Below are 57,671 nucleotides of genomic sequence, written 5' to 3'. Positions count from 1 at the left end.
ATCGAGAACAGCTACTACGACGGGGTGCGCAACCCCTACCAGGCCGACGAGACCGCCGAGCTGGTCCAGCGCGGCAGCATCGCCCGCGACACCTCGGGCCGCCACGACACCCGGGGCGACGCCTTCGACCCGCGCGACTTCTACCCGTACCGGCTCGACCCGGCGGCCGCCGTGCCCGCCCTGGTGAAGAAGTTCTCCGGCCCGCAGAGCCGGCTCGGCACGGACACCGTGCTGCGCGTCGCGGCCGACGGCTCCGGCGACTTCCGTACCGTCCAGGCCGCCGTCGACGCCGTACCGGCGGGCAACGACGGACGGATCACGATCGCCATCGCGCCCGGCACCTACCGCGAGCAGGTCCGCGTCCCGGCCGACAAGCCGTACCTCACCTTCCAGGGCACCGGCCCGGACCGCGGCGACACCGTCATCGTCCATGACACCCCGGCCGAGTACGGCGGCTCCACCGGCAGCGCCACCGTCCTGATCGCCGCGAGCGATGTGACCGCCCGCCACCTCACCTTCGTCAACGACTTCGACGAGGCCGCCCACGAGCTGAAGGGCGAGCAGGCGCTGGCCATGAAGACGACCGGCGACCGGATCGTCTTCACGGACACAGCGTTCAAAGGCAACCAGGACACCCTGATGACCGACAGCCCCAAGCTGACCACCGTCAGTCGCGTCTACCTCCGCGACGCGTACATCGAGGGCGACGTCGACTTCATCTACGGGCGCGCCACCACCGTCATCGAGCGCTCCACCATCAAGGCGCTCAGCCGCGGCAGCGACAGCAACAACGGCTGGATCACCGCCGCGAGCACCTGGAAGGGCAATCCGTACGGCTTCCTCATCACCGGGAGCCGGATCGTCAGCGACGCGCCCGACCAGAGCTTCCACCTCGGCCGCCCCTGGCACCCCGGCGGCGAGCCGGACGCCATCGCCCAGGTGCTGATCCGGGACACCTCGCTGCCCGCCGCGATCAAGTCCGCCCCGTGGACGGACATGGGCGGATTCCCGTGGCAGGAAGCCCGTTTCAGCGAGTACCGCAACACCGGACCGGGGGCCGCCCCGTCCGCCGACCGACCGCGGATGACGGACGCCGACGCCGCGGACCACGAGGTGGCCGACTATCTCGCGGGCAGCGACGGCTGGGCACCCCAGACTCACTAGGAGATGCGCATATGAGAAACAACCCCATACCAGCGATATCCCGCCGGCGCGGCAGCGCCGTGCGCGGCGCCGCGGCCGTGGCCGTGACGCTCGCCCTCGCCCTGTCCGCCACCGCGTGCGGGGACGACGGGTCGAGCTCCGGGTCGGAGGGGTCCGGCAAGGGCAAGATCGTCTTCTGGGACAACAACGGCGGTCCGCGCACCGCGGTCTGGAAGCAGATCATCGCCAAGTTCGAGAAGAAGTACCCGGACATCGAGGTCGAGTACGTGCCGATCCCGATCGCCGACGTCCAGTCGAAGTACACCACGGCCATCCAGGGCGGCAACGACAGCCTTCCCGACGTGGGCGGTGTGGGCACGGCGTACCTGGCCAACCTCGTCGTCCAGAACGCCCTCGAGCCGGTCACCGACCGTATCCAGGACAGCCCGCTCAAGGGCAAGCTGGTCAAGAACATGGTGGAGAGCGTCCGCGCGGCCGGTGGCGACGACAAGGAGCTGTTCTCCGTCCCGACCTCGGCCAACCAGGGCACCCTGTGGTACCGGACCGACCTGTTCAAGGCCAAGAACCTGCCGGCGCCGACCACCTGGGACAACTTCTACAAGGCCGCTGACGAGCTGACCGACAAGGGCAAGAACAAGTTCGGCTTCACCCTGCGCGGCGGGGCCGGGTCCATCGCCCAGGCGATGGAGATGATGTACGCCCAGTCCGGCATCGACACCTTCTGGAACGGCGACAAGACCACCCTCAACGACCCCAAGAACGTCGCGGCGCTGGAGAAGTACGTCGGCCTCTACAAGAAGGTCACCCCGGCCGCCGACCTGAACAACGACTTCACCAAGATGGTCGCCGAGTTCGACCAGGGCGACATCGGCATGCTGCAGCACAACCTCGGCAGCTACAACGACCATGTGAAGGCGTTCGGCAAGGACAAGATCGCCGGTGTGCCGGCGCCGCCGTCCGCCGAGGGGCAGCCGCGCACCATCATCTCCAACCCGGTCGACGGGCTCGGCCTGTTCAAGGCGAGCAAGAACAAGGCGGCGGCCTGGAAGTTCATCGAGTTCGCTGCCTCCGCGGAGATGAACAGCCTCTGGAACGAGGACACCGGCGCCCTCCCGGCCAACGTCGACGCCGCGGACGACGCCTGGATCCAGCAGGCCCCGCCGACCAAGGCGGCGCTGGAGTCGCTCAGCGACCCGCAGACCAAGGTGGTGCAGCTGCCGTACTACCTGCCGGACTGGAACACCATCAGCAAGGCGGACAACGAGCCGAACTTCCAGAAGGTGCTGCTCGGCAAGATGACCGCCAAGGAGTTCTGCGACAAGGTCGCCAAGGAGCTCAACGAGGCCCAGGCGGACTGGAAGAAGCACAACTAGGCGTGTCCCGTCGCGGGCCGGCCGCCGCGCCGGCGGCCGGCCCGCGCCCCATCCGCGCACATCCCCGCCTCTTCCGTGCCCCATCCGTGCCCCATGCGCGTCCCCCGTGACCCCCGTGACCTGGACGAAAGGCATCCGCACGCCATGACACTCTCCCGCAGACACGCGGCCGCGTCGCTCGCCGCCGCCCCGCTCGCCCTCGCCGCGACCGGCACCGCCCAGGCCCGCTCCGGCGGGCGCGGCACGCCCCGCGCCGGGGCGACCATCTACCTCGCGGGCGACTCCACCGCCGCCACGAAGGCTGCCTCGGCCGCCCCGGAGACCGGCTGGGGGATGGCCCTGCCCTTCTTCCTCGCCGACCGGCTGCGGGTCGCCAACCACGCGGCCAACGGCCGCAGTTCGAAGAGCTTCTACGACGAGGGGCGGCTGGGGACGATCCTGGCCGCCATCCGGCCCGGCGACTTCCTGTTCATCCAGTTCGGCCACAACGACGAGAAGACCGACGACCCGGCCCGGGGCACCGATCCGGCCACCACGTACCCCCAGTACCTGCGGCTGTACATCAAAGGGGCGCGCGACCGCGGCGCCCGCCCGGTCCTGCTGACCTCCGTCGAGCGCCGCAAGTTCGACGCGGCGGGCACCGCCCAGCCCACGCACGGCGCCTACCCCGGCGCGGTGCGCTCCCTCGCCCGGGCCGAAGGGGTGCCGCTGATCGACGTACAGGCGTCGAGCATCGCCCTGTGGCAGCGGCTCGGGCCCGAGGCCACCAAGGGCTGCTTCAACTGGCTCGCCCCGGGGGAGTGGCCCAACTACCCGGACGGCAGGCAGGACAACACCCACTTCCAGCCGCACGGCGCGATCGAGGTGGCCCGCCTCGTCGCGCGCGAGCTCAAGTCCAAGGGCGTGCTGGCCGCGTCCGAGGTGCGCCGCCTGGGCGAGGCGATCCCGGACAGCTGGATCACCTGGTAGCGGCACGCGCCCCCTGTCCCTTCCCCCGTACGCCCCCACACGTCCCGCAAGGAGCCGGAACATGCGCACTTCCAGATGTCATGCCCGCGTCATCTCGCTCGCCTCGGTGCTCTGCTGCGCCTCCCTCGTGCTCGCCGCCGCCCCCGCCACGGCGGCCCCCGCAGCGTCCGTACGGGGCACCCTCCCGGCGGGCGACGGCTGGGCCTCCGCCGAGGGCGGCACGACCGGCGGGGCCGCGGCCGACAAGGCCCACACCTTCACGGTCACCAACCGCGCCCAGCTCGCCAAGGCGCTCGACGGCTCCGACGGCAGCCCGCGGACCATCTACGTCAAGGGCACCATCGACGCCAACACCGACCCCGCCGGCAAGCCGCTGAGCTGCGCTGACTACGCCACCAACGGCTACAGCCTGGACGCCTACCTCGCCGCGTACGACCCGGCCACCTGGGGCGACGCCCAGCCATCCGGCCCGCAGGAGGACGCCCGCGCCGCCTCCGCCGCGGTCCAGGGGAAGCGCGTCAAGCTGGCCGTCCCCTCCCACACCACCATCCTCGGCGTCGGCCGGGACGCCCGGCTGCTGGGTGCCAGCCTCCAGGTCACCCGCGCGGACAACGTGATCATCCGCAATCTCACCTTTGAGGACGCCTTCGACTGCTTCCCCGCCTGGGACCCGACCGACGGCGCGGACGGCGCCTGGAACTCCGAGTACGACAACCTCGTCGTCTACGGCTCCACTCATGTCTGGGTCGACCACAACACCTTCACCGACGGCCGCCGCCCCGACAGCGCCCAACCCCGCTACTACGGCCAGCTCTACCAGCAGCACGACGGCGAACTGGACGTGGTGCGCGGCGCCGACCTCGTCACCGCCTCCTGGAACCTCTTCGCCGACCACGACAAGACGCTGATGATCGGCAACAGCGACAGCGCGGGCGCCACCGACCGTGGCAAGCTCCGCGTCACCCTCCACCACAACGTCTTCAAGAACATCGTCGAGCGCGCCCCGCGGGTCCGCTTCGGCAAGGTCGACGTCTACAACAACCACTACATCGCCCCCGCCGACGGCTACGCCTACAGCTGGGGCGTCGGCGTCGAGTCCCAGCTGTACGCCGAGGCCAACGCCTTCACCCTGCCCGGCACGGTCGACCCCGCCAAGGTCATCAAGAAGTGGAAGGGCACGGCGCTCACCGAGAAGAACAACTACGTGGGCGGCAAGCCCGTAGGCCTCCTCGCCGCCCACAACGCGGGCGTCCCCGACGAGCAGTTGGGCGACGACGCGGGCTGGACGCCGACACTGCGCACCCGCGTCGACGCGCCGCGCGCGGTGCCCGGGATCGTCGACGGGCGCGCGGGCGCGGGCCGCCTCTGACAGTCGCCACCCCCCAAGCGGGGAGGCCGGGCGTTACCTGGCCCCGCCCGGCCTCCCTTTGGGTTTGTGGTGAGAAGGGGACACCGACACACCGTGGCATCGGCGTGTCGGTGTCCCCTTCTCACCACAACGTCACTGGCATGAGGGAAGCGTCGCCGTGCGGAGGACGTGTGCCGTCGAGCGGCGTTCGCGCTCGCCCCTGGGGTGGCCGGTGCGTTCGACGGCGTAACCGGTTATGAGCCGGACCGCGTCCAGGTCCTCCACCGCGGCGAAGCCCAGCCCCCTCAGCTCCGTCGCCAGCTCCGCGGGCGCGAAATAGCTCAGGAAGGGCTCGCCGAGCGCGGCCACGCGCGCCGCGCGGACGCGGTGGCCGGCGCGGCCGCGCGGGGTCATGGCGCTCGGCGGCTCGCTGTAGTCGAAGACCGCCTCCGCGCCGCCGGGCAGGCCCGCGATGTAGCCGAGCGTGCCGAACACCGCGTCGCGGGTCAGATACGGCACCACGCCCAGCCAGCTGAAGAACGCCGGTCGCGCCGGGTCGAGTCCGGCCGCGGCCAGGCCGTCGCCCAGGCTCTCCCGCTCGAAGTCGACCGGCGCGAAGGTCAGCGACGGCGGCAGCGGGATGCCGGCGCCGGACAGGCGCTCGCGCTTCCACTCCTGAGTGGCCGGGTGGTCCACCTCGAAGACCGCCAGCCCGGCGGCCTCGTGCGGATTGCGGTAGGCGAGGGTGTCCAGCCCGGCGCCCAGGACCACGAGTTGGCGCACGCCGCGCTCCACCGCGGCGGCCAGACGGTCCTCGGCGAAGCGCGAGCGAGCGGCGATGAACAGGCGGATGCCCCGGCGCTCGGAGGCGGTGCGGGAGGCGTCGAACTCGCCGCCCAGTTCGTCGGCGTCCGCTCCGAGTATGCGGACGGCCAGCGGATCGCGGAACAGGCGGCCCGCGTCCAGCGTCTGGTGGGCCGCGCGGAGCGCGGCGGCCCGCCGGGCGGTGCGGCTGGGGCTGCGCGGTTGCATCTCGGGCCTCCCGGGCCTCGGTCGGGGATTTAGTTGCCTGAGGTTACCGTATCTGGCGTCTCGTGCCCGATGTCGCGCCATGGGCCGACGCGATCCGTCCTGTGTGCATCCTGACCGCCTTTGACCGGCGAGGAGGCTCTTCCGGCCACGAAATGATCAAGGTTTGCCCCGGCCTCTCGTGCGACCATCCCGATTTCGTAATCTAAGAATTCGCGAGTGCGCGGCAACCTAAGCTGGGGTTGGCGGCAACTACGGCTTGGAATGGGTCGGACCAGGATCCCCCGGCCCGTTCCCTCGACGCAGAACAGGAGTTGCCATGGGGCTGAGGCGCAAGCGCGGTCGCCACCGCCGCCGGAAGGACCGTACGCTGCCGCTGGGCAGCGCCGTCATCGTGGCGTCGGCCGTGGCGGGGCTCTATCTGACGGCAGCCCCCGAGGGCGCGAGCGCTGTGGCGTCGACCGTGTATGTGTCCCCCCAGGGCGACGACCGGGACTCCGGCTCGCTCGAATCCCCGTACCGCACACTGGAGAAGGCCTTCTCGGTCGCGAAGGCGGGCACCGTCATCGAGGTGCGCGGCGGCACCTACTACCCCGCCCGGACCCTCCGCAGCTCCGTCGACGGCACCGCCCGGGACCGCGTCGAGCTGCGGCCCTACCGCGCCGAGCAGGTCCGGGTCGACGGCTCGCGGCTCTCGTCCGGCTCCTCGCTGCTCTCGCTCCGCGCCGACTACTGGACCGTCTCGGGCATCGATTTCCGCAACGCCCCCGGCGGCGGCCTGGTCTGCACCTCCTGTGCGCGCACCGTCTTCGACAGCCTCTCCACCCACGGCAACGGCGACACCGGGCTCACCCTGCGCGGCAAGGGCACCGACAACAACGTCATCCGCAACCTGGACGCGTACGACAACCACGACGACGCCACCGGCGGCGAGCAGGCGGACGGCATAGCCGTCACCCACGGCTCCGGCCGTGGCAATGTGATCACCGGAGTCCGGGCGTTCAACAACAGCGACGACGGTGTGGACCTGTGGAGATGGGCCAGCCCGGTCACTATCGAGCACACCTGGGCCTTCGGAAACGGCGAAAACCGCTGGCGCATCCGCGACTTCCGGGGCGACGGCAGCGGCTTCCAGCTCGGCGGCGACGCTCCGGCCCCCTCGCCCGCCCATGTCATACGGAACTCCGCCGCCTGGGACAACACCCAGTACGGCTTCGCGGCCAACGGCAACACCGGCGCGATCCGCGTCCGGCGCACCACGGCGTACGGCAACCAGGCCGCGGGCTACTCCTTCCCCGGCTCCCATGCGCTGCTCGAGCGCAATCTCGCCGTCTCCAACGGCGACGCCAAGGTCGACACCGACGCGGCGGCCGTCTCCCGGGGCAACAACTGGAGCCCCGGCCGGGGCAGCGGCTGGAGCCCCGGTGGCGCGGCCACCCCGCCCTTCGTCACCACCAACCCCATCACGGCTCAAGGCGCCCGGCGGCAGGACGGCTCACTGCCCGTCACCAGCTTCCTGGTGGTGGCCGACGGCTCCGATATCGGCTCCACGATGGAGTGACGCCCCGTCGCGGCGCCCACCGCACCGCGCCGCACGGCGGTTGATCTCGTAACACGGCGAAAACCTGAGCGGTCCGCGTAGTGGGCACAATCCAGTCACCCCGCACGCGTCTGTTTCACGCTTAAGGAGCGCCACGCATGGCACGACAGGTGACCGACAAGGCACCGACCCCCACCGCGGCCCGCCGCAACGGCCTCGATCGGTTCTTCCGAATATCCGAGCGGGGGTCCACCCTCGGCCGGGAGGTCCGGGGCGGGTTCGCCACCTTCTTCACGATGGCCTACATCCTCGTGCTGAACCCGATCATCCTGAGCGGGGCGGAGGACAAGTTCCACGCGAAGCTCGACGGTCCGCAGCTGGTCACCGCGACCGCCCTGGTCGCCTGCGTGATGACCGTCCTCATGGGCGTCGGGGGTAATCTGCCGCTCGCGCTCGCCGCCGGCCTCGGGCTCAACGCGGTCGTCGCGTACCAGATCGCCCCGCAGATGAGCTGGCCCGATGCCATGGGCCTGGTGGTCCTGGAGGGCCTGATCATCTGTGTGCTGGTGGGCACCGGGCTGCGTGAGGCGGTGATGCACGCGATTCCGCAGCCGCTGAAGCAGGCGATCAGTGTGGGCATCGGCCTGTTCATCGCCTTCATCGGCTTCATCGACGCGGGCTTCGCCAGCCGCATCCCGGGCATGACCGGTTCAGTGCCGGTCCAGCTCGGCGCGACCGGGCGGCTGACCGGCTGGCCGGTGCTCGTCTTCTGCCTCGGGGTGCTGCTGACCATCGCCCTGATGGTGCGCAAGGTCAAGGGCGCGATCCTGATCAGTATCGTCGCCTCGACCGTGCTCGCGGTCATCATCAACGAGATCGCCGACATCAAGCCCCAGGCGTGGGGGCTGACCGTGCCCTCCCTCCCGGACAAGATCGTCGACACCCCGGACTTCGGCCTGGTCGGCTCCTTCAGCCTGTTCGGGGCGTTCCAGCAGGTCGGCGTGGTCACCATCGTCCTGCTGATCTTCACCCTGATCCTGTCCGACTTCTTCGACACCATGGGCACGGTCGTCGGCGTGAGCAACGAGGCCGGGCTGCTCGACGCGGAAGGCAGGGTGCCCAACCTGGGCCGGGTGCTGCTGATCGACGGGGTGGCGGCGGCCGCGGGCGGAGCGGCGTCCGCCTCGTCCAACACCAGCTACATCGAGTCGGCGGCCGGGGTCGGCGAGGGGGCGCGCACCGGCTTCGCCAGCGTCGTCACCGGCGCGCTGTTCGGGCTCGCCCTCTTCCTGACCCCACTGGCGACCATGGTGCCCGCCCAGGCCGCCACCCCGGCGCTGATCGCCGTGGGATTCCTGCTGATGAGCCAGGTGCGGCACATCGAGTGGGAGCGCTACGACATCGCCATCCCGGCGTTCCTCACCATCGCCGTGATGCCGTTCACCTACTCCATCACCAATGGGATCGGCGCCGGGTTCATCGCGTATGTGCTCATCAAGGCGGTCCTGGGCAAGGCGCGCGAGGTGCACTGGCTGCTGTGGGGGACCGCGGCGCTGTTCGCCCTCTACTTCGGGATCGACCCGGTCGAGCAGCTGCTCACCTGAGCCTGCCCGAGCCGCCCGCCCGCTCCGCCGCCCCCGCGTCCCGTCAGCCGTGACCCATGACGGGGCGCGGGCGGTACGGCGCCTCCAGCCGGGCCACCTCTTCCTCGTCGAGCCGCACCCCGACCGCGGCGACCGCGTCCTCCAGGTGGCCGATTCTGGTCGCCCCCACGATCGGCGCGGTCACCGCGGGCTTGCCGAGCAGCCATGCGAGCGCGACCTGCGCCGGGCTCACCCCGCGCTCCTCGGCCACGGCACGGGTGGTGTCCACGATGTCGAACTCGGCGTCCGCGTACCACGTCTGGACCAGCGGGTCGTCGCTCGCCCGGGCCGTCGCCCCGGTGCGGTCCCGGTCACGGGTGCCCGCGAGCAGCCCGCGCGCCAGCGGGCTCCACGGGATCACCCCCACCCCCTGGTCCAGGCAGAGCGGGTTCATCTCCCGCTCCTCCTCCCGGTACAGCAGGTTGTAGTGGTTCTGCATCGAGACGAACCGGGTCCAGCCCGCCGCCGCGGCCGTGTGCTGGGCCTTGGCGAACTGCCAGGCGAACATGGACGACGCGCCGATATAGCGCGCCTTCCCCGCCCGCACCACGTCGTGCAGCGCCTCCATGGTCTCCTCGATCGGCGTCTCGGGGTCCCACCGGTGGATCTGGTAGAGGTCGACATGGTCGGTGCCCAGCCGCCGCAGGGAGGCGTCGATGCCCGCCAGGATGTGTTTCCGGGACAGCCCGCGGTCGTTGGGCCCCGGCCCCATCGGAAAGTGCACCTTGGTGGCCAGCACGTAGTCGTCGCGGCTGCGGAAGAGGTCACGCAGCAGCTCGCCCGTGACCTCCTCGCTTCTGCCCTTGGAGTACATATCGGCGGTGTCGAAGAACGTCACGCCGCTCTCGACCGCCCGCCGCACGATCGGCCGCGCCGCGTCGATGTCCAGCTGCCACGTGCGGTGTTCGGGGTCGCCATAGCTCATCATCCCCAGGCAGATCCGCGACACCTTGATCCCGGACCGTCCCAGGCGGGCGTACTCCATGCGTCTCACCTTTCACTCGACCGGTCACAGCAGACCACCACGGCCCCCGTGTGTCAGCCCGGTCCGACGAAACCGCACTCGTACGCCGCAGCCTCACGGTCAGAGGCGGCGGGTCGCGAGGGTGAGGCGGTCGCGGGCGTCGAAGAGGGCGTCCTTGATCATCTGCTCATGGGTGGGGGTGAGCCGGGCCACCGGCACCGAGCAGCTGATCGCGTCCCGCGAGGGGGTCCGGTAGGGGATCGCGATGCCGAAGCAGCGCAGCCCCAGCGTGTTCTCCTCGCGGTCCACCGCGTACCCCTGCTCGCGGATGAGGTGCAGGTCCTCGATGAGCTTCTCGCGGTCGGTGATGGTGTGCTCGGTGAGCGCGCCCAGGGTCTCCGGCAGCATCTTGCGCACCTGCTCGTCGGAGTAGGTGGCCAGCAGCGCCTTGCCCAGCGAGGTGGAGTGGGCGGGCAGCCGGCGGCCGACGCGGGTGAAGGGGCGCAGATAGTGCTGGGACTGGCGGGTGGCGAGGTAGACCACGTTGGTGCCGTCGAGGCGGGCGAGGTGGATGGTCTCGGTGGTGTCGTCCGAGAGCCGGTCCAGGGTCGGCCGGGCGGCGGCCACGACCTCGTCGCCGTCGATGTACGAGGTGCCGACGAGCAGGGCGCGCACGCCGATGCCGTAGCGGGTGCCGGTCGCGTCGGTCTCCACCCAGCCGAGCTCGACCAGGGTGCGCAGCAACATGTAGAGAGAGGACTTGGGGTAACCGACGGCCTCCTGGACGGCGGCCAGGCTGTGCATACCGGGTCGGCCGGCGAAGAATTCCAGCAGCTCGACCGTCCGGACCGCCGACTTGACCTGGGCGCCACCCGTCTCGGCAGTTGACATCGCCTTGACCCCTTTGTTCGACCAGCCATAGAGTCCCAACAGAGTTCACTATCAGGGACAGCGTTCAGCATATCGAACAACAGCCGAGGTGCGGGACGCAAGCAGCGGCAACACAGCAGGAGGATTCCACGGTGTCAGCACCAGTGTGGAGCGTCGACCCCCGAACCGGGAAGCAGCGGGAGCAGGTCGCGATCGAAGCCACCGCCGAGGAGATCGACCGCGTGGTGCGGGCGGCCCACGAGGCACGCGGCTCCCTGGCCGACCGGGCGGTGCGCGCCGCCTTCCTGCGCGCCGCCGCCGACCGGCTCGACGAGGCGCGGGACCAGCTGGTCGAGGCGGCCGACGCCGAGACCGCGCTGGGCCCCGTCCGGCTCACCGGCGAGCTCGCCCGCACCACCTACCAGCTGCGGGCCTTCGCCGACATCGTGGACGAGGGCGGCTTCCTCGACGTACGTGTCGACCACGCCGACGCCACCCAGACCCCGCCCTGGCCCGACCTGCGCCGCTACAAGGTGCCGCTCGGTGTCGTCGCGGTCTACTCCGCGAGCAACTTCCCGCTCGCCTTCTCCGTGCCCGGCGGCGACACCGCCAGCGCGCTCGCCGCGGGCTGCCCGGTCGTCGTCAAGGCGCACCCCGACCACCCCGCCACCTCCGAGGTGGCCGCCTCCGCACTGCGCCGCGCCGCCGAGGAGTCCGGGCTGCCCGCGGACGTGGTCTCGGTGGTGCACGGCTTCCAGGCGGGCATCGAGCTGGTCAAGCACCCGCTGGTCGCCGCCGCCGGCTTCACCGGCTCGATCCGCGGTGGCCGCGCCCTGTTCGACGCCGCCGCCGCCCGGCCGGTGCCGATCCCCTTCCACGGCGAGCTGGGCAGCCTCAACCCGGTCGTGGTCACCGAGGCCGCGGCGGCCGAGCGCGCCGAGCAGATCGGCGCGGGTCTGGGCGGGTCGATGACGCTGGGCATGGGCCAGTTCTGCACCAAGCCCGGCTTTGTGCTGGCTCCGGCGGGCGAGGCGGGCGACCGGCTGGTGAAGTCCCTCACCGAGGCGGTCAGCAACAGTGAGGCCGGCGTGCTGCTGGACCACCGCATGCGCGACAACTTCGTCGCCGGGGTCAAGGAGCGGGCCGAACTCCCCGAGGTGGACGCCCCGGTCACCCCCGGCTCCGGCGGTGAGCACACGGTCAGCGCCGGCTTCCTGACCGTCCCGGCGCGGCTGCTCGCCGAGGAGGGGGCGCACGATGTGCTGCTCGAGGAGTGCTTCGGCCCGGTGACCGTGCTCGCCCGCTACGAGAGCGAGGCCGACATCACGGCCGTGCTCGGGCGGCTGCCGGGCAACCTCACCGCCACCGTCCACCTCTCCGAGGCCGAGGGCGAAGGCGGCGAGGGCCGGGCCGGCGAGCTGCTCGCCGAGCTGACCCCGCTCGCGGGCCGCGTCCTGGTCAACGGCTGGCCGACCGGCGTCGCCGTCGCCCCGGCCCAGCACCACGGCGGCCCGTATCCGGCGACCACCTCCACCTCCACCTCGGTCGGCGGCACCGCCATCGAGCGCTGGCTGCGGCCGGTCACTTACCAGGACGCCCCGGCCGCGCTGCTGCCGCCGGAGCTGCGCGACGAGAACCCGCAGGGGCTGCCCCGCCGGGTGAACGGGCGCCGGGAGGTCTGACGAACCGGGGTACAACGCCGCGGGCGGGACCGGCCGGTCCCGCCCGCGGTCGTCCGCGCCGAAGAGCGCGGTGGGCTGTACGGCCGGCCGGGCTCAGCCGTCGGCCGTCCCGTCCACTGTCCCGTCCCTTGTTCCGCCCCCTGTTCCGTCGGCCGTCCCGTCCTCCGTCCAGGCGCGCAGTGCGCGGGCGATGTGCCGCAGCGCAACCCCCGGGCCCGCGATGTCGCGCATCAGCGCCAGCACCTCGGCGCCCTTGACGTCCTGGGTGACGGACAGGCCGTTTATCGTCAGCACCGCCCGGGTCGCGGCCCATGCCGCGTCGGCCTGGGAGTGTTCGAGCCAGGGGTGGCGCAGCAGCGTGTCGAGGACCGCGGCCGCCTTGAGGTGGGCGCCCCAGTACACGTCCTGGTTCAGCATGTGCGCGCCGTGCCGGTGGATGGCCGCCAGCGGCACCCCGTAGTCGTCTATCGCGGGCGAGCCGGGGATGTCCGCGGTCGCCTGGAGCAGGGTGGGGAAGTCGATGGCAAACCCTGGAGACCGGGTCAACTGGCGTCCCTCAGGCGCGTGGCCGGGTCGAACCCCATCTCCTTGCTCGTGCTGCGGGGACGCGCCGCGAGCTCCTCGTTGAGCTCCTCGAACTCGCCCTTCCAGCGCTGCAGCGAATCCCGGAACGCGGCCAGGAATGTCTCCCGGGTCTCGTCCCGGTCCAGCGCGAGCCGAGCCCGCCCGTACGCCTGGAGCGTCATGCCGACGGCCGCCGCACGGCGCCGGATCTCCTCGTGTTCTTCTTCGGTGAGCCGGAGGATGAGGTTGGCCATGCGGGGAGACAATCACCCCGAATCAGGTGATCGCAATCCCCGTGGGGAATGAACCGAGGCGCCTTGTGGTTGACCCGCCGACCCTGTGACAACCCCCCGGCGCCGCCGACCCCCGCGTACGGCGACCGGCGACTGATCGGAAAAGCGAGCCCGATGCGTGTAGAGATCTGGTCCGACATCGTCTGTCCGTGGTGCTACATCGGAAAGGCCCGCTTCGAGCAGGGCCTGGCCGCCTTCGACCACCGCGACCAGGTCGAGGTGGTGCACCGCTCCTTCGAGCTCGACCCCGACCACCCCAAGGGCGACACCGTACCGGTGCTCGACATGCTCGCGACCAAGTACCGGGTCCCGCGCGAGCAGGCCCAGGCCATGGAGGCCCGGGTCGCCGAGGCCGCGGCCGACGCCGGGCTCGGCTACCGCTCCGACCGCGACCACGGCAACACCTTCGACGTCCACCGGCTGCTGCACCTCGCCAAGGCCCGCGGCCGCCAGGTCGAACTGCTGAACCTGCTCTACGCCGCGAACTTCGCCGAGGAGCGGTCCCTCTTCGACCCCGAGACGCTGCTCTCCGCCGCCGCCGGGGCCGGGCTCGACCCCGCCGAGGCCCGCGCGGTGCTCGACGACGAGGCCGCGTACGCCGAGGACGTACGGGCCGACGAGCGCGAGGCCGCCGCGCTGGGGGCCAGTGCCGTGCCCTTCTTCGTCCTCGACCGCCGCTTCGGCGTCTCGGGCGGCCAACCGGCTGAGATCTTCACCCAGGCGCTGCGCCAGGCATGGGAAGCGTCGCAGGTCAGCGAGGATGCGTAAGGACCGCTTGGGGATACGTGTCACACATCGGCGATGGACGCGGGGATGAGCGCCTCTCATAGTGGATGGTCATGGAGCCCCTGGGAGGCGCGGAATTCGCGCCGCAGACGACGTACCTCAACACCGCCTCCACCGGCCTGATCCCCGCCCGGACCGTGACCGCCATGAAGGACGCCCTCGACGCCGCCGCGAGCGGAGGGCCCGCCGCCGACCTGGCCTGGGAGGCGGTGGAAGAAGCGCGCGCCGCCTACGCCCGGCTGACCGGGGTGGCGGCGCGGCGGGTCGCGGCGGGCGGCTCGGTCGCCGTGTACGCCGCGCTGATCGCGGCCTCCCTGCCGTCCGGCACCGAAGTCGTGGTGGCCGAGGGCGACTTCAGCTCGCTGGTGAACCCCTTCACCATGCGCCGCGACCTCAAGCCGCGCGCCGTGCCGCTGGGGGAGCTGGCCAACGCGGTGCGACCCGGCACCGCCCTGGTCGCCGTCAGCGCGGTGCAGTCGGCGGACGGCCGGATCGCCGACCTGGACGCCATCCGCACGGCGGCCCGTACGCACGGCGCCCGGCTCCTGGTGGACGGCAGCCAGAGCATCGGCTGGCTGCCGCTGAGCGCCGACGACGCCGACTACACCGTGTGCGTCGGCTTCAAGTGGCTCATGTGCCCGCGCGGCGTCACCTTCCTGACCGTGCCCGAGGACCTCGGCGGGCTCGTTCCGGTCTTCGCGGGCTGGGCGGCCGGCGAGAAGCCCTGGGACAGCTGCTACGGGCCGGTCGAGGAGCTCGCACACTCGGCCCGCCGCTTCGACCAGAGCCCCAGCCTCCTGTCGTACGTCGGCGCCGCGCGCTCCCTCTCCCTCGTCGAGGAGCTGGGCATCGAGGCGATCGGCGCCCACGACCGCGCGCTCGCCGACCGCTTCCGGGCCGGGCTCGCCGGGCTGGGGCACCGGTGCGTGAACGCCCCGGGCTCGGCGATCGTGTCCGTGCCGGGGCTCGGCCACGCCGCGCCCCGCCTCGCCGAGGCCGGCGTCTTTGTGGCGGCGCGCGCCGGAAATCTGCGCGCCTCGTTCCACCTCTACAACACCGAGGCCGATGTTGACCGGCTGCTGGAGGTGGTCTCCGACGTCCCGGCCGGGGGGTAGGGCCCCGGCCGGGACGTCGGTCACCCGGTCAGCGAGCGTAGGGGCGTAGGGGTCACCGTACGGGGGTGAAGTCCCGCGCCCCGATGAACTCCGGTCGCGGGACCGGCGCCGCGAAGGGCTCGACCGCCGCGTTCTCCACACTGTTGAAGACGATGAAGACATTGCTGCGCGGGTAGGGCGTGATGTTGTCGCCCGACCCGTGCATGCAGTTGCAGTCGAACCAGGTCGCCGACCCGGCCTTGCCGGTGAACAGCCTGATGCCATGCGCGTCGGCGAGCTTGGTCAGCGCCTCGTCCGACGGGGTGCCCGCGTCCTGCATCTGCAGCGACTTCTTGTAGTTGTCCTTCGGGGTCGCCCCCGCGCAGCCGAGGAAGGTGCGGTGCGAGCCGGGCATGATCATCAGGCCGCCGTTGGTGTCGTAGTTCTCCGTCAGCGCGATGGACACGGACACCGTGCGCATGTTCGGGAGCCCGTCCTCGGCGTGCCAGGTCTCGAAGTCCGAGTGCCAGTAGAAGCCCGAGGCGCCGAAGCCCGGCTTGACGTTGATCCGGCTCTGGTGGACATACACATCCGACCCGAGGATCTGGCGGGCCCGGCCCACGACGCGCGGGTCGCGGACCAGGCTCGCGAAGACCTCGCTGATCCGGTGCACCTCGAACACCGACCGTACGTCCTGCGACTTCGGCTCGATGATCGAGCGCTCGTCGGCCCGCACCCCGGGGTCGGCGATCAGCCGGTCGAGCTCGGCGTGGTAGACCGCGACCTCGTCCGGAGTGATCAGCTGCTCGACGGCCAGGAAGCCGTCCCGCTCGAAGTCGCTCAGCTCGGACAGCCGCAGCGGCCCCGGGTCCCCGGGAGCGGACCACACCACCGGGTCCACCCGTGGGGTGACCGTCTCGGAGCTTCCTCGGGTCGGGTACAGGTCAGCGACCGTGGTCATCTGGATCAAACCTCCTCCGGCTCGGTGATCAGGGGATATACGCCGTTCTCGTCGTGGTCCTCCCGGCCCGTGATCGGCGGGTTGAAGACGCAGACGCAGCGGAAGTCGGTCTTCGGACGCAGGGTGTGCTTCTCGTGCCCGTCCAGCAGATACATGGTGCCGGGGGTGATCCAGTGCTTCTCGCCGGTCTCGTCGTCGGTGAGCTCTGCCTCGCCCTCGACGCACAACACGGCCTCGATGTGGTGGGCGTACCACATCGATGTCTCGGTGCCGGCGTAGAGCGTGGTCTCGTGCAGTGAGAAGCCCACCCGCTCCCTCGCCAGGACGATGCGCTTGCTCTCCCAGGTGCCCGATGCGGCCTTCACATGCCGTTCGGTGCCCTCGATGTCCTTGAAGGATCGGACGATCACGGTGGTTTGTCGCCTTTCTGTTCGTGATGTGAGGTGATGTGTGAGGTGATCAGGCGGTCTCGCGGACCGCGCGGGCGAGGGTCCGCAGCCCCTCGTCCAACTCCTCGGGGGAGACGGTCAGCGGCGGCAGCAGCTTGACGACCTCGCTCTGCGGGCCCGAGGTCTCCACCAGCAGGCCGAGCTCGAAGGCGCGGGCACACACCGCCGAGGCGCGCGTGTGGTCAGTGAACTCCAGGCCCCAGACCAGGCCCCGGCCGCGGTACTCGGCGCCCAGCCGAACGTGCTCCTCGCAGATCGCGCGCAGCGCCTGCTCGACCTGCTCGCCACGGGCGAGGGTCTGCTTCTCCATCTGGCCGTCGGCCCAGTACGTGTCCAGGGCCGCGGCGGCGGTGACGAAGGCCGGGTTGTTGCCGCGGAAGGTGCCGTTGTGCTCGCCCGGCTCCCAGATGTCCAGCTCGGGCCGGAAGAGCGTCAGCGACATGGGCAGGCCATAGCCGCCGATGGACTTGGAGAGCGTGACGATGTCCGGGGTGATGCCCGACTCCTCGAAGGAGAAGAACGGGCCGGTGCGGCCGCAGCCCATCTGGATGTCATCGACGATCAGCAGCATGTCGCGGCGCTTGCACAGGTCGGCCAGGCCGCGCAGCCACTCGGTGCGCGCCACGTTGATGCCGCCCTCGCCCTGCACCGTCTCGACGATGACCGCGGCGGGCTGGTTGAGGCCGGAGCCCTGGTCCTCCAGCAGCCGTTCGAACCACAGGAAGTCGGGCACCCGGCCGTCCAGGTAGTTGTCGAACGGCATCGGCGTGCCGTGGACCAGCGGGATGCCCGCGCCGGCCCGCTTGAAGGCGTTGCCGGTGACGGCGAGCGCGCCCAGCGACATCCCGTGGAACGCGTTGGTGAAGGACACGATGGCCTCGCGCCCCTTGACCTTGCGGGCCAGCTTCAGGGCGGCCTCGACGGCGTTGGTGCCGGTCGGGCCCGGGAACATGACCTTGTACGGCAGGTCGCGCGGGCGCAGCACGGTGTTCTGGAAGGACTCCAGGAAGGCGCGCTTGGCGGTGGTGCCCATGTCCAGGCCGTGGGTGACGCCGTCGCGTTCGATGTAGTCCAGCAAGGCGCGTTTGAGGACCGGGTTGTTGTGGCCGTAGTTGAGCGCTCCGGCCCCGGCGAAGAAGTCGAGGTAGGTGTGGCCGTCCTCGTCGTACATGTAGCTGCCCTGGGCGCGGTCGAAGACGGCGGGCCAGCCGCGGCAGTAGCTGCGCACCTCCGACTCCAGGGCCTCGAAGACGCTCAGCGCGGGCGGGGTGATGGTCACAGCATTCTCCTGGGAGATCAGTGTGAGGGGGTGAGGGTGTGATGCTGGCTGAATGCGGGGCGGGGCGTCAGGGACGGGAGGCGAGGGGGCCGATGCGGTACAGCACCTCGGGCTCATGGCCGCCGTCGGGGAACAGGCCGCCGTCGAACAGCACCTCGCGCTCCACGGCCGCGCCCTGGCGCTCGGCGAAGGAGGTGAACAGCCTGTTGGAAGCGGTGTTGTCCGGCGTGATCGTGGTCTCGATGCCATGGATGTCCGAGTGCTCGGCGACGCGCGCGGTCAGCCCGTCCAGCAGGGCGGCGGCCAGCCCCCGGCCGCGCCACCTCTGGTCGACGGCGACCTGCCAGACCACCAGGGTCCGGGGGCGCTGCGGGCGGATGTAACCGGTGATGAAGCCGACCGGCTCCCCGCGCGGGTCGCGGGCCACGACCGAGGTGGCGGCGAAGTCGCGACACCACAGCAGATAGCTGTAGGAGGAGTTCAGGTCCAAAGTCCCGGAGTCGCGGGCGATGCGCCAGATCGCGGCTCCGTCCTCGACGCGTGGGGACTCGAGCGTCAGTCCTTCCGGCATTTCTCTTCGGGCACGTGCAAGGTCTGCTTGTGCGGCGGTCATGGGAATTGAATTTACCGAGCACAATCTTAAATTGCATTGCGGTGAGGGGTTACCCGAAGGGGGGTCGGTGTGTTATCGCGCGGGGACGCGCGTGCGCAGGGGGCGATGCTTGAAAAGCGCTATTTTGTCAGGGAGTTATCGGGGCGAAACGGTCTCCGTGTGGAGTATGTCACATCTATGTAACGGCCGTGTGATGCCCTCGAATTGCAGCGCTTCCGGGTTACGAAACTTTAGCGTTTAGGAGTCCTGAAAGCGGGCAGAAGAAGATGGGAACCTGTATTCAAAAAGGTGCTCTCTTCATATCTCAACAGGCCATCTGGAATTCATCTGGATTCACCTCGAATCAGCTGGATTCGCTTGGCTTCACTTGGCCTCGCGGAATCGGCCTCGGACGGCGAACGCGCCCGAGGGGCCGTTGCCGGAGGCCGCGTAGCCGTCCCCGGTGATGTCCCGATCGCCCTCCGCGTGGTTGTACTGCCCGGCGAAGACATGCCGCCCGGCGGGCACCGTGGCCCCGTCCTTCAGCGTCCAGCGGTACACCAGCGCGTTCTCCTCGCTGCGCACCGAGACGGTCAGGTCGTCGGTGGGCAGCGTGCTCCAGGACCCGGTGGTGAGCACCCCTCCGGTGTGCGCGACCCGCAGTTCGACGGTCAGTGAGGTCAGCGGCTTACCGGTCCTCACGATCACATCGCTCTGCGCCCAGTACGGGTTGGAACCCGGGTCGATCTCGCCGTTCGAGCGCACCACGGGGTCGGCGAGGTGGTTTGGACCGACCGCGGTGGGGGAGGCGGTCGGAGTGTGCCGCTGCGACCCGTCGTCCGTCCCCTGTCCGTTCCCGTTGTCCCGCCCCGCGTGGGCCGGCGGGGCCGCGGGCTCGCTCGACGTGCGCACGGTCTGCGGCCCTTGGGTCGGCTCCGTGGCCAGCACCACGATCCCCGCGGCGGCGACCGCCGCCGCGAGCCCGGCGAACGGGCCCGCCACGCGGGTCCACGGACGGCCCGCCCCGCGCTCGGAGCGGCGCCGCTGGTCCCCGGCCATGCCGGCGGACACCCGGGCCAGCATCCGGGCCCGGTCCGGCCGGTGGGACTCGGCGGCCGTGTGCAGTTCGGCGGCGACATCGATCCGGTCGTGCCGCTCGCGGTGGTCGATCATCGACCGTTCCCTCCCGCATGACCAGGGTGGAGTTTCCGTACGGTCTCCTGCGGGCCCGGCACCGGCTGCTGCCCACCGCCGTGCGCCGAGCCGAGCAGCCGCTCCAGCTCCGCGATGCCGCGCGAGGTCTGGCTCTTGACCGTGCCCACCGAGATGCCGAGCGTACGCGCCGTCTCCCGCTCCGACAGGTCGAAGGCGTGCCGCAGCACCACACAGGCGCGCTTGCGGAAGGGCAGCCTCACCAGGGCGGCCTGGACGTCCACCACGGCGGAGATGTCCGGGTCGTCGACGTGGTCGGCACGCTGGGACGAGAAGAGCGCCACCCGACGGCGCTCGCGGACCAGGCTGCGGATCCGGGAGCGCGCCAGATTGGCGACCACGCCCCGGGCGTAGGCGGCCGGGTGGTCCGCGGCCCGCACCCGCTCCCACTGGTGCCAGACGGCGACCAGCGCGTCGGCGGCGAGGTCGTCCGCACCGTCGGAGCTGCCGAGCAGCAGGTGGGCGAGGCGGGCCAGTTCTGCGTGGTGCCGTTCGAAGAAGTCCCGGAACTCCGCCTGGACATCCGGTGGCCCGGCGGGCGCGAGGTCGGGCGCCGGATCGGCTGTCGGGACGGACGTCGGCGCGGACGCCGCAACGGGTCTCGGTTCGGGCGCCGGAAACGCTGCCGGATCGGGAGTCGGATCGGGTATCGGTTCGGAGGCCGGGTCCGACAGGGTGGCCGCCGGTAAGTCCGGTGCGGTCTCCGGTGACGCCGGCAATGCCGCCGGTGCGGGGCGTACGGCGGCCGGGTCATCGGTGGGAGCGCTCACGCGGGCCTCCTCACTTCCCCTTGTCCGGTGGGTTGCGTGAGCGTAGCAGCGCTCTTCGTGTTGTACGAGTGGCGCCGTCCCGGCCCCTGGGAATTGGCCGGTCAGCGCGTCGGTGAAGTCTCGTACAGTGCGAGGCATGAGGGATAGCGCGGTGCTGCACATCAAGGGCAGGGTGCTCGTCGGACCGGACGCCGGGGGCTCCGTCGAGAACGTCAGGGACGAACTGTGGGTCGTGGACGGGAAGATCACCTACGGTCGGCCGGCCGCGGCCCGGGACGTGCGGACCATTGAGGGATGGGTGCTGCCCGGGCTCGTGGACGCGCACTGCCACGTGGGGCTCGACACACACGGCGCCGTCGACGACTCGACCAGCGAGAAGCAGGCGCTCACCGAGCGGGAGGTGGGGGCGCTGCTGCTGCGGGACGCCGGGTCGCCCGCCGACACACGCTGGATCGACGACCGCGACGACCTGCCCCGCATCATCCGCGCGGGCCGCCACATCGCCCGGACCAAGCGCTACATCCGCAACTACGCCCACGAGATCGAGCCCGAGGAGCTGGTGGCGTACGTCGCGCAAGAGGCGCGGCGCGGGGACGGCTGGGTCAAGCTGGTCGGCGACTGGATCGACCGGGAGGCCGGGGACCTGGCGGCCTGCTGGCCGCGTGCGGCGGTCGAGGCGGCCATCGCCGAGGCACACCGGCTGGGCGCGCGGGTCACCGCGCACTGCTTCGCGGAGGAGACCCTGGCCCCCCTGGTCGAGGCGGGGATCGACTGCGTCGAGCACGCCACGGGGCTGACCGAGGAGACCATCCCGCTCTTCGCGGAGCGGGGCGTCGCGATCGTTCCGACCTTGGTCAACATCGCGACCTTCGCCAAGCTGGCGACGGCCGGGGAGGAGAAGTTCCCGCGCTGGGCGGACCACATGCGGCGGCTGCACGAGCGCCGCTACGACACCGTGCGCGCGGCCTACGACGCGGGCGTGCCGATCTACACCGGCACCGACGCGGGCGGTTCGCTCCCGCACGGCCTGGTCGGCCAGGAGGTCGCCGAACTGGTCAAGGCCGGCATCCCGGCGACGGCCGCGCTGTCGGCCGCCACCTGGGGCGCGCGGGCCTGGCTCGGCCGCCCCGGGCTCACCGAGGGCGCGTCGGCGGACCTCGTGGTGTACGAGTCGGATCCGCGGGCAGATGTGCGGGTGCTGACGGCGCCGCGGCGGGTGGTGCTGCGCGGGCGGGTGGTCTGCTGAGGGGACGGGGGGATCCGGGCGACCCAGGAGCTCGAACGCATCGGCGAGTGACACCCGTTGGGGTGAACTGACCCCAGGTAGCTGCCGGTTGGCCTTGCGTGCCGCAAATATTGCGGGGTCGATGCCGTCGGCGCCCGTGGTGTCCCCCCGTGGCGAGCCGCCGACGGCTCCATGTCTCCTGTGGGGGTCAACTCACGTGTCCTGTTCCACCAACAACTACTCCGGCATGCCTGCCCGCCGCCTGGCGGCCGCCACGGCAGCTGCCGCCGTCTCCGTTCTGGGCCTGCTGCCCGCGGGCTCGGCGCACGCCACCGACGGCGACAGCAAGGCGGGCGGTTCCGCCAAGACGAGCACGCACACGACGGGCGGAGCCGGCGCGACCGTGCTCCGCGCCGATCTGAACGTCTCGATGCTCAACAAGACAGTCAAGGCGCCGCTGGCGCTCACGCTCAACGAGGTGCGCGCGCCGGCTTCCGCCGACAAGACCGCGCTCAGCGCGACACTGGACGGGGTCGATGGGGGCAAGCCGTTCAATGTCCTGCGCGCGGACGTGGCCACCGCGCGTGGCACCGTCGAGAAGTCCCGCGCCGAGGGGTACGCCAACCTCGCACACGCCGAAGTGCACCTCCCGGGGCTGCCGTCGGTGCCGCTGATCGAGGTCCAGCAGGTCACCTCGAAGGCGGTGTGCGAGGCCGGAAAGCGGCCCACCGCGAAGTCCAACGTGCTGGGCAGCGTGGTCGTGCTCGGCAAGAAGGTCAACCTCGCCTCCAGCGGCACGACCACGGTCGATGTGCCCGGGCTCGGCACGGTACGGCTCGACTTGTCGCGCACCTCGACCACCTCCCGCACCGCCGCGGCCACGGCGCTCGGCCTGAAGGTCTCGGTGAACCCGCTCAAGCTGAACGTCTCCGAGGTCGGGGGGACGATCACCCTGGCCGAGGCGACCTGTGAGGCCCCGGGCAAGGGCTCCGAGGTCGGCTCCCAGGCCGGCCCCGGCCCGAAGCCGGAACACCTGGCCGAGACCGGCGGCAGCTCCACCACGCCGTACCTCGTGGCCGGCGGCGCGGCCCTCCTGGGCCTGGGCGCCGGCGCCATCGCCCTGGCCCGCCGCCGCCGCGCCGCGGCACCGAGCGACGGAGCCTGAGACGGCGGCCCGGCCGGGCCGCCGCGCGAACCGGGGCGGTCGGGCGAGCCGGGGCCGTCGGGCGGTGGGACTTCCCGCCGCTTGACGGCCCCGGCACGGGCCGTCACCGGTCGTCACCCCGGCGCGGACCGCGAGGCTCGGCCGGGGTCAGCGCTCGGCGAGGGACTTCGCCAGGGCGGTGATGAAGCGGTCGGTCGTGGCCGGGTCGCGGACCGCGAGGCGCAGCCAGTCCGGGCCCAGGCCTGGGAAGGTGTCACCGCGCCGCACCGCGAAACCGAACTCGCGCAGGCGGGCGCGGACCGCGGTGGCTTTCGGCAGCCGGATCAGCAGGAAGGGGCCGGCTGCCGGGGCACACACCCGGATCTCCTCGAACTCGGCCAGCCGCGCGGCCAGATGAGCCCGGTCGGCGGCGATCGCCTCCGCCGCCCGCGCCGCCTCGGCGAGCGCCGGAGGCGCACAGCACGCCTCCGCCGCCGCCAGGGCGGGGGAGGACACCGGCCACAGCGGCTGCGCCCGCTCCAGGGCCGTGACCGTGTCCGGCTCCGCCAGCACATAGCCGATCCGCAGCCCCGCCAACCCCCAGGTCTTGGTGAGGCTGCGCAGCACGACCAGCCCCGGCACATCGGTGCGGCCGGCGAGCGACTCCCGCTCGCCGGGCACCGCGTCCATGAACGCCTCGTCCACCACCAGCGTTCGCCCGGGGCGGGCCAGGGCGGCCACCGCATCGGCCCGGTGCAGCACGGACGTCGGGTTGGTGGGGTTGCCCACCACCACCAGGTCCGCCTCCTCCGGCACCGCGCCCGGGTCCAGCCGGAAGCCGTCCCGCTCGTCCAGCACCACCCGCTTCACGCGGTGCCCCGCGTCCCGCAGCGCGGCCTCCGGCTCCGTGAACTGCGGGTGCACCACGATCGGGCACAGCACCGGCAGGGCGCGTGCGAGCAGGACGAACGCCTCCGCCGCACCCGCCGTCAGCAGCACCCGCGCCGACGGCACGCCATGCCGCGCGGCGACCGCGCGCCGCGCCGCGCGGCCGTCCGGATAGGCGGCGAGGCCGTCGAGCGCGGCGGCCACCCGGGCCTTGAGCCAGCCGGGAGGCGTGCCGGCCCGGACATTGACCGCGAGGTCCGTCAGCCCGGCGCCGGAGCCCCGCACCTCCGCGTCCCCGTGGTGACGCAGATGGCGCGGGTCGAACCCGGCGGACGGATCGGCGGACGCGTCAGCGAGCTGTTCAGCCGACATGCGCGGGGGAACCGGGGTGCCGGCCATCCTGCGCGGGCACGGTCACCAACCCGCCCGTCTCATCCCCCGCCGTATCCCCGGCCTCGTGTCCGGCCTCGTCCCCGGCCACCTCCCGGTAGCGCTCCATGACCAGCTCCACCAGCTCCTCCGAGGGACCAGGCACCTCGGCGGTCACCACCTCGACCTCCGGGTACGCCAGCGCCCAGCCCTCCGCCTGCTGCTGCGCCCGGTCCGCCGCCGTGCCCGCGAACAGGAAGTACGGCAGCACCACGATGCGCCGCGCCCCCAGCCGCGCACAGCGGTCGAGGCCCGAGGCCACGTCCGGTGCGGCCAGCGAGACAAAGGCGGTCTCCACACCGCCGAAGCCGCGGCCCTCCCACAGCAGCCTGGCGGCCCGGTGCACCTCGGCGTTGGAGTCGGGGGTCACCGATCCGGGGCCCACCAGCAGGACGGTGGTCTCCGCCCGGTCCGAGGGGGAGCGGCGCGGGCCGTCGCCCAGCGCCTCGTCCAGGCGGCGCTCCAGCACGGTCAGCAGCCGGGGGTGCGGGCCCAGCGGGCGGGCGCGGACGAAGGACATGTCGGGGCGCAGCTCGCGCTCGCCGGCCAGCGCGGCGGTGAGGTCCTGCTCCGCGCGCTCGGAGGGGATCAGCGTCAGCGGTACGACGGCGAAGCGGGTCACGCCCTCCTCGGCGAGTCCGGCCACCGCGTCACCGAGCGGCAATGGGCTCTGGCCGGTGAAGCCGCCCGCGACGGGCAGGCCGGGATTGCGGGTGCCCAACTCCCGTACGAAGTCGCGGAAGGCGTCGGCGCGCCTCTCGTCTCGGGTGCCGATGCCTGCGATGAGCAGCGCGGGCGGGGTCGTCACGAGGTCTCCTTGGTGCTGGTGGTGCGGGTGGCACAGTGCGATGCGGGGTTCGGGATCCCGCCCCGTGACGTTACTGAGTTCTGCCGGGCGATGTGTAGGCAGGTCATCTCTATCCGTCCTGCCCGTGTTTGCCCCGGCGCTGCGGGCCACAGGGGCCAAGGCACCCCGGAGGCGAACCGAGCCAGGACAGCCGGCGCGCGACGGCGCAGGTGGCCCGCGCGGGACGGCCGCGCGGCTCCGATTTCCGCTTGGCCACCAGCAGTTCGCCCCCCGGCCCCGCGGCGAGGAGGGCCGCCGCCTCGGCGACACCGGGCGTCCCCACGGCGGTCAGCGCGGCCCCGGACGGGTTCGGCACCGCGACGGAGGCCAGCGCCGCGGCCCCATGACCCCGCAGCGGCACGCCGAGCCGGGCCGCCGCCGCGACCAGCCCCGGCTCGGCGGCCTTCGCCTCGACCGTGGCCAACTCCACGACCTGGCACACCGAGAGCCCCGCCCCCTCCAGCGTCCGCCGGATGAGCGCGGTCACCTCCCCGACGGACACACCCCGCCCGGCACCGACCCCGACGACAAGCCCCGGGCACGGCACGGATGGCATCGGCGCGGTCTCCACCGGCGACGCCGGCGTGGCCCTCACCGGCGGCTCGGGGGAAGCCCCCGTCCGTGTCACGCTCTCCATTCACCGTCCCCTCCCGTTCCGTTCCGCCATTCGCTTCGCCATCTCATCCGTCCCGCCGCGCGCAACCGGCCACGAACCGGACCGCCGCGTCCGGCACCGCCGCCCAGTGCACATGCAGATACGACGCATGCACACCGCCCTGGACGAACCCCTCCGCGCGGCGCTCCGGACGGACCAGCCCCCACGCGGGCTCCGGCCCCGCGCCCGGTTCCACGGCGGTGCGGTGGAACTCATGACCGCGCACCCGGGTCCCCGCGGCGGCGAGTGAGCTGTCGCCGATCGCCACCGCCTCGCGGTACCCCAGCGTCAGCCGCTCCGACATGCGCGCTTCGGCGGGCAGCACTCCGCACATCGGCTCGCCGTCCAGCGAGCGCGCCAGATACAGCAGCCCCGCGCACTCGGCGGCTATGGGCGCACCGGCCGCCGCGAGCCGGGCCACCTCCGCGCGCAGCGGCTCGTTCGCGGACAGCTCCGGCGCGAACACCTCCGGGAAGCCGCCGCCGATCACCAGGCCGGCGGTGCCGGGCGGCAGGCGCTCGTCCCGCAGCGGGTCGAAGGGGACCACCTCCGCGCCCGCGGCGGTGAGCAACTCGGCGTGCTCGGCGTAGGAGAAGGTGAAGGCCGCCCCGCTCGCCAACGCGACGACCGCCTCCGTCCCGCCCTTGGCGGTCTCTGCCTCGCCCCCGGCGGCCTTCACCCCTGCCCCGGTCGATTTCGCCCCGGCGCCGGTCGTCTCTACCTCGCCCCCAGTCGCCTTCGCCTCGCCCCGCGCGGGGGCCGTCTCCCGCTCCGGGTCCCAGGGCGGGTCCGCCAATGGCGGTGCGCTGCGGGCCAGGGCCAGCAGGCCCTCCAGGTCGCAGCCCTCTCGCACCCGCTCGGCCAGCGCGGCCACGGACTCGACCGCCTCCGCCGGCCGCTCGGCCACCGGCACCAGACCGAGATGGCGGCTCGGGGCGCGCACCGCGCGCACCCGTCGCAGCGCCCCGAGCACCGGCACCCCCGACCCGTCCAGCGCGTCGCACAGCAGCTCCTCGTGCCGGTCCGAGCCGACCTTGTTGAGAATCACCCCGGCCACCCGCACCTCGGGGTCCCAGGACGCGAAGCCGTGCACCAGCGCCGCCACCGAGCGGGACTGCGACGAGGCGTCGACCACCAGCACCACCGGCGCGCGCAGCAACTTCGCCACATGCGCCGTCGACGCCAGCTCGCCCTGCCCTGCCGCCCCGTCGTACAGTCCCATCACGCCCTCGACGACCGCCAGATCACAGCCGGCCGCCCCGTGCAGAAACAGCGGGGCTATCCGCTCCGGCCCGCACAGATAGGCGTCCAGATTGCGGCCCGGGCGCGCCGCCCGCCCGGAGCGGGCCGGGGAGGAGACGGCCAGCGCGTGATAGCCGGGGTCGATGTAGTCGGGGCCGACCTTGTGCGGCGACACATCGAGACCGCGCTCCGAGAAGGCGGCCATCAGGCCCGTGGCCACCGTGGTCTTGCCGCTGCCTGAGGCGGGCGCGGCGATGACCAGGCGCGGCACGCTCACCACTGGACACTCACCTTCACTGAACACTCACCACTCGATGCCCCGCTGCCCCTTCTGGCCGGCGTCCATCGGGTGCTTGACCTTGGACATATCGGTGACCAGATCGGCGAAGTCCAGCAGCTTCTGAGGCGCGTTACGCCCCGTGATGACCACGTGCTGGGTCCCGGGCCGGTCGCGCAGCACCGACACCACCTCGTCGGTGTCCACCCAGCCCCAGTGCATGGGGTACGCGAACTCGTCCAGCACATACAGCCGGTATGTCTCCGCCGCCAGGTCCCGCTTGACCTGCTCCCACCCCTCGCGCGCCGCCTCCTCGCTGGTGATGGCGTCCTGCTGGGAGCGCTGGAGCCACGACCAGCCCTCGCCCATCTTGTGCCATGCGACGGTCCCCCCTTCCCCCGACTCGCCGAGGACGCGCAGCGCCCGCTCCTCGCCGACCCGCCACTTCGCGGACTTTACGAATTGGAATACACCGACCGGCCAGCTTTGGTTCCACGCCCGCAGCGCCAGCCCGAACGCGGCCGTCGACTTGCCCTTGCCGACGCCCGTGTGCACGAGCACCAGCGGCCGGTTGCGGCGCTGCCGGGTGGTCAGCCCGTCGTCGGGTACGACGGTCGGTTGTCCTTGCGGCATCAGGCGGCCCTCCGTGTCTTTCGTACGGTCCGTGCGGTGCTTGTCGTGCGCGCGTCGCGCACCAGCGCGGTCACGCTGTCCGCGCGCAGTTCGTCGAGCGTCACCGGCGTCCCCCGCAGCTCGCACGCCAGCGCGCCCGCCAGGCCCAACCGGACGGGCCCCGCCTCGCAGTCCACCACCACCGAGGCGACCCCGTCGTCCGCCAGCAGCCGGGCCGCGCGCCCGGCCCGGGACACCGGGTCCGGGCCGCCCGTGGCCCGTCCGTCCGTCACCACGACCAGCAGCGGACGGCGCGAGGGGTCCCGCAGCCGCTCGATCCGCAGCACCTCGCGGGCCTTCAGCAGCCCGGCGGCCAGGGGCGTGCGCCCGCCGGTGGGCAGCTTCTCCAGCCGGGCGGCGCCCGCGTCCACCGACGAGGTGGGCGGCAGCGCCAGGGCCGCCTCGGCGCCCCGGAAGGTGATCAGGCCGACCTTGTCCCGCCGCTGGTAGGCGTCCAGCAGGAGGGACAGGACGGCGCCCTTGACGGCGCTCATGCGCTTCCGCGCGGCCATCGACCCCGACGCGTCCACCACGAACAGCACGAGGTTGCCCTCGCGGCCCTCGCGCACCGCCTCCCGCAGGTCGTCACGGCGCACCACGAGCCCGGGGCCCTGCCGGCCGCGCGTGCGCTGGTGCGGTGCGGCGGCCCGTACGGTCGCCGACAGGTGCAGCTTGGACAGGGTTCCGCGGGGGCGGCGGGCGCCGGTGGTGCGGCCGTGGGCCGTGCGGGCGCGCGACCGCCGGCCCGCTGCCCCCTCGCCGAGCCCCGGCACGTCGAGCCGCCGGGTCCGGAACGGCTCGGCGGCACCCACGGCCGCGCGTTCGCCGCCGGGCCCGCCCGCCGCGGCCCCACCCACGTCCCCGTCGGCGTCAGGGGCCTCGCTCGGGGCGTCGGAAGCCTCGGAACCGTGGGAGCCGTCGGAGCCCGTGCGCTGCTCCGGTACGGAGGGCGCGGCCGACGGCGGCGCCTGTTCCGGCACGCCCCGCGGCGGCTGTCCGCCGGCCGGCCCGTCAGGGCCCGCCGGCCCCTCAGGTCCGCCCGGTCCCTCGGGCCCGTCCTGCCCGCCCTGCTCGTCCCGCCCGTCCGTCCCCGGGTCCGGGTCGTCGTCCCCGCCCCCGGACTCGCGGAGCACCTCGTCGAGCTTGTCCTCGTCCAGCCCCGGCGCGTCGAACGGAGCCCGCCGGCGCCGGTGCGGCAGCGACAGCAGCGCGGCCTGCCGCACGTCCTCGGTGGTCACCTCCGTACGCTCCGCCCACGCCGCCAGCGCCGTCGCCGTACGCGCCGTCACGATGTCCGCGCGCATCCCGTCCACCTCGAACGCCGCGCACACCGCCGCGATCTGCCGCAGCGCTCCATCGCCCAGGCGCACCCGCGGCAGCAGGGCGCGCGCCGCCGCCACGCGCTCCCGCAGCGCGCTCTCCTCGTCCGCCCAGCGCGCGGCGAACCCGGCCGGGTCCTCGTCGTACGCCAGCCGCCGCCGCACCACCTCGACCCGCTCGTCGGTGTCCCGCGACGCCGCGACCTCCACCGTCAGGCCGAAGCGGTCCAGCAACTGCGGGCGCAGCTCGCCCTCTTCGGGGTTCATGGTGCCGACCAGCAGGAAGCGCGCCGCGTGCCGTACGGACACGCCCTCGCGCTCCACATAGGAGGCGCCCATGGCGGCCGCGTCGAGCAGCAGGTCGATCAGGTGGTCGTGCAGCAGGTTGACCTCGTCGACGTACAGCACGCCGCGGTGCGCGTCGGCGAGCAGGCCCGGCTCGAACGCCTTCACCCCGTCCGACAGCGCCCGCTCGATGTCCAGCGCCCCGACCAGCCGGTCCTCGGAGGCGCCGACCGGCAGTTCGACCATCCGGGCGGGCCGTACGGTGCCGGTGTCCGGGTCGTGCGGGCCGTCCGGGCAGCCCGGGTCGGGCGCCCCGGGGTCGCAGGAGAACCGGCAGCCGGCCACCACGTCGATGCCGGGCAGCAGGGCGGCCAGCGCCCGCACCGCCGTCGACTTCGCAGTGCCCTTCTCGCCGCGCACCAGCACCCCGCCGACGGCCGGTGACACGGCGTTGAGCAGGAGCGCGAGCCGCAGGTCGGCCATCCCGACGAGCGCGGTGAACGGGTAGGGGGTGGCGGTCATGCGGGGGTACCTCCTGCGGTGTGGGCGCGGTGGGGGTCTTCTGGGCCAGGCGGAGGGAGTGACGGCTCCGCAGACGCCGCAGGAGAGGGCAGCGACGGCCCGGGAGGCCGGGGCGGCGCCCCCGGTGGGACGAAGGGCAGTCCGTCCGGCACGCCGTGCTCGATCAGCCGCAGCAGCGCGTCCGTCTCCGCGTGCTCCTCGATCAGGTCGCCCAGCCGGTCCAACTGCTCCTCGCGCAGCTCCCCGAAGCTCGTGTCGGGTGCCGGGACGAACGCCCGGCCCGCCGCGTCCGCGACCCGCCGCAGGAAGGCGCGCCGGAAGCCGTCGCTCTCCAGCGAGCCGTGCCAGTGCGTGCCCCACACCGAGCCCACCCGGCAGCCGTCCAGGAAGGGTTCGTCCGCGCCGTCCAGCAGCTCGGCGACCCCGTGGTGGATCTCGTAGCCCTCCACCCGCTCGCCGAGCGCCTCGCCGACCGGCCGGGCCAGGGTCTTGTGCACCGCGAATCGCACCCGCACCGGAAGCAGCCCGAGCCCCTGGACCGTCCCGGCCCGCGACTCGACCTCGTCCTCGATGCGTTCGCCGAGCATCTGGAAGCCGCCGCAGATGCCCAGCACCGGCCGGCCCTCCGCCGCCCGCCGCGCGATCGCCGCGGCCAGCCCGCGCGTCCGCAGCCACTCCAGCGCCCGTACGGTGCCGCGGGTGCCCGGCAGCACTACCAGATCGGCGTCGGCCAGCTCTTCCGGCCGGTCCACGAACCGCACGACCACGCCCGGCTCGGCGGCCAGCGCGTCCACGTCCGTGAAGTTCGACATGAGCGGCACGGCGGCGACCGCGACCCGCAGGATGTCCGCGCCGTGCGGCGGCGTGACGACGCTCTCGCGCACCGCCCCGCGCAGCGACACCCGCAGCCCGTCCTCCTCGTCGATGCCGAGCCCGTGCGCGTACGGCAGCACGCCCATGGTCGGGCGGCCCGTCAGGCCGTGCAGCATCTGCAGGCCCGGCTCCAGCAGAGTCACATCGCCGCGGAACTTGTTGACCAGATAGCCCGCGACAAGCCGCTGGTCGGGCTCCGAGAGCAGCGCGGTCGTGCCGAAGAACGACGCGAAGACGCCGCCGCGGTCGATGTCCCCGACCACGACGACCGGCAGCCGGGCGGCCCGGGCGAGACCCAGGTTGACGATGTCGGTGCGGCGCAGATTGATCTCGGCGGGGCTGCCCGCGCCCTCGCAGATCACCGCGTCGTACGTGCGCCGAAGCTCGGCCAGGCACTCCGTGACGGTCCCGAGCAGCGCGTCCTGCCGCCCATCGTGGTAGCCACGCGCGCTCAGCTCGCCCACCGGCTTGCCCAGCAGCACCACTTGGCTGCTGCGGTCGCTGCCCGGCTTGAGCAGGACGGGGTTCATCAGCGCGCTCGGCTCGACGCGCGCGGCGGCGGCCTGCATGGCCTGGGCGCGGCCGATCTCCGCCCCGTCGCGGGTGACGAAGGAGTTGAGCGACATGTTCTGCGCCTTGAAGGGCGCGACGCTGACGCCCTTGCGGCTGAGCCAGCGGCAGATCCCGGCCGTGACGACGCTCTTGCCCGCGTCCGAGGTCGTACCCGCGACGAGCAGCCCGCCGCCCGGCACACGCTTGGCGCCTCCGCCGTGTATTCCGCTCATCCGTAGTCCCTCCCAGCGGCCGCGGGCCGCGCCGTCGCCGGGCCGCCCGGCCGACCCGCGCCGAGTGTCTCGTATGAGCGTGTCTTGGCGCGCTGCGCGGGCTGGACTGAGGAGCCGCGCAGCGACGGAGGAGCGAGCAGTGACGAGGGAAGCCCGTGCGTTGGAGCGCGGCGGGACTGAGCGGGAGGGAGGGGCATGGACCGTGCCCAACGGGCGAGCGCGCCATGTGGGGCGCGCTGGGCGCGTACGGGCGCCTCGCCGGGCCGCGTGGCCGTACGGGCCGGCCGCAGCGCCCCCGCGGCCAGCCGGGCCGTGACGGATACGCCGAGCGCCAGGGCGCCGACGCGCCGCGACAGCCGTACCGCGCGCTCGATGTCGGCCGCCTCGACCGGCCGCCCGCCGGGGTTGAGCACCGGCCGGTGCTCGACGCGGCCCCCGTACGCGAGGGTGCCGCCCAGCCGAACGCCGAGCGCGCCCGCGAACGCGGCCTCCACGGGGCCCGCGTTGGGGCTCGGATGGCGGTGGCCGTCGCGCCGCCAGGCGCGCCGCGCGCCGCGCGGATCGGGCCCGGCCAGGACGGTCAGCGCCGCGGTGAGCCGTGCGCCGGGCCAGCCGGCCAGGTCGTCCAGCCGGGCCGAGGCCCACCCGAACCGCCGGTAGCGCGGCGACTTGTGGCCCACCATCGCGTCCAGGGTGTTGACGGCCCGGAAGCCGACCAGGCCCGGCACCCCGCCGACGGCCCCCCACACCAGTGCGCCCACGACGGCGTCGGAGGTGTTCTCGGCGACCGACTCGACGACCGCGCGCGCGATCTGCGCCTCGTCCAGCGCCTGCGGGTCGCGTCCGCACAGGTGCGGCAGCCGCCGCCTGGCGGCGTCGAGGTCCCCGGCGGCCAGCGCGCCGCCGATGGCCCGCGCCTCCCGGCCCAGCGTCGTCCCGCCGAGCACGGCCCAGGTGGCGGCGGCGGTCAGCATGGTCTGCGCGGCGGGGGAGGGGTGCCTCGGTACGGGGCGTTCCAAGCGTTCCAGGGCGGGGCTTCCCGGGGCAGGGCGTCCCACCGCGGGCCCTCCCAAAGCCCGTACCGCGCGCACCGACAAGACGGCGCCCGCGGCCGCGCCACCCGCGCACAGCGCGGTGTAAAGAGCCCCGGATCCGCGGTGGTCGCGCCACAGCAGCCGCTCGACGGCCAGGGCGGCGCGCCCGAACGCGGCCACAGGGTGGCCGCGGCGCGGATCGCCCATGGCGAGGTCGCCGAGAAAGCCGAGAGCGGCGCCGCACGCGTACGAGGCGTGATCGGCACGCATCATCAGTTCGCCGTCTTGCCTCGGGGCGTCGGGAGGTGGCGGAGGGGCCGCGGGTAGGTCGGCGGCATGGCGGTGCCGGGCATGGCGGTATGTCCTCACTCAGGGTCCGCGCCCTGGCTCGACGTGACCGGCGGTGAGAGTCTCCTGGCTCCCGGATCCGCGTTTCTCCCGGTCTTCCAGCCTCCGTGTGGACGGCCGTGACTCGTACAGGCGATGGGAGAGCGCTCCCCGGTGACAGTGGCGGGACCGCGCCGGATTCTCACCGGCTTCCTCTCCTGCCGCCGTTTGGCTCCGGAAGTCCACCACGGGCCGCGAATGGCCGTCAACTCGCGAATGCCCCACCCCGCACGAGTGTGCCGAGGAGCACATGGCACGGCCGCCGGGCGGTCCGCGCTGGTCGGCGCGTTCCGGCCCGGCGGCCGTGGATGGGGCGAGCGGGGTCAGATCACGATCAGACTGATGCCGTACGCCACCGCCGCCGCGCACAGCGCGAAGCAGGCGTACGCGCCGGCGCGCGCGGGGCCGAAGGCCGCGCCCGCCGAGGCCGAGGAGGCGGAGGTGGTGTCCGGGCCCGCCTCCGCCTGTTGCGGCTTGCGGGAGGTGCCGACGATGCCGAGGGTGAAGACGCCCACGAAGCCGACGGTCACCAGGAGGCTGATGCCGAAGACCTGGCCGAGAGCCGCCCAGTCGATGCTCATCGCGTTACTTCCTTAGCTGGTGCTGCCGGCGGCCGCGGAGGCGCCTGCCGGGGTGGCGGAGGAGACGGAGGAGGAGACGGAAGCGGCAGCGGCGGGGGCCACCGGCCCGGCGGGAGGCGGGGCCACGGACTGGAGGGCGGCCGTGACGACGCCCATCGGCTCGGCCGGTGCCACCGCGGCCTCGTTGGTGTCATTGACGTTGGTGTGGTCGACGGGCTTGCGGCGCGAGGCCGCCCAGATCCCGGCGCAGGCGGCCACCGCGAGCACGGCGACCGCCGTGACGCCCCACTCGCCCTGGTCCGCCAGCAGCGCCGCGCCGCCCGCGACGAGGCCCGCGGCGGGCAGGGTGAGCACCCAGGCGAGGACCATGCGGCCCGCGGTGGACCAGCGCACCACACCGCCCTTGCGGCCGATCCCCGCGCCCATCACGGAACCGGAGCAGACCTGGGTGGTGGAGAGCGCGAAGCCGATGTGGGAGGAGGCGAGGATGACGGTCGCGGCGCCGGTCTGGGCGGCGAAGCCCTGCGGCGGCTGGATGTCGGTGATGCCCTTGCCCATGGTGCGGATGATGCGCCAGCCGCCCAGGTACGTACCGAGGGCGATGGCCAGGCCCGCGGAGACGATGACCCACAGCGGCGGGTCGGAGTCGGGCGCGATCGCACCGCCGGTGATCAGCGCCAGGGTGATGACACCCATGGTCTTCTGGGCGTCGTTGGTGCCGTGGGCGAGGGAGACCAGCGCGGCCGAGGCGATCTGCCCGGCGCGGTAGCCCTTCGCGGTGTCCTGGGCGTCGCGGCCGCGGGCCAGCCGGTAGGTGAGCCGGGTCGCGACCAGGGCGGCGACCCCGGCCACGATCGGCGCGGCCACGGCCGGGATCAGGACCTTCATGATGATCTTGTCGCTGTTGACCCCGTCCATGCCGACGGAGACCAGTGTGGCGCCGATGAGGCCGCCGAAGAGGGCGTGTGAGGAGCTGGAGGGCAGTCCGGCGAGCCAGGTCAGAAGGTTCCAGAGGATCGCCCCGACCAGACCCGCGAAGATCACTTCGGGGCGTATTCCGGAGTCCTCGTCGATGATCCCTCCGGAGATCGTCTTGGCGACCTCCACGGAGAGGAACGCGCCGACGAGATTGAGGACCGCCGACATCGCCACCGCCGTCCGGGGACCGAGAGCACCCGTGGAGATGGTGGTAGCCATGGCATTGGCCGTGTCGTGGAAGCCGTTCGTGAAGTCGAACACCAAGGCCGTGACGATCACGATCCCAATGAGAAGCGTGATGTGTTCCATCGAACTCCTTCGTGGGGGAATGCGATCCCCGAACTTGGCGGCACGCAGTGCCACCAGGTCGCTACAATCTGTGGTGCACCCGCAAGGTGCCGGTCAGGGCTTGGCCGTCATGCGACCGCCGAGGCGGCCACATGAGAAGCCCCCTCTGTGGGGAGGGGGAGGAGTCACACACCCGGCAATCAAATCGAGATCGACAGCCAAAGGGTGCCCCACGACCGTAAGGACGTGGGGTGAACGGAAGGTGAACTGGGGTGGGCTCGGGAGTGACGCGCCTGCGGGAAGGCGGCGCCGAAGATCCCTTGGCCCCACCCTGATGCGCACACGACGGCTCGCCTGCCATGATCGGCGCCCGGAGGTGAGGGATCGTGACGAAGCCGGAACCGGAACCGGAGACTACGCGACCGCTGGGGGCCGAGGGGCGGCCGGAACTGCGGGAGGCCTGGGAGCGGGTGGTGGAGACGGCCCGCAGGACGGTCGCCGACGGCCTGGTCGTCGGCACCTCGGGGAACGTCTCGGCCAGGGTCGGCGACACCGTCCTGGTGACCCCGAGCGGTGTCCCGTACGACCGGCTCGGCCCGGATGACGCGGTCGGCGTCGACCTGGACGGGCGCCAGGTGATCGGGGAGCTGGCCCCCACCAGTGAGCTGCCGATGCACCTCGCGATCTACCGCGACACCGACGCCGCGGCCGTCGTCCACACCCACGCCGTGCACGCCACCGCGGTCTCCACCCTGGTCGACGAGGTCCCCGCGATCCACTACATGACCTGCGCCCTCGGCGGCCCGGTGCGCGTCGCGGGCTACGCCCTGTACGGCACGGACGAGTTGGCCCAGAAGATGCTCGACGCGCTGCGTGACCGCACCGGCTGTCTGCTGCGCAACCACGGCACCGTCGTCTACGGCGCCACGCTCGACCAGGCGTACGACCGGACGGCCCAGCTGGAGTGGATGTGCCGGGTCTGGCTCACCGCGGCCGCCGTCCCCGGGCACACCCCGGCCCTGCTCTCGCCCGGCGAGCTGCGGCGCGTCGCGGACAAGCTCACCGGCTACGGCCAGCCCCGCTGAGCCCTGAGCCCTGAGCCCTGAGCCCTGAGCCCTGAGCCCTGAGCCCTGAGCCCTGAGCCCTGAGCCCTGAGCCTCAGGCCCCGACAGTGCCTGGGCCAGGCCTAGGCCGGGGCGGTGGTGGCCTCGCCCGTCACGTGCTGGTCGAGCGCGGTGGTGTAGCGGCGCAGAAGGAGGGCGGCGGTGGTGGCGAGGCCGCCGAGGAGGCCCAGCCAGACGCCGAGGGTCTCCAGGCCCGCGGGAAAGGCCAGGGCCCAGGAGGCGGGCAGGCCGACGGCCCAGTAGCCGATGAGGGTGATGCGGAAGCCGCTCTTCGTGTCGTCGAGCCCGCGCAACAGTCCGACCCCGATGTTCTGCGCGCAGTCGAAGAACTGCAGGAACGCGGTGACGATCAGCAGGTGGGTGGCGATGGTCAGGGCCCGTCCCGAGCTGCCGTCGAGGAACGGGGCGAGGATGAGCCGGGGCAGGGTGAGATAGCCGACGGCCACGGCGGCCATGACGGCGGCGGCGCAGGCGAGCGCGGTGTTCTTGATGCGGCGGGCGTTGTCGCGGCGGCCGAGGGCGAGTTCGCGGCTGACGTTGATGGAGGCCGCGTGGGAGAGGCCGACGGCGACCTGGAAGACGATGTAGACGAGCTGGTTGACCGCGGTGTGTGCGGCGAGCGCGTCAGGGCCGAAGGAACCGGCCATCAGGGCGGTGAGGGAGAAGAATCCGGCCTCGGAGCCGTAGGTCGCGGCGATGGGGACGCCGAGGCCTATGAGGCGCTTGACGGTGGCCGGGTCGGCCTTGGCCGGGTTCAGGCTGAGCAGCGGGGCCAGTTCCTCGTCCCGCCGTGCCGCCGCGTACAGGGCCAGGAAGGTCAGCAGGTAGACGGTGGAGGTGGCGACGCCGACGCCGGTCAGGCCGAGCCGGGGCAGGCCCCAGGTGCCGTGGATGAGGACCCAGTTGAGTCCGGCGTTGACGGCGACGGAGGCGATGGTGATCTGGAGCAGCGCCTGAGGGCGGCGCATACCGACGGTGAACTGGCGGACGGCCTGGAACCACAGGCAGGGCAGCAGACCGGGGGCGAGGGCTGCGAGCATGCTCTGGGTGCGTTCGGCGACGGCGGCGTCCTGGCCGAGGAGGGTCAGGACCTGGCCGATGAGCACCATGAGCACCGCGCCCGCGAGGCCGGCGCCAGTGGCCACGGCCATGCTCGCGCGTACGGTGCCGCGGATCTCGTCCTCGGCCGCTTCCCTGGGCGAGGGGTCCACCGCCCTATCCGCCGCCCTCTCCACGGCCCGCTCCGCCGTCTGCTCCGCCCGGGCGGCCGCAGCCGCGACCCGGTTGCCCACGGAGGTGATCAGCCCGACGCCCATGGTGCGCAGCTGGTTGAAGACCACGATCGCCAGGCCGCCGGCGGCGAGTTCCTCGGTGCCGAGCAGGCCCATCATCACGGTGTCGGTGGTGGTCAGGGCGACTTGGGCGAGCTGGGTGAGGATGAGCGGGACGGCGAGGGCCGCCAGGGCCCGGCTGTCCCGCAGGAGGGTGGAGAGCATGGCGCGTACCGGCTCCTGCGGCGTGTGGTGAGCGGTTCGTCGATTCGTGCATGGTTGCAAGATCGGCGGGAATTAGGGTAGGCAAACCTAAGCAGCTGTGCCAACCGCGTGGATCGAGGACGTACGTGTATATCAACAGGCGCCAACTCCTTTGGTCCGGTGGAGCCCTGGGTGCGGGTGCCGCGCTGGCCGCGTGCTCCTCGGGCGGCGACACCTCGGCCAGTCCCGGGTCCGGGTCCGAGAAGCCGAAGAAGGGCGGCACCCTGCGGGTCGGCGCCCTGGGGCGGGCCGGCGCCATCACCCGCGACCCCCATGGCACCCAGGGCAACGAGAGCGACTACCTGATCCTCGCCCTCGTCTACGACACCCTTACCGTCCCGGCAGCCGAGCCCAACACCGCACCCCGGCTCGCGGCGTCCTGGGGGCACTCGGCCGACCTGAAGACCTGGAAGTTCAAGCTCGCCAAGGGCGCCACCTTCCACGACGGCAGCCCGGTCACGGCCGAGGATGTCGTCTGGTCCCTGCGCCGGCTGCGCGACACCCCCTCGGGCGCGGCGCGTCTGCCCGGCATCAAGGCCGCGAACATCAAGGCCGAGGGCGCCGACACGGTCGTCCTGGTCTCCGACTACGCCAACGCCGAACTGCCCCTGCTGACCCGGCTGACGACCTTCGTGCTGAAGAAGGACACTCCGGACAAGGCCCTGGAGAAGGCGCCCGGCACCGGCCCGTTCAAGCTGGAGTGGTATCGCGGGGGCAACGCCCGCCTGGTCCGCAACGACAAGTGGTACGGCGGCACGGTCCACCTCGACGCCGTCGAGATCACCATGTTCGAAACCCCCCAGGCCATGGCCAACGCCCTGCTGGCCGGCCAGATCGACCTCGCCTCCAACGCCGGGGCCGTCGCCGCCCGCACCGCCAAGAGCCGCCAGGACCTCCAGGTCATACGCCGCCCCAACGACATGGCGATGCCGATCGTGATGCGTGCCAAGGACGGCCCCTTCGCCGACCCGAAGGTCCGCGAGGCGCTGCGCCTGGTCGTCGACCGCGACGCCATGGTCAAGCAGGTCCTCTCCGGCTACGGCACCGTCGCCAACGACATCATGGGCACCGGCGATCCGCACTACGCCAAAAACATCCCGCAGCGCGAGCGGGACCTGGACCGGGCCAAGAAGCTGCTCGCCGAGGCAGAGTTCGACCTCACGAAGAGGTACAAGCTCATCACCACCGAGGACATCTCCGGGCTCGCCGAGTCCGCGACCCTCTTCGAGGCCCAGGCCCGCGAGGCCGGAATCAAGATCGATGTGGTGAAGCAGGAGTCCGGCGCCTTCTACGAGAAGACCTGGCTCAAGGGCGACCTCTACACCACCTACTGGGGCACCAACGACTCCGTCGTCTTCTTCGCCTCCAAGACCCTGGTCAGCGAGGCCGGCCAGAACGAGGCGGCCTTCGACGACAAGGAGTTCGACGCCTCGTACCGCGAGGTCATCGGCACCGCGGACGAGGCCGCGCGCGCCGAGGCCCTGGCCGGGCTGCAGCAGATCGAGCACGACAAGTCCGGGTATCTGCTGTGGGGCATGGCCGACGGCATCGACCTGGCCGCCGCCAAGGTGCGGGGCCTGCCCACTCTGGCCGGTTACGGCCGCGTCCAGCTCCAGAGCGCGTGGCTGCGTTGACACCCACCCCCGCCAAGGACGCGGTGGCCGCCCCCGCCATGGGGGCGGCCACCGCGCCGCGTCGCCCGGGCGCCCTCCTCTGGCGCATCGGGGCCGTGCTCGCCCGCCGGGTCCTGATGCTGGCCATCCTGCTCGCCGCGGTCTTCATCGCGGTCGAAGCGCTGCCGGGGGACGCGGCCGGCGCGACCTCGGAACGCGGGGACAGCGCCGCCGACATCGAGGCCCGCCGCCATCTGCTCGGCCTGGACCGGCCCCTGTGGGAACGCTTCCTCGACTGGATGACCGCCCTGCCCACCGGTGACCTGGGCACCTCCGCCCGCGGGCAGAAGGTCGCCGACCTGCTCGCCGACCCGTTTCCCAACACCCTCGTCCTCGCCCTGACGGCGCTCGCCGTCACGGTGGCCGCGTCGCTGGCCCTGGGCTGCTGGGCCGCCGCACGCCCCGGACGGCTGACGGACCGGATCATCGGCCACACCGCGACCTCCGCCTTCGCGCTCCCCGAGTTCGTCGTCGCCGTCGCCCTGATCCTGACCCTGTCGCTGTGGACCGGCTGGCTGCCCGCGGTCACCGTCGCCGGGGCCGACGGCCGCCCCGCCACCTGGACCATGCTGATCATGCCGGTCCTCGCCCTGGTCATCCCGCAGACCGGCTGGAACACCCATATCGTGCGCGGCGCGCTCGCCGACCAGGCCGCCACCCCCCATGTCGAGGCCGCCCGCCTCGACGGACTGCCCACCTGGCAGATCCTCTTCCGGCACGCCCTGCCCGGCGCGCTCCCCGTGATCGCCACCGGCTTCGCCACCTCCACCGGCATGCTCCTGGGCGGCACCGTCGTGGTGGAGACCCTGTTCAACTACCCCGGCGTCGGCACCATTCTGGCCAACGCCGTCGCCGGCCGGGACACCCCGCTGATCGCCGGCGTCGTCACCCTCGCCGGAGCGGCCATCAGCCTCGTCCTCCTCGGCGCCGACCTGATCCGCGCCAAGACCGTGGGAGCCCCCCGATGACCACCACCACGGGCGCCGCCCCGCCCCGGACGTCCGCGGTTCGCGGTCCACGCGGCTTGTCGCTCCGGATCACCCCCGCGCTCACCCTGGTCACCCTCGCCCTGGCCGGGCCCCGGCTCGCGCCGCACCCCATCGAGGTGCCCACCACCGCGCCGTACGCCACCGCGGGCGACGGCGGGCCCCTGGGCGGCGACCTGCTCGGTCGCGACGTTCTGTCCCGGCTGCTGCACGGCGGCACCGCCCTCATCGGCGGCGCCCTCCTGGTGGCCGTCGTCGTCACCGCCCTGGCCGCCCTCATCGGCTGCGTCTCCGCGCTGCGGCCCGCCCTCGGCCGGGCTGTGGAGCGCACCGCGGACATCGCCATCCTCCTGCCACCGGTCCTGGGCATCATGCTCATCGCCCTGGCCTGGCCGGACGGCGGCCGCTGGCCGGTCATCGCCGCCGCCACCGCGCTGGGCATCCCGTACGCGGTCCGTGTCGTCGCCTCCGCCGCCGCACCCCTCGCCTCGGCCGGCTACGTCGATGCCGCCGTCACCCGCGGGGAGTCGACCGTCTACCTCGCCCTGTGCGAGGTCCTGCCGAATCTGCGCTCCACCGTCCTGGCGCTCTTCGGACTGCGGTTCGTCGAAGCCGTCTACGTCATCTCCACCGCCGCCTTCCTCCAGCTCGGTCCCCAACCACCGGACGCCGACTGGGCCTTGATGATCCGTGAGAACTCTCCCGGCATCCTCCTCAACCCGCTGGCCGTCCTCGCCCCCGCCCTGGCCATCGCCACGCTCGCCATCAGCGTCAACCTCGCGGCCTCCGCCCTCACCCCCCGCGGCCGAACCTCCCGCGGCCGAACCAAGGCGGTGACCTCCCGATGACCCACCCCGCCGGCCCGGAGCCCGTGTCCGCACCCCCCGGCCCGCCGCAGGCTGCCCGCACGCCCCTGGCATGGGCCGTGGGCCTGAGCGTCCGTATCCCCGGCGGTCCCCACCTGCTGCCCCGTGCCGACCTCACCCTCGAACCGGGGCAGATCACCGCTCTGACCGGCCCCTCGGGGTCGGGCAAGACCACCCTGCTCAAGGCGCTCCTCGGCCATCTGCCCGCGGGTGCCGTCGCGGACGGTGACGTCACCGTCCTCGGCCACGACATCCTCCGTCTCGAGCCGTCCGCCCTGGCCCGGCTGCGCCGTACCCACCTCGCCTACGTCGGCCAGGACCCCGGCTCGGCCCTCAACCCGTGGATGACCGTCCGCCGCCTGGTCGCCGAGACCGCCGCCGACCCCGGCCCGCGGCAGGTGCTCGATCTCCTGGCCGAATGCCACCTGCCCACGGACGGCGGTTTGCCCGACCGGCGCCCCACCGCCCTGTCCGGCGGACAGCAGCGCCGTGTCGCCCTCGCCCGCGCCCTGGCCCGCAACCCGCGGCTGCTCCTCCTGGACGAGCCGACCGCCGGCCTCGATACGGACCTGCGCGGCGACATCGGTGAGCTGCTGCGCCATCTCGCCGCCACCCGCGGCCTGGCCATCCTCATGGCCTGCCACGACCCCGAACTCGTCACGGCCTGCGCCGACCACACTGTCGCGCTGGCCGCACCCACCGCACCCACTGCCACCGCCGCACCCACTGCCACCGCCGCACCCACTGCCACCGCCGCCGTCCCCACGCCCCGCCGGCCCCGGCCCGCGACCACCGCGGGGCCCGGCCTGGCCGCCGACAACATCACCGTCGCCTACCGGACCGGCCGCACCACCCACCGCGTCCTGGACGGGGTCGGCTTCACCCTGGCGCCCGGAACCGCCACCGGCATCATCGGACCGTCCGGGTCCGGCAAGACCACCCTGCTGCGCGCCCTCGCGGGCCTGGCGCCCCCCGACGCGGGCCGCATCACCCTCGACGGCGCCCCCCTGCCCCCGAAGGCCCGCGCACGCTCCCGCGGCCAGCAGCAGCGGATCCAGCTCGTCCCGCAGAACCCGCTCGACACCCTCAACCCCGCCCGCACCGTCGGCGCCGCCCTCGCCCGCCCCCTGCGCACCCACCTGGGGCTCGGCCGCGCCCAGCGAGCCGACCGTGTCGCCGAACTCCTCGAGGGCGTCGGCCTTCCCGCCGACCACGCCACGCGCTACCCCGCCGAGCTGTCGGGCGGGCAGCGCCAGCGCGTGGCCCTCGCCCGCGCCCTGGCCACCGAACCGGACTATCTGCTCTGCGACGAGATCACCAGCGCCCTCGACCCCGACACCTCGCGGGCCGTCATGGAGCTCCTGCGGACCCTGCGCGAGCGGCACGGCACGGCCGTGGTGCTGGTCAGCCACGAAAAGCACCTCGTCGCGAAGTACACCGACACCGTCCACGTCCTGGAAGGAGGCAGGCTGACCGGACACGGCACGACATCGCAGGTCCTGGCCCCCGGATAGACGGGGCGATCACCCGGCCGGGCACGCCCACTGGCCCGCGGCGGCCTCGCCGCTCACACTGAGAGGGATGCACCTGCGGACGAAGGCGGTTGTGGCCGCCACCACGATGCTCAGTGTCGGCGCGGCCGCGGTGGCGGCCGGGCGGTACGCCAGCGACGCTGCCCTGAAACCGGGCCCCGGCCGGCCGCTGCCGCACGACCCGCGGCTCACCGTGCACGCCACCGAGGCCGGCCGGATCACCCTCACCCGCAGCCTCGCCTCGCTGCGCCCGGGCACCTACGGCCTCGCGGGCGCCGCCTGCCACGCCGTCGTCGGACCCGTCATCGAGGACGCCCCGCACCCCGCGGACTGCGTGGTCCGCCGCCTGGAACGGGGGACCTACGGCACCCTGGCCCCGGGCACCCGCGTCCGCCTCACCCCGCAGGTGCACATCGGGGATCCGCGGGGCGCGCTCGGGATCGACCACGCCGACGTCGACGTGCCCGGCGAACTGGGCGAGCTGCCCGCCTGGTTCATACCCGGCGACCGCTCCGCCTGGGTGATCACCGTGCACGGCCTCGGCACCACCCGCGAGCACCCCATGGTGCTCATGCCGTTCCTGCACAAGCGGCGGTTCCCGCTGCTCGACATCGCCTACCGCGGCGACCCGGGCGCCCCCCGCCCCGAGGACGGCATCGGACACCTCGGCGAGACCGAGTGGCGCGACCTGGACGCCGCGATCCGCTACGCGGTGCGCCACGGCGCGGAGAGCGTCATCCTGTACGGCTGGTCCACCGGCGCCACCATGGCCCTGCGCGCCGCCGCGGCCTCCGCGCTGCGGGACCGGATCAGCGGACTCGTCCTGGACTCCCCGGTGCTCGACTGGCAGGCCACCCTGCGGGCGCTCGCCTCGGCCCGGCGCATCCCCTCCGCGCTGCTGCCGCTCGCGGTACGGGCCGCCGAGGGGCGGGCCGGACTGCACGGGGGCCGGCTCATGCGGCAGGCCGCCATGGCCGACCTGGACGGGCTGAAGGCGCCGACGCTGATCATGCACGGCCCGGACGACACCGTCGCCCCGTGGGACGCCTCGCGCGAACTCGCCGAGCGCCACTCGGAACTGGTCACCCTTCATCCGGTCCGCCACGCCCCGCACGCCGCGATGTGGAATGCCGACCCGGAAGGGTACGAAGACATGCTGAGCCGCTTTCTGACGCCGCTGATGTAATGCGCGCCCCCGTTTTCCAGGGCTCGCCTCTCCCCCACCGGGGCGCTACAGCCCCTGTCGACGGTCGACCACGCGGCGGCAGCCGGCTGCATTCGCGACCGGCGCGGGCAACCGCCGTACGGGTGCCGATTGGGCTTTCGGGCCGTCACGGGCGAGACTGCTCACGTGACGTCCCGTACTCCGCGCGACTCCCGGCTCAGACTCGTCCGCCAGCGGCCGATGGCCACAGCCCGCCGGGTTGTGCCGAACCGAGGCTCCCGACCGACGCCCCGCCCGCCCGAGGGCACTCCGCCACCCACGGAGCTCGCCCGGCAGGCCAGGTCGGGACTTGCCGGGGCCGTACAGATCGCCCGCTGGGCAGCGAGCCGGCACGGCGTGCCGGGTGTGCTCCCCGCCGAGGCCGTCGCCGAGGCCGCCGCCGCCCTGGGAGTCCCCCCTGAACAGATCCGGGCCGACTGGGACCGGGCCCGCCTGGTCGGCCTGATCGAGCTGCACGGCGGCATCGCCCGCCCCGGCTGGCGGCTGCGCGCCTGGGACCGTGACGACAGCGCGGTGCTGCGCGGCTGGGTCGCGCTGCTCGACGCCTGGTCCCTGGCCCGCCCGGCCCCCGCCACGGCCGAGCCCACGGCGGTCGCCGAGGTCGTCGAGGCGCTGCCGCAGTTGCTGTCCCTGCTCCAGCTGTCGGCCGGTCCGGTGCAGGTCGCGACGCTCCTGGACATGCTCCAGCAGCGCGTCGCCGAGCTGCGCACCGAGCGGTGCGAGGTGCCGTACGGCCCCGCGGCCGCCCACGGCCCCGACGACACCCCGCCCGCCGGGGCGCCGGGTGCCGCGGACTCCCTGGAGAGCTTGCTCGACTGGGCCCTGGACGCGCTCGCCTCCGTGGGCGCGCTCGTGGTGCTGGACGGCTCCCAGGAGGCCGGAGAGGGGCAGCGGGAGGCCGTGCTCAGCGCGCTCGGCAACTGGGCGGTGTGGGTCAAGCTGGAGCAGATCTGCGTCGCCGCCCAGAGCCCCGCCGGGAACATCGAGCAGCCCGCCGCGGACATGCTGCGCGGCTGTGCGGGCCTGACCCCGGGCCCGGCCCGCGCCGAGTACCGGGCCTGGCTCGCCGCCCGCCCCGTCGGCAGCGCCGTCACCGAGCTCATCGAGGCGGCCCGCGGCGACGACGCGCTGCTGCGCGGGCTCGCCTTCGAGGCGCTGCGCGTCGTCGGAGCGCCCGCTGAGCCCACCGTGCGGGCCGTGGTCGACGAGTCCGCGCTGCGCCCGTACGCGCTGCTGTGGCTGGCCGAGCACGAGGGGGCGGACCCGGAGGACGCGCTGGACGTGCTCACCCGCGAGGAGGCCACCTGGCTGTGGGTGGACACGGCCGCCGCCATCTCCGACCACGGTGAGAGCCCGATGCTCGTGCGCCACCTGGAGTCCGCCGTGCAGGGCACGGTCCCGGCGCTGCTCGAGGAGGTACGGGCCGTGGGCCACCCCCGCACCGTGCAGGTCCTCGTCGCGCTGGCCGCCGCCCACCCCGACCCGGCCCTGGCCAAGGCGGTGCGCCGCGCGGCCTTCCAGGTCCACACGGGCGGCGCCTGAGCGGGCCCGGGCCGGCCGGGAAAAAGCTCTTGCGGGCCCCGCTAAACTAATCGCATGGCAATTCTCCTCGCGCATTAGACGGCGTCGGCCTCTTTTCGCCCGTCCGTCCCGCCGTCCACCCTGCCCTGGAGTAATTCCCGTGATCACCGCCTCCGGCATCGAGTTGCGCGCCGGCGCTCGTGTCCTCATCGAGTCCGCCTCCTTCCGCGTCGCCAAGGGCGACCGCATCGGCCTCGTCGGGCGCAACGGCGCGGGCAAGACCACCCTCACCAAGTGCCTGGCCGGTGAGGGCATCCCGGCCTCCGGCACCATCGCCCGCTCCGGCCAGGTCGGCTATCTGCCGCAGGACCCGCGCACCGGCGACCTCGATGTGCTCGCGCGCGACCGCATCCTCTCCGCCCGCGAGCTGGACTCCGTGCTCCGCAAGATGCGCGAGAACGAGGACCGGATGGCGAACGGCAAGGGCGCCACCCGCGAGCGCGCGATGAAGAAGTACGAGCGGCTGGAGACCGAGTTCCTCACCAAGGGCGGTTACGCCGCCGAGGCGGAGGCCGCGACCATTGCCGCCAGCCTCGGGCTGCCCGACCGCGTGCTCGGCCAGCCCCTGCATACGCTCTCCGGCGGTCAGCGCCGCCGGGTCGAGCTGGCCCGGATCCTCTTCTCGGACTCCGACGTCCTGCTCCTGGACGAGCCGACCAACCACCTCGACGCCGACTCCATCATCTGGCTGCGGGACTACCTGAAGACCTACCGCGGCGGCTTCATCGTCATCTCCCACGACGTGGACCTGGTCGAGACGGTAGTCAACAAGGTCTTCTACCTGGACGCCAACCGCTCGGTGATCGACGTCTACAACATGGGCTGGAAGCTCTACCAGGCCCAGCGCGAGGCCGATGAGAAGCGCCGCAAGCGGGAGCGGGCCAACGCGGAGAAGAAGGCCGCGGCGCTCAACTCCCAGGCGGACAAGATGCGCGCCAAGGCCACCAAGACGGTGGCCGCGCAGAACATGGCCCGTCGCGCGGAGAAGCTGCTGTCGGGCCTCGAAGCGGTGCGGCAGGCCGACAAGGTCGCCAAGCTCCGCTTCCCGGACCCCGCCCCGTGCGGCAAGACGCCCCTGGCCGCCGAGGGCCTGTCCAAGTCGTACGGCTCGCTGGAGATCTTCACCGATGTCGGCCTGGCCGTCGACCGGGGCTCGCGGGTGGTCATCCTGGGGCTCAACGGCGCGGGCAAGACGACCCTGCTGCGGCTGCTGGCCGGGGTCGAGAAGCCGGACACCGGGCAGGTCACCCCCGGCCACGGTCTGAAGCTCGGCTATTACGCACAGGAGCACGAGACGCTGGACCCGGACCGCACGGTCCTGGAGAACATGCGCTCGGCCGCCCCCGATCTCGACCTCGTGGACATCCGCAAGACGCTGGGGTCCTTCCTCTTCTCCGGCGACGACGTCGACAAGCCGGCGCGCGTGCTGTCCGGCGGCGAGAAGACCCGGCTCGCGCTGGCCACGCTCGTGGTCTCCTCGGCCAACGTCCTGCTGCTCGACGAGCCCACCAACAACCTCGACCCGGCCAGCCGCGAGGAGATCCTCGGCGCGCTGCGCACCTTCACGGGCGCGGTGGTGCTGGTGACCCACGACGAGGGCGCGGTCGACGCCCTGCAGCCGGAGCGGATCATTCTGCTGCCGGACGGCGTCGAGGACCTGTGGGGCGAGGACTACGCGGACCTCGTCGCGCTCGCCTGATCCGCTTCCGGTCCGCGCGTCGTAGATCATTCGCCATAGATCATTCGGCCTAGGCGTGATCCTTCATCTGAGTGAGAACGGCTGGTACCGCGGCGCGTCGTCAGCGACCGGCGCATGAAGCGTGCCGCGCGCCGGCGTGCGGTGGTGGGGTCACGCCCACCCACGGCCTGACCTGCCGGTTCGTCCACCATGTGGACCGTTTTTAAGGGCGACTGCCTGCGGAATCTTTAATTCCGGGGACGATCACCCCATCAATTCGGGGAAGGCTTCCTCCACAGACCTTGCCGAATGGGTGGCCAGGAAGCCGCCTAGGGGTGATCATGAGAGTCCAGAGCGCACTTCCCATGAGGAGGCACGGGTGGCCGAGACTCTGAAGAAGGGCAGCCGGGTGACCGGCGCCGCGCGCGAAAAGCTCGCGGCAGACCTGAAGAAAAAGTACGACTCCGGTGCGAGCATCCGGGCGCTGGCCGAAGAGACCGGCCGTTCCTACGGATTCGTCCACCGGATGCTCAGTGAGTCAGGCGTGGCCCTGCGTGGTCGCGGTGGAGCGACGCGGGGCAAGAAGGCCGCAACATCGGCCTGACACCCCAGGTGCGTCGTACCGGTGAGTGAGCGGTACCACCCGGTTGATCGGACCGTCGGCCGGGTGGTTACTGTGCAGTCACTTAGTCGTGACCGCACCCACCGGAGGCTTCTGTGACCCTGCTGGACAAGGACGGCGTTCACCTCACCGCTGATGACGCGGTCGCCACGGTGACCCTGACCAACCCCGACAAGCGGAACGCCCAGTCGCCCGCGACCTGGCGGGCCCTGGCCGAGGCCGGACGGGCGCTGCCGGGCAGCGTGCGGGTGGTGGTGCTGCGCGCCGAGGGCAAGTCCTTCTCCGCGGGGCTCGACCGGCAGGCGTTCACACCCGAGGGGTTCGACGGCGAGCCGTCCTTCCCCGAGCTGGCCCGCCGCTCCGACACGGAGCTGGACGCCGTCATCGCCGGATATCAGGAGGCGTTCACCTGGTGGCGTCGGCACGACATCGTCTCCGTCGCCGCCGTCCAGGGCCATGCCATCGGCGCGGGCTTCCAACTGGCCCTGGCCTGTGATCTGCGGGTCTGCGCGGACGACGCGCAGTTCGCGATGCGCGAGACCAGCCTCGGGCTGGTCCCCGACCTCACCGGCACCCATCCGCTGGTCTCCCTCGTGGGCTACGCCCGAGCGCTGGAAATCTGTCTGACCGGGCGCTTCGTCCACGCCGAGGAGGCCGAGCGCACCGGCCTGGCCAACCTGGTCGTACCCGCCGCGGAACTGGACGCCGCGGTCCGGGACCTGGCGGCGGTACTGCTGGCCGCGCCCCGCGACGCCGTGATCGAGACCAAGGCGCTGCTGCGCGGGGTGGGGGAGCGGACGTACGAGGAGCAGCGCGCCGCCGAGCGCGCCGCGCAGGCCCGGCGGCTGCGCGACCTGGCGGGCCTGGGCGAGTAGCCCGCAGCGCGCGGGTCGGCGGAGAAGGTCCCGGGCGCCGCACCGGCACCGCCTGTACCAGCCCCGTCTACAGCGGCACCGGCTGCACCCGCACCGCTTCGAGCACGAGCACCGCGAGGTCGTCGTCGATCGGCTCGGGGCCGAAGTCATGGGCGGCGCGCCGGACCCGTTCCGCCACCGCCTTGGCGCCCAGGCCCGCGCACCCCCGCAGGATGTCGGCGAGGCCGTCGTCGTCGTCCAGCTGCCGGTTGCCGCTGCGCCGCTCGGTCACCCCGTCGGTGACGCACAGCAGCGTCTCGCCGAGCGCGATGTCGAAGGTGTCGGCCTGGAACTCGGCGCCCTCGTCGATGCCCAGCAGCATCTGAGAGCTGCCCGCGGTGACCACCGAGCCGTCGGCGGTCAGCCGCAGCGGCAGCGGGTGCCCGGCGCTGGCCAGGGTGCAGCGGGCGGTGCCGGTGGCCGGGTCGGGCTCCAGCTCCCCGTACAGCAGGCTCAGGAAGCGCGGCCGGGCCTGCTCGCCGCCGACCGCCACCGCCTCCGCGCCCTCTTCCACCAGCGCCTGGTTCAGCCGGAAGAGCACCGACTCGACGCCGTGGCCCTCGCGGGCCAGCAGCCGGACCAGATGGCGGGCCAGGCCGGTCACCGACATCGCCTCCGGGTCGCTGCCGCATACGTCGCCCAGCAGGAAGCACCAGCGGCGGCTGCCCATCGGGAACAGGTCGTAGAAGTCGCCGCCGACGGTCTGGCCCTCGCCGTGCGGCTCGTAGACGATCGCCGTGTCGACGCCCGGGATGTGGGCGAGGGAGACGGGCAGCTGTCGGCGCTGGAGCGCCCGGCTGATGGTTGCCTGCCGGGTGTACCGCCGGGCGGTGGCCACGGCCTGGGCGACCCGCCGCGCCACATCGCCCGACAGCCGCGCCACGCCCTCGGTCAGCTGGGGCACGCCCGCCCGGCCCAGCAGCAGCACCCCGTGGCTGCCGCCCTGGGCCAGCAGCGGGAAGGCCAGCGCGGCCCCGCCCGCGCCACGGCCGTCCGCGGGCTGGGGCCAGGGCCAGGGGGTGCCCGACGGGTCGAGGCCCGTCGGCGGCGGATGGCTCTCCAGCGCCAGCCGGAGCGCGTCGTTCTGGCGCTCGTCGCTGTGCCAGACGCGGGAGAGCCGCAGCCGCTCGCCCTTGGTCCTCAGCCACACCGCGCACCAGTCGGCGAGCCGGGGTACGAGGAGCTGTCCGGCGAGGGCGGCGACCATGTTCTCGTCGAGCTGTCCGGCGAGGAGTTCGCTGGCCTCCGCGAGGAACGAGGGCCCGCCGCGGTCGACCCACCCGGTGGCGCCGCGGGGGCGGCGCATCGGCGCGGCCGGGGCGAGGGCCTTGGCGAAGCGCACCTCGCCGCCCACCGCGTCGGCCGGGACCGCGGCGGCCGCCGTCTCCGCCGGCACGGCGTCCAGCCGGAACCACACCGCCTTGCTGGTGCGGTGGTAGGTCACGCCCCAGGACTCGGCGAGCGCGCCCATCAGCTGGAGGCCGCGGCCGCGGCGCCCGGTGTCCTGACCGCCGTAGACCGCGCTGGCGGGGTGGAGATCCGTCACCTCGACGACGACGCCCGGGTGCGAGGCCTGGAGCCGGCAGATGACCTCGATCTCGGTGCCCGCGTGCAGGACGGCGTTGGTGACCAGCTCGCTGACCAGGAGTACGGCGTCCTCGGTCAGCCGGTCGCCGAGGGGCTGCGGCCCCAGGACCGCCGCCGCGCCCGGTCCGGTGAGGGTGGTGCGGACGAACGCGCGCGCCGCGGCGGGCGCCCCCACGGTTCCGGGCAGCGTGGTCCGCGCGACGGACTCCTGCGAAAGAGGAAGCAAAGCTCCCACCTGCTGCTCCTGCCGTTTTGGGGCGATTAAGGCATTTAGGTGCCATATTATGACAGGCACAGGCGTGCGAATCGATCTTTAAGAGACGATGTCATGGCGAATAACCCCACCCCCATAGGTATCCGATCAGAGCTCCCGGGCTTCGCGCCGGGCGAGGAGCGGGTGAGCGCGGCAGGGCTGCGGTCCCTGCTGGGGGCGATGCAGGCGTTGTGCGACGGTGACTTCTCCGTACGCGCCAACGGCTCGGAAGAGGGCACGCTCGGCGAGATGGCCGGAGCGTTCAACCAACTGGCCGCCCGGAACGCTCACCTGGCCTCGGAGCTGCAGCGGGTGCGCCGCGAGGTGGTACGGCAGGGCAGGCTGGACGAGCGGATCACGGCCAGCCCCGGCCAAGGCGCCTGGGCGACGAGCGTGGAAGCGGCGAACCAGCTGGTGGACGCGCTCACCGGCCCGGTCTCGAACGCCACGCAGGTGCTGGACGCGGTCGCCGCGGGCGATCTGACCAAACGGGTGGACCTGCACGACGGCAACCGTCAGCTGCGCGGCGATCTGCGCCGGCTGGGGCGCGGCGTCAACCGGACGGTGGACCAGCTGTCGCTGTTCACCGGCGAGCTGACCCGGGTCGCCCGCGAGGTCGGCACCGAGGGCAGGCTCGGCGGCCGGGCGAAGGTCCAGGGGCTGTCCGGCGACTGGCGCGAGGTCACCGAGGCCGTCAACACCATGGCGTCGCGGCTGACCGCACAGGTGCGGGACATCGCCGCGGTGACCACGGCGGTGGCGCGGGGCGACCTCACCCGGCAGGTGACCGTCGAGACCACCGGCGAGCTGCTGGAGCTCAAGCTGACCGTGAACACGATGGTCGACCAGCTGCGGGCGTTCGCGGACGAGGTGACCCGGGTGGCCCGCGAGGTGGGCACCGAGGGTGAGCTGGGCGGCCGGGCGCAGGTGCGCGGGGTCTCGGGGGTCTGGAAGGACCTCACGGACAACGTCAACTTCATGGCGTCCAACCTGACCTCGCAGGTGCGCAACATCGCCCAGGTGACCACGGCGGTGGCCAACGGCGACCTGTCGCAGAAGATCACGGTGGACGCCCGGGGCGAGATCCTCCAGCTGAAGAGCACCGTCAACACGATGGTCGACCAGCTCTCCGCGTTCGCGGACGAGGTGACCCGGGTGGCCCGCGAGGTGGGCACCGAGGGTGAGCTGGGCGGCCGGGCGCAGGTGCGCGGGGTCTCGGGGGTCTGGAAGGACCTCACCGAGAACGTCAACTTCATGGCGGACAACCTGACCTCCCAGGTCCGCAACATCGCCCAGGTCGCCACCGCCGTGGCGGAGGGAGACCTGAGCAAGACGATCACAGTGGAGGCCAAGGGCGAGATCCTGGAGCTGAAGTCGACGATCAACACGATGGTGGACCGGCTCTCCGCGTTCGCGGACGAGGTGACCCGGGTGGCCCGCGAGGTGGGTACCGCGGGCAACCTCGGCGGCCAGGCGCAGGTCCGCGGGGTCTCGGGGGTGTGGAAAGAGCTCACCGACAACGTCAACTTCATGGCCCTGAACCTGACCTCGCAGGTGCGCAACATCGCCCAGGTGACCACGGCGGTGGCCAACGGCGACCTGTCGAAGAAGATCACGGTGGACGCCCGGGGCGAGATCCTGGAGCTGAAGGACACCGTGAACACCATGGTCGAGCAGCTGCGGGCGTTCGCCGACGAGGTCACCCGGGTGGCCCGCGATGTCGGCACCGAGGGCCAGCTCGGCGGCCGGGCCCAGGTGTCGGGCGTCTCCGGCGTCTGGAAGGACCTCACGGACAACGTCAACTTCATGGCGGCCAACCTGACCTCCCAGGTCCGCAACATCGCGCAGGTCGCCACCGCGGTCGCCCAAGGCGATCTGTCCAAGAAGATCGACGTGGACGCGCGCGGCGAGATCCTGGAGCTGAAGACCACCATCAACACGATGGTCGACACGCTCTCCTCGTTCTCCTCCGAGGTCACCCGGGTCGCCCGCGAGGTCGGCAGCGAGGGCCGGCTGGGCGGCCAGGCCCGCGTCGAGGCGGTCTACGGCACCTGGAAGCGGCTGACCACCGGCGTCAACGAGCTCGCCCTGAACCTGACCACCCAGGTGCGGGCCATCGCCGAGGTCGCCTCCGCCGTCGCCCAGGGCGATATGTCCGGGGCCGTCTCGGTCGAGGCGCAGGGCGAGGTCGCCGAGCTCAAGCACAACGTCAACCTCATGGTGACCAACCTGCGCGAGACCACCCGCGCCAAGGACTGGCTGGAGTCCAACCTCGCCCGCATCGCCTCCCTGATGCAGGGCCACCGCGACCTGGTCGAGGTCGCCGACCTGATCCTGAGCGAGCTCACCCCGCTGGTCAACGCCCAGTTCGGGGCCTTCTTCCTGACCCAGGCCGGAGCCAAGCCCGGCGAGGGCCTCCAGTTCATCGCCGGCTACGGCATCAACCCGGAGAAGGGCCCGCTGCCGCGGAGAGGGTCGGCGGGCCGCGGGCTGATCGCCCAGGCGGCCATCGAGAAGAAGCGCATCCTGATCACCGATGTCCCGTCGAACTTCATCACCATCGACTCCGGGCTCGGCTCCGCGCTCCCGGCCAGCGTCGTCATCCTGCCGATCCGGTACGAGGACCAGGTGCTCGGAGTGATCGAGCTGGCCTCCTTCAGCCGGTTCAGCGAGGTCCACCTGGCCTTCATCGACCAGTTCGTCAACACCATCGGCGTGTCGATCAACACCATCATCGCCAACGCCCGCACCGAGTCCCTGCTGTCGGAGTCCCAGCGGCTCACCACCGAGCTGCGCCAGCGCTCGAACGAGCTCCAGCGCTCCAACGCGGAGCTGGAGGAGAAGGCCGCGCTGCTGGCGACCGCCTCGCAGTACAAGTCCGAGTTCCTGGCCAATATGTCGCACGAGCTGCGCACCCCGCTCAACTCGCTGCTCATCCTGGCCCGGCTGCTCGCCGACAACCCGGACGGGCGGCTGTCCGACCAGGAGGAGCAGTTCGCCACCACCATCCACCGCTCCGGCTCCGACCTGCTCCAGCTGATCAACGACATCCTCGATCTGTCGAAGATCGAGGCGGGCCGGATGGACGTCCGGGCCAAGAAGCTGCCGCTGGTCAAGCTGCTGGACTACGTCAACGCGACTTTCCGGCCGCTCGCCGTCGACCGGGGTCTGTCCTTCGAGATCACCGTCGGCGAGGACGTACCGCGCGAGATGTTCTCCGACGAGCAGCGGCTCCAGCAGATCCTGCGCAACCTGCTCTCCAACGCGCTGAAGTTCACCTCCTCGGGAGAGGTGAAGCTGCGCGTCGAGCGGGCGCCCGGAGGGGAGTTCAGCGAGGAGACGCTACGGAGCGCGGACGCCGTCGTGGCCTTCTCCGTCACCGACACCGGCATCGGCATCCCGCCCGAGAAGCTGTCCGTGATCTTCGAGGCGTTCCAGCAGTCCGACGGCACCACCAGCCGCAAGTACGGCGGCACCGGGCTCGGCCTGTCCATCAGCCGGGAGATCGCCGGAATGCTGGGCGGCCGGATCGTCGCCGAGAGCGAGGTGAACGTCGGCTCCTGCTTCACCCTGTACATCCCCTCGCACTACGCCGGCATCGTCCCGGCGCCCGATCCGTCGGACCCCCGGGCCACCGGCTCCACCGTCCCCGCCGCGCCCCCCGCCGCGGACGAGCAGCTGCCGGACGTCGCCGACCACGCGCCCAGCGGGGTGTTCGGCGACGAGACCAGCCTGACGGGCCTCTCGCGCCGGTCGGGCGACGACGGCCGCGACGAGACCTGGCCGGAGACCACCCGGCTCAGCGAGTGGCAGTCCGGCCGCCCCCGCCGGGTGCTGAACGGGCGGCGCATCCTCATCGTCGACGACGACATCCGGAACGTCTTCGCGCTGACCCATGCGCTGGGCCGGGTCGGCATGACCGTGAAATACGCGGAGAACGGCCGCGAGGGCCTGGAGGTCCTGCACCGCAACCCCGACGTCTCCCTGGTCCTGATGGACGTGATGATGCCGGAGATGGACGGCTACGAGACCATCCGGGCCATCCGCGGCACGCCCCGGCTCGCCGATCTGCCGATCATCGCCCTCACCGCCAAGGCCATGCCGGGCGACCGTGAGAAGGCGATCGACAGCGGTGCCAACGAGTACGTCCCCAAGCCCGTGGACATCGACCGGCTGCTGTCGGCCGTCTGCGATGTGCTCGATCCGCTGGGCGGCCCGCCCGGCGGGACCACCGCCGCCCGCGCCGGCGCCGGGGGCGCGGACACCGAACCGCCGGGGCGGGGGGGACAGGGGGAGACATGAGCAGTGGCGCGCCCGAGAAGGCGGCGATCCTGATCGTCGACGACATGGAGGAGAACCTGATCGCGCTGGAAGCCGTCCTCGGCCCGCTCGATCTGCGGCTGGTCCGCGCCCATTCCGGGGAGGAGGCGCTGAAGGCCATGCTGCGCCAGGACTTCGCCGCCGTGCTGCTCGACGTCCTGATGCCGGGCATGGACGGCTTCGAGACGGCCGCCAACATCAAACGTCTCGAGCAGACCAAGGACGTCCCGATCATCCTGCTGACCGGGGAGGACACGGACTCCGACTACGCCTACCGGGGATACGCGCTCGGCGCCGCCGACTTCGTGACCAAGCCCTTCGACCCCTGGCTGCTGCGCACCAAGGTCAATGTGTTCCTGGAGCTGCACCGCAAGAGCCGCCGGCTCGCCGAGCGGGTCGCCGATCTGGAGCAGACCGTGGAGACCCTGCGCGCGGCGGCCCCCGGCGAGTGAGCCGAAGGGGCGCGCCCCCAGAGGGGAAGGAACCGAGCCCTTTGAAAGGGTGCGGCTAGAAGCCGTGCAGCGCGCCGCCGTCCACCGGCAGCATGATGCCGGTCAGGTACGACGCCGCGGGCGAGAGCAGGAACGCCGTCGCCCGGCCGAACTCCTCCGGCGTGCCGTAGCGGCGCAGCGGGATCTGCGCGCTGTTGCGGGCCCGGGCCTCGTCCGCGTCGCCGAACAGCGAGTCCAGCTCACGGACCCGGTCGGTGTCGATACGGGCCGGCAGCAGGCCGACGACCCGGATGCCCTGCGGGCCCACCTCCGAGGCGAGGGACTTCGCGAAGCCCGCCAGGCCCGGCCGCAGCCCGTTGGAGACCGTCAGGCCGGGGATCGGCTCGTACACGGAGCCGGAGAGGACGAAGCCGATCACACCGCCGGAGGAGAGCTCCGCGGCGGCGGTGCGGGCCAGGCGGACCGCGCCCAGGAAGACGGAGTCGAAGGCCGCCCGCCACTGCGCGTCGGTGATGTGCGCCGTCAGGCCCGCCGGGGGCCCGCCGACGCTGATGAGTACGCCGTCGAAGCCGCCGAAGCGGTCGCGGGCCGTGGCGATCAGGCGCTCGGCGGCGGCCGCGTCGGCGTTGTCGGCCGCGACGCCGACGGCGTTCGGGCCCAGCTCGGCGGCGGCCTCCGCCGCCGTCTTCTCGTCACGGCTGGTGATCACGACCTTCGCACCGTCGGCGACCAGCTCACGGGCGGTCGCGAGGCCCAGCCCGCGGCTGGCTCCGGTGAGGACGTACACCCGGTCTTTGAGTCCAAGATCCATGGGGTCAGTCTGCCGTGAGGTGCTCGGTGAGCGTAAGGGAGGTCCGTAAGAGGAGACTGGCGCTCCGGTCAGGTCCCGGCCGCGACCGGTTCGGGCGCGGGCTCGGCGGCCCGTGCGGCCGCCCGGTCGCGCAGCTCGCGGCGGACCAGGACCACCCAGCCGACCGGCACGCCCGCGGAGAACAGCCACCACTGGATCGCATACGCCATGTGCGGGCCGATGCCGCTGTGGTCCGGCTCCGGGACCACCTCGGGCTGGCCGGTGCCCTTGGGGGAGGACGTGGTCAGCTCGATGTAGCCACCGAGGACCGGCTCGGACAGGGACTTCGCCTGCTGCTCGCTGTTGATCAACATGACCTGGCGGGCGGGCAGCCCCTTCTTGTCCTTGATGCCGCTGCCCCCGGTCGTCTCGTCGGCCTTGAGGCGGCCGGTGACGGTGACCTCGCCGGAGGGGGCGGCGGGCACCTTGGGGAAGCGGGTGAGGTCGTTGCCCGCCGGGATCCAGCCGCGGTTGACCAGGACGGCCCGGCCGTTGTCCATGACCAGCGGGGTGAGCACGTAGTAGCCGATGGTCTGGTCGTCGGCGGCGGTCCGCTGGCGTACGACCACCTCGTGCCCGGTGTCGTACCGGCCCTTGGCGGTCACGGTGCGCCACATGTCGTCGTGTGCGACGGCGCGCCCGGGGGCGGTGAGCCGGCCCACGGGGACGGCCGGCGCGGCCAGGCTGTCGGCGATCAGCTGGTTCTGCGCGACCCGGTGCTCATGGCGGTGAAGCTGCCAGAAGCCCAGCCTGATCATGGCCGGGATCAGGGCGAGCCCCACGAGAGTGAGGATCACCCACTGCCGGGACAACAGGAAGCGGTACACGACCTTGACAGTACTCGCCGACCGTACGCGCCATGGACCGCCCCCCGGCTCTTGGGGGCACCGAGGGGACGATCCGGGGCGTTTCCGGTCAGATGCGGTTCAAGTGTCACTCAGGCGTGGTTCGGATGTGTTCAGACGCGGTCGATGATCCCCACCTTCCCTTCCCCCCGGGAGCAGTGGGCGCCGCAGTAGAAGTGGCCGTCCACCTCCACGCCCTGGCCGATGATCTGGCACCGGCAGTGCTCGCAGATGGGCGCCATGCGGTGAATGGCGCAGGAGAAGCAGTCGAAGACGTGCACGGCGCCCTGCGCGTGCACCTCGAACGTCATGTGGTAATCGTTTCCGCAGACCTCGCAACGTGCCATGGGGCACAGGGTGCGGGCTGTGGGGCGCGGTGGGGGAGCGGCGGCCGGGCGTGTTGGGCCGACTTCACCTGTTTGCCGACCTCACCCGGCCGCTGCGGGGGCCACGTCCCGCAGCAGCTGGGTGAAGGCCGCCTCGTCGATGACGGGGGTGCCGAAGGAGCGCGCCTTGGTGATCTTGGAGGTCGAGGCCTCCGGGTCGTTGGTGACCAGCAGGCTGGTGAGCCGGGAGACACTGGTGGCCACGTGCAGCCCGGCCTCGGCGGCCTGG

At 72.6% G+C, this 57,671-nt stretch carries 49 protein-coding genes, 1 pseudogene and 1 riboswitch (2 of these 51 only partly in view); of the genes and pseudogenes, 23 read left to right on the top strand and 27 right to left on the bottom strand.

Annotated features, from left to right (window positions below):
* From PV419_RS40240 to PV419_RS40225, 4 genes are all read left to right on the top strand, one after another.
* A protein-coding gene (locus PV419_RS40240; protein WP_319697517.1) for a pectinesterase family protein crosses the window boundary here: on the top strand, positions 1-1,164 show its 3' portion. 903 nt of this gene lie to the left of the window's left edge; only the last 1,164 of its 2,067 coding nucleotides appear in the window; its start codon lies off the left edge, out of view; the stop codon is at positions 1,162-1,164.
* Between the two features lie 11 nt (positions 1,165-1,175).
* Positions 1,176-2,537: a sugar ABC transporter substrate-binding protein gene (locus PV419_RS40235; protein WP_319697516.1), complete on the top strand. Its 1,362-nt coding sequence runs from the start codon at positions 1,176-1,178 to the stop codon at positions 2,535-2,537.
* A gap of 144 nt (positions 2,538-2,681) precedes the next feature.
* Entirely contained in the window at positions 2,682-3,506 is an 825-nt protein-coding gene (locus tag PV419_RS40230) for a rhamnogalacturonan acetylesterase (protein ID WP_319697555.1), read from the top strand.
* 61 nt (positions 3,507-3,567) lie between these two features.
* Entirely contained in the window at positions 3,568-4,875 is a 1,308-nt protein-coding gene (locus PV419_RS40225; protein ID WP_319697515.1) for a pectate lyase, read from the top strand.
* A gap of 132 nt (positions 4,876-5,007) precedes the next feature.
* Here PV419_RS40225 and PV419_RS40220 read toward each other — a convergent pair whose 3' ends face one another.
* Positions 5,008-5,886 (bottom strand): class I SAM-dependent methyltransferase, encoded by an 879-nt coding sequence (locus tag PV419_RS40220; protein WP_319697513.1) that lies wholly within the window; start codon positions 5,884-5,886, stop codon positions 5,008-5,010.
* Positions 5,887-6,202: 316 nt separating this feature from the next.
* On the opposite strand from PV419_RS40220, the gene PV419_RS40215 reads away from it, so the two are divergent.
* Both PV419_RS40215 and PV419_RS40210 read left to right on the top strand, forming a co-directional pair.
* Positions 6,203-7,444: a right-handed parallel beta-helix repeat-containing protein gene (locus PV419_RS40215; protein ID WP_319697511.1), complete on the top strand. Its 1,242-nt coding sequence runs from the start codon at positions 6,203-6,205 to the stop codon at positions 7,442-7,444.
* A gap of 137 nt (positions 7,445-7,581) precedes the next feature.
* Positions 7,582-9,027: an NCS2 family permease gene (locus PV419_RS40210; protein ID WP_319697510.1), complete on the top strand. Its 1,446-nt coding sequence runs from the start codon at positions 7,582-7,584 to the stop codon at positions 9,025-9,027.
* A gap of 43 nt (positions 9,028-9,070) precedes the next feature.
* On the opposite strand, the gene PV419_RS40205 is transcribed toward PV419_RS40210, so the two are convergent.
* Positions 9,071-10,051 (bottom strand): aldo/keto reductase, encoded by a 981-nt coding sequence (locus PV419_RS40205; RefSeq protein WP_319697509.1) that lies wholly within the window; start codon positions 10,049-10,051, stop codon positions 9,071-9,073.
* A gap of 99 nt (positions 10,052-10,150) precedes the next feature.
* Positions 10,151-10,921: an IclR family transcriptional regulator gene (locus PV419_RS40200; protein ID WP_319697507.1), complete on the bottom strand. Its 771-nt coding sequence runs from the start codon at positions 10,919-10,921 to the stop codon at positions 10,151-10,153.
* Between the two features lie 131 nt (positions 10,922-11,052).
* Between PV419_RS40200 and PV419_RS40195 the strand changes: the two genes are divergently transcribed.
* Entirely contained in the window at positions 11,053-12,582 is a 1,530-nt protein-coding gene (locus PV419_RS40195; RefSeq protein ID WP_319697506.1) for an aldehyde dehydrogenase (NADP(+)), read from the top strand.
* A 93-nt stretch (positions 12,583-12,675) separates the two neighbouring features.
* On the opposite strand, the gene PV419_RS40190 is transcribed toward PV419_RS40195, so the two are convergent.
* On the bottom strand, positions 12,676-13,128 hold the full coding sequence (locus tag PV419_RS40190) for a fic family toxin-antitoxin system, toxin component (protein WP_319697504.1): 453 nt from the start codon (positions 13,126-13,128) through the stop codon (positions 12,676-12,678).
* Positions 13,125-13,400 carry a plasmid mobilization protein gene (locus PV419_RS40185; protein ID WP_319697502.1) on the bottom strand — a complete coding sequence of 92 codons (276 nt, stop codon included), beginning with the start codon at positions 13,398-13,400 and terminating at the stop codon, positions 13,125-13,127. The genes PV419_RS40190 and PV419_RS40185 overlap by 4 nt, the downstream gene beginning before the upstream one ends.
* Positions 13,401-13,553: 153 nt before the next feature.
* Here PV419_RS40185 and PV419_RS40180 point away from each other — a divergent pair, with 153 nt between their 5' ends.
* On the top strand, positions 13,554-14,207 hold the full coding sequence (locus PV419_RS40180) for a DsbA family oxidoreductase (protein ID WP_319697500.1): 654 nt from the start codon (positions 13,554-13,556) through the stop codon (positions 14,205-14,207).
* A gap of 71 nt (positions 14,208-14,278) precedes the next feature.
* Complete coding sequence (locus PV419_RS40175; protein ID WP_319697498.1) at positions 14,279-15,340, top strand: aminotransferase class V-fold PLP-dependent enzyme; 1,062 nt, start codon at positions 14,279-14,281, stop codon at positions 15,338-15,340.
* Between the two features lie 52 nt (positions 15,341-15,392).
* Here PV419_RS40175 and thpD read toward each other — a convergent pair whose 3' ends face one another.
* The 6 genes from thpD to PV419_RS40145 all read right to left on the bottom strand — a co-directional run bounded on the left by thpD (position 15,393) and on the right by PV419_RS40145 (position 20,288).
* Positions 15,393-16,280: an ectoine hydroxylase gene (gene thpD, locus PV419_RS40170; protein WP_319697496.1), complete on the bottom strand. Its 888-nt coding sequence runs from the start codon at positions 16,278-16,280 to the stop codon at positions 15,393-15,395.
* Positions 16,281-16,285: 5 nt separating this feature from the next.
* Positions 16,286-16,690 (bottom strand): ectoine synthase, encoded by a 405-nt coding sequence (locus tag PV419_RS40165; RefSeq protein ID WP_319697494.1) that lies wholly within the window; start codon positions 16,688-16,690, stop codon positions 16,286-16,288.
* Positions 16,691-16,739: 49 nt separating this feature from the next.
* Positions 16,740-18,008 carry a diaminobutyrate--2-oxoglutarate transaminase gene (ectB, locus tag PV419_RS40160; RefSeq protein WP_319697493.1) on the bottom strand — a complete coding sequence of 423 codons (1,269 nt, stop codon included), beginning with the start codon at positions 18,006-18,008 and terminating at the stop codon, positions 16,740-16,742.
* A 67-nt stretch (positions 18,009-18,075) separates the two neighbouring features.
* A complete protein-coding gene (gene ectA, locus PV419_RS40155) occupies positions 18,076-18,621 on the bottom strand; it encodes a diaminobutyrate acetyltransferase (RefSeq protein WP_319697491.1) in 546 nt (181 codons plus the stop codon).
* 363 nt (positions 18,622-18,984) lie between these two features.
* Positions 18,985-19,773, bottom strand: coding sequence for a hypothetical protein (locus PV419_RS40150; protein WP_319697489.1), 789 nt, complete (start codon positions 19,771-19,773; stop codon positions 18,985-18,987).
* Positions 19,770-20,288, bottom strand: a complete 519-nt coding sequence (locus PV419_RS40145; protein ID WP_319697553.1) for a SigE family RNA polymerase sigma factor — start codon at positions 20,286-20,288, stop codon at positions 19,770-19,772. The genes PV419_RS40150 and PV419_RS40145 overlap by 4 nt, the downstream gene beginning before the upstream one ends.
* A 430-nt stretch (positions 20,289-20,718) precedes the next feature.
* On the opposite strand from PV419_RS40145, the gene PV419_RS40140 reads away from it, so the two are divergent.
* Complete coding sequence (locus PV419_RS40140) at positions 20,719-21,828, top strand: amidohydrolase family protein (RefSeq protein WP_319697488.1); 1,110 nt, start codon at positions 20,719-20,721, stop codon at positions 21,826-21,828.
* 226 nt (positions 21,829-22,054) lie between these two features.
* Positions 22,055-22,972 (top strand): SCO1860 family LAETG-anchored protein, encoded by a 918-nt coding sequence (locus tag PV419_RS40135; RefSeq protein WP_319697551.1) that lies wholly within the window; start codon positions 22,055-22,057, stop codon positions 22,970-22,972.
* 147 nt (positions 22,973-23,119) lie between these two features.
* Here PV419_RS40135 and cobC read toward each other — a convergent pair whose 3' ends face one another.
* The 10 genes and pseudogenes from cobC to PV419_RS40085 form a co-directional block, all read right to left on the bottom strand.
* Complete coding sequence (gene cobC, locus PV419_RS40130; protein ID WP_319697487.1) at positions 23,120-24,211, bottom strand: Rv2231c family pyridoxal phosphate-dependent protein CobC; 1,092 nt, start codon at positions 24,209-24,211, stop codon at positions 23,120-23,122.
* The gene (locus tag PV419_RS40125; protein ID WP_319697486.1) at positions 24,201-25,076 is read right to left on the bottom strand and encodes a sirohydrochlorin chelatase; all 876 of its coding nucleotides are present in this window, start codon (positions 25,074-25,076) and stop codon (positions 24,201-24,203) included. The genes cobC and PV419_RS40125 overlap by 11 nt, the downstream gene beginning before the upstream one ends.
* Before the next feature lie 109 nt (positions 25,077-25,185).
* The gene (locus PV419_RS40120; RefSeq protein WP_319697485.1) at positions 25,186-25,671 is read right to left on the bottom strand and encodes a cobalamin biosynthesis protein; all 486 of its coding nucleotides are present in this window, start codon (positions 25,669-25,671) and stop codon (positions 25,186-25,188) included.
* 124 nt (positions 25,672-25,795) lie between these two features.
* Positions 25,796-27,292 (bottom strand): cobyrinate a,c-diamide synthase, encoded by a 1,497-nt coding sequence (locus PV419_RS40115; RefSeq protein ID WP_319697484.1) that lies wholly within the window; start codon positions 27,290-27,292, stop codon positions 25,796-25,798.
* Between the two features lie 24 nt (positions 27,293-27,316).
* Entirely contained in the window at positions 27,317-27,922 is a 606-nt protein-coding gene (gene cobO, locus PV419_RS40110) for a cob(I)yrinic acid a,c-diamide adenosyltransferase (protein WP_319697483.1), read from the bottom strand.
* The gene (locus PV419_RS40105) at positions 27,922-30,087 is read right to left on the bottom strand and encodes a putative cobaltochelatase (protein ID WP_319697481.1); all 2,166 of its coding nucleotides are present in this window, start codon (positions 30,085-30,087) and stop codon (positions 27,922-27,924) included. The genes cobO and PV419_RS40105 overlap by 1 nt, the downstream gene beginning before the upstream one ends.
* Positions 30,084-31,745: a cobyric acid synthase gene (locus tag PV419_RS40100; protein ID WP_319697479.1), complete on the bottom strand. Its 1,662-nt coding sequence runs from the start codon at positions 31,743-31,745 to the stop codon at positions 30,084-30,086. Before PV419_RS40100 ends, PV419_RS40105 begins: the two co-directional genes overlap by 4 nt.
* Before the next feature lie 272 nt (positions 31,746-32,017).
* A pseudogene (locus PV419_RS40095) lies at positions 32,018-33,049 on the bottom strand (cobalamin biosynthesis protein); the annotation flags it as partial.
* A 137-nt stretch (positions 33,050-33,186) separates the two neighbouring features.
* A riboswitch (cobalamin riboswitch) is annotated at positions 33,187-33,323 on the bottom strand.
* 166 nt (positions 33,324-33,489) lie between these two features.
* Positions 33,490-33,747: a hypothetical protein gene (locus PV419_RS40090; protein ID WP_319697478.1), complete on the bottom strand. Its 258-nt coding sequence runs from the start codon at positions 33,745-33,747 to the stop codon at positions 33,490-33,492.
* 12 nt (positions 33,748-33,759) lie between these two features.
* Positions 33,760-35,034: an inorganic phosphate transporter gene (locus PV419_RS40085; protein WP_319697477.1), complete on the bottom strand. Its 1,275-nt coding sequence runs from the start codon at positions 35,032-35,034 to the stop codon at positions 33,760-33,762.
* Between the two features lie 428 nt (positions 35,035-35,462).
* On the opposite strand from PV419_RS40085, the gene PV419_RS40080 reads away from it, so the two are divergent.
* Entirely contained in the window at positions 35,463-36,098 is a 636-nt protein-coding gene (locus tag PV419_RS40080; protein ID WP_415925485.1) for a class II aldolase/adducin family protein, read from the top strand.
* Between the two features lie 101 nt (positions 36,099-36,199).
* On the opposite strand, the gene PV419_RS40075 is transcribed toward PV419_RS40080, so the two are convergent.
* On the bottom strand, positions 36,200-37,633 hold the full coding sequence (locus PV419_RS40075; protein WP_319697475.1) for an MATE family efflux transporter: 1,434 nt from the start codon (positions 37,631-37,633) through the stop codon (positions 36,200-36,202).
* 125 nt (positions 37,634-37,758) lie between these two features.
* On the opposite strand from PV419_RS40075, the gene PV419_RS40070 reads away from it, so the two are divergent.
* From PV419_RS40070 to PV419_RS40030, 9 genes are all read left to right on the top strand, one after another.
* On the top strand, positions 37,759-39,306 hold the full coding sequence (locus PV419_RS40070; protein WP_319697473.1) for an ABC transporter substrate-binding protein: 1,548 nt from the start codon (positions 37,759-37,761) through the stop codon (positions 39,304-39,306).
* Positions 39,294-40,313, top strand: a complete 1,020-nt coding sequence (locus PV419_RS40065) for an ABC transporter permease (RefSeq protein ID WP_319697472.1) — start codon at positions 39,294-39,296, stop codon at positions 40,311-40,313. The genes PV419_RS40070 and PV419_RS40065 overlap by 13 nt, the downstream gene beginning before the upstream one ends.
* A complete protein-coding gene (locus tag PV419_RS40060) occupies positions 40,310-41,179 on the top strand; it encodes an ABC transporter permease subunit (protein WP_319697470.1) in 870 nt (289 codons plus the stop codon). The genes PV419_RS40065 and PV419_RS40060 overlap by 4 nt, the downstream gene beginning before the upstream one ends.
* Entirely contained in the window at positions 41,176-42,711 is a 1,536-nt protein-coding gene (locus tag PV419_RS40055) for an ABC transporter ATP-binding protein (protein WP_319697468.1), read from the top strand. The genes PV419_RS40060 and PV419_RS40055 overlap by 4 nt, the downstream gene beginning before the upstream one ends.
* A gap of 67 nt (positions 42,712-42,778) precedes the next feature.
* Positions 42,779-43,915 (top strand): alpha/beta hydrolase family protein, encoded by a 1,137-nt coding sequence (locus PV419_RS40050; RefSeq protein ID WP_319697466.1) that lies wholly within the window; start codon positions 42,779-42,781, stop codon positions 43,913-43,915.
* Between the two features lie 165 nt (positions 43,916-44,080).
* The gene (locus PV419_RS40045; protein ID WP_415925484.1) at positions 44,081-45,496 is read left to right on the top strand and encodes a hypothetical protein; all 1,416 of its coding nucleotides are present in this window, start codon (positions 44,081-44,083) and stop codon (positions 45,494-45,496) included.
* Positions 45,497-45,635: 139 nt separating this feature from the next.
* Positions 45,636-47,234 carry a ribosomal protection-like ABC-F family protein gene (gene abc-f / locus PV419_RS40040; protein ID WP_319697464.1) on the top strand — a complete coding sequence of 533 codons (1,599 nt, stop codon included), beginning with the start codon at positions 45,636-45,638 and terminating at the stop codon, positions 47,232-47,234.
* Positions 47,235-47,592: 358 nt separating this feature from the next.
* A complete protein-coding gene (locus PV419_RS40035; protein WP_319697462.1) occupies positions 47,593-47,817 on the top strand; it encodes a helix-turn-helix domain-containing protein in 225 nt (74 codons plus the stop codon).
* Between the two features lie 113 nt (positions 47,818-47,930).
* Positions 47,931-48,710, top strand: coding sequence for an enoyl-CoA hydratase/isomerase family protein (locus PV419_RS40030; protein ID WP_319697461.1), 780 nt, complete (start codon positions 47,931-47,933; stop codon positions 48,708-48,710).
* Positions 48,711-48,777: 67 nt separating this feature from the next.
* Here the strand turns inward: PV419_RS40030 and PV419_RS40025 are convergent, their stop codons facing one another.
* Complete coding sequence (locus tag PV419_RS40025; RefSeq protein ID WP_319697460.1) at positions 48,778-50,571, bottom strand: ATP-binding SpoIIE family protein phosphatase; 1,794 nt, start codon at positions 50,569-50,571, stop codon at positions 48,778-48,780.
* A 93-nt stretch (positions 50,572-50,664) separates the two neighbouring features.
* Between PV419_RS40025 and PV419_RS40020 the strand changes: the two genes are divergently transcribed.
* Both PV419_RS40020 and PV419_RS40015 read left to right on the top strand, forming a co-directional pair.
* On the top strand, positions 50,665-54,891 hold the full coding sequence (locus PV419_RS40020) for a HAMP domain-containing protein (RefSeq protein ID WP_415925483.1): 4,227 nt from the start codon (positions 50,665-50,667) through the stop codon (positions 54,889-54,891).
* Positions 54,888-55,361, top strand: coding sequence for a response regulator (locus tag PV419_RS40015; RefSeq protein ID WP_415925482.1), 474 nt, complete (start codon positions 54,888-54,890; stop codon positions 55,359-55,361). Before PV419_RS40020 ends, PV419_RS40015 begins: the two co-directional genes overlap by 4 nt.
* A gap of 55 nt (positions 55,362-55,416) precedes the next feature.
* On the opposite strand, the gene PV419_RS40010 is transcribed toward PV419_RS40015, so the two are convergent.
* The 4 genes from PV419_RS40010 to PV419_RS39995 all read right to left on the bottom strand — a co-directional run.
* Positions 55,417-56,172 carry an SDR family oxidoreductase gene (locus PV419_RS40010; protein WP_319697459.1) on the bottom strand — a complete coding sequence of 252 codons (756 nt, stop codon included), beginning with the start codon at positions 56,170-56,172 and terminating at the stop codon, positions 55,417-55,419.
* Between the two features lie 68 nt (positions 56,173-56,240).
* A complete protein-coding gene (locus PV419_RS40005; protein WP_319697457.1) occupies positions 56,241-57,038 on the bottom strand; it encodes an SURF1 family protein in 798 nt (265 codons plus the stop codon).
* Between the two features lie 131 nt (positions 57,039-57,169).
* Positions 57,170-57,403, bottom strand: coding sequence for a hypothetical protein (locus tag PV419_RS40000; RefSeq protein ID WP_319697455.1), 234 nt, complete (start codon positions 57,401-57,403; stop codon positions 57,170-57,172).
* A gap of 81 nt (positions 57,404-57,484) precedes the next feature.
* On the bottom strand, positions 57,485-57,671 hold the 3' end of the coding sequence (locus PV419_RS39995) for a DEDDh family exonuclease (protein ID WP_319697453.1). Its footprint extends 791 nt past the window's final position; only the last 187 of its 978 coding nucleotides appear in the window; its start codon lies beyond the right edge, outside the window; the stop codon is at positions 57,485-57,487.

Source organism: Streptomyces sp. ME19-01-6 (assembly GCF_033793745.1).
GTDB lineage: Bacteria > Actinomycetota > Actinomycetes > Streptomycetales > Streptomycetaceae > Streptomyces.
The sequence above is the reverse complement of the archived record's forward strand: the minus strand, read 5'-3'. Positions and strand labels throughout refer to the sequence as shown.

Coding starts and splice junctions, on each gene's coding strand:
- PV419_RS40235 (WP_319697516.1), top strand. CDS start 1,176: ATGAGAAACAACCCCATACCAGCGATATCCCGCCGGCGCGGCAGCGCC.
- PV419_RS40230 (WP_319697555.1), top strand. CDS start 2,682: ATGACACTCTCCCGCAGACACGCGGCCGCGTCGCTCGCCGCCGCCCCG.
- PV419_RS40225 (WP_319697515.1), top strand. CDS start 3,568: ATGCGCACTTCCAGATGTCATGCCCGCGTCATCTCGCTCGCCTCGGTG.
- PV419_RS40220 (WP_319697513.1), bottom strand. CDS start 5,886: ATGCAACCGCGCAGCCCCAGCCGCACCGCCCGGCGGGCCGCCGCGCTC.
- PV419_RS40215 (WP_319697511.1), top strand. CDS start 6,203: ATGGGGCTGAGGCGCAAGCGCGGTCGCCACCGCCGCCGGAAGGACCGT.
- PV419_RS40210 (WP_319697510.1), top strand. CDS start 7,582: ATGGCACGACAGGTGACCGACAAGGCACCGACCCCCACCGCGGCCCGC.
- PV419_RS40205 (WP_319697509.1), bottom strand. CDS start 10,051: ATGGAGTACGCCCGCCTGGGACGGTCCGGGATCAAGGTGTCGCGGATC.
- PV419_RS40200 (WP_319697507.1), bottom strand. CDS start 10,921: ATGTCAACTGCCGAGACGGGTGGCGCCCAGGTCAAGTCGGCGGTCCGG.
- PV419_RS40185 (WP_319697502.1), bottom strand. CDS start 13,400: ATGGCCAACCTCATCCTCCGGCTCACCGAAGAAGAACACGAGGAGATC.
- PV419_RS40180 (WP_319697500.1), top strand. CDS start 13,554: ATGCGTGTAGAGATCTGGTCCGACATCGTCTGTCCGTGGTGCTACATC.
- PV419_RS40175 (WP_319697498.1), top strand. CDS start 14,279: ATGGAGCCCCTGGGAGGCGCGGAATTCGCGCCGCAGACGACGTACCTC.
- thpD (WP_319697496.1), bottom strand. CDS start 16,280: ATGACCACGGTCGCTGACCTGTACCCGACCCGAGGAAGCTCCGAGACG.
- ectA (WP_319697491.1), bottom strand. CDS start 18,621: ATGACCGCCGCACAAGCAGACCTTGCACGTGCCCGAAGAGAAATGCCG.
- PV419_RS40150 (WP_319697489.1), bottom strand. CDS start 19,773: ATGATCGACCACCGCGAGCGGCACGACCGGATCGATGTCGCCGCCGAA.
- PV419_RS40140 (WP_319697488.1), top strand. CDS start 20,719: ATGAGGGATAGCGCGGTGCTGCACATCAAGGGCAGGGTGCTCGTCGGA.
- PV419_RS40135 (WP_319697551.1), top strand. CDS start 22,055: ATGCCTGCCCGCCGCCTGGCGGCCGCCACGGCAGCTGCCGCCGTCTCC.
- cobC (WP_319697487.1), bottom strand. CDS start 24,211: ATGTCGGCTGAACAGCTCGCTGACGCGTCCGCCGATCCGTCCGCCGGG.
- PV419_RS40120 (WP_319697485.1), bottom strand. CDS start 25,671: ATGCCATCCGTGCCGTGCCCGGGGCTTGTCGTCGGGGTCGGTGCCGGG.
- cobO (WP_319697483.1), bottom strand. CDS start 27,922: ATGCCGCAAGGACAACCGACCGTCGTACCCGACGACGGGCTGACCACC.
- PV419_RS40105 (WP_319697481.1), bottom strand. CDS start 30,087: ATGACCGCCACCCCCTACCCGTTCACCGCGCTCGTCGGGATGGCCGAC.
- PV419_RS40100 (WP_319697479.1), bottom strand. CDS start 31,745: ATGAGCGGAATACACGGCGGAGGCGCCAAGCGTGTGCCGGGCGGCGGG.
- PV419_RS40090 (WP_319697478.1), bottom strand. CDS start 33,747: ATGAGCATCGACTGGGCGGCTCTCGGCCAGGTCTTCGGCATCAGCCTC.
- PV419_RS40085 (WP_319697477.1), bottom strand. CDS start 35,034: ATGGAACACATCACGCTTCTCATTGGGATCGTGATCGTCACGGCCTTG.
- PV419_RS40075 (WP_319697475.1), bottom strand. CDS start 37,633: ATGCTCTCCACCCTCCTGCGGGACAGCCGGGCCCTGGCGGCCCTCGCC.
- PV419_RS40060 (WP_319697470.1), top strand. CDS start 40,310: ATGACCACCACCACGGGCGCCGCCCCGCCCCGGACGTCCGCGGTTCGC.
- PV419_RS40055 (WP_319697468.1), top strand. CDS start 41,176: ATGACCCACCCCGCCGGCCCGGAGCCCGTGTCCGCACCCCCCGGCCCG.
- PV419_RS40050 (WP_319697466.1), top strand. CDS start 42,779: ATGCACCTGCGGACGAAGGCGGTTGTGGCCGCCACCACGATGCTCAGT.
- PV419_RS40020 (WP_415925483.1), top strand. CDS start 50,665: ATGGCGAATAACCCCACCCCCATAGGTATCCGATCAGAGCTCCCGGGC.
- PV419_RS40015 (WP_415925482.1), top strand. CDS start 54,888: ATGAGCAGTGGCGCGCCCGAGAAGGCGGCGATCCTGATCGTCGACGAC.
- PV419_RS40010 (WP_319697459.1), bottom strand. CDS start 56,172: ATGGATCTTGGACTCAAAGACCGGGTGTACGTCCTCACCGGAGCCAGC.
- PV419_RS40000 (WP_319697455.1), bottom strand. CDS start 57,403: ATGGCACGTTGCGAGGTCTGCGGAAACGATTACCACATGACGTTCGAG.